The 56221-nt window shown below is 70.1% G+C and carries 38 protein-coding genes, 1 tRNA gene and 4 pseudogenes; 26 read left to right on the top strand and 17 right to left on the bottom strand.

Going from position 1 to position 56221, the window contains the following annotated elements:
• Window positions 1–150: 150 nt before the first annotated feature.
• The 7 genes from ACWGDX_RS30825 (at window position 151) to ACWGDX_RS30795 (ending at window position 6324) form a co-directional block, all read left to right on the top strand.
• Window positions 151–1062: a hypothetical protein gene (locus ACWGDX_RS30825; RefSeq protein ID WP_453630867.1), complete on the top strand. Its 912-nt coding sequence runs from the start codon at window positions 151–153 to the stop codon at window positions 1060–1062.
• Window positions 1059–2069, top strand: a complete 1011-nt coding sequence (locus ACWGDX_RS30820; protein WP_453630865.1) for a nucleotidyltransferase domain-containing protein — start codon at window positions 1059–1061, stop codon at window positions 2067–2069. The genes ACWGDX_RS30825 and ACWGDX_RS30820 overlap by 4 nt, the downstream gene beginning before the upstream one ends.
• Window positions 2069–3184: a hypothetical protein gene (locus ACWGDX_RS30815; protein WP_453630863.1), complete on the top strand. Its 1116-nt coding sequence runs from the start codon at window positions 2069–2071 to the stop codon at window positions 3182–3184. Before ACWGDX_RS30820 ends, ACWGDX_RS30815 begins: the two co-directional genes overlap by 1 nt.
• Window positions 3181–3975, top strand: coding sequence for an SDR family NAD(P)-dependent oxidoreductase (locus tag ACWGDX_RS30810; RefSeq protein ID WP_453630861.1), 795 nt, complete (start codon window positions 3181–3183; stop codon window positions 3973–3975). The genes ACWGDX_RS30815 and ACWGDX_RS30810 overlap by 4 nt, the downstream gene beginning before the upstream one ends.
• 39 nt (window positions 3976–4014) lie before the next feature.
• A complete protein-coding gene (locus tag ACWGDX_RS30805) occupies window positions 4015–4446 on the top strand; it encodes an NUDIX hydrolase (protein WP_453630859.1) in 432 nt (143 codons plus the stop codon).
• Window positions 4447–4766: 320 nt separating this feature from the next.
• Entirely contained in the window at window positions 4767–5606 is an 840-nt protein-coding gene (locus ACWGDX_RS30800) for a helix-turn-helix domain-containing protein (RefSeq protein WP_453630857.1), read from the top strand.
• A gap of 178 nt (window positions 5607–5784) precedes the next feature.
• The gene (locus ACWGDX_RS30795) at window positions 5785–6324 is read left to right on the top strand and encodes a GNAT family N-acetyltransferase (RefSeq protein WP_453630855.1); all 540 of its coding nucleotides are present in this window, start codon (window positions 5785–5787) and stop codon (window positions 6322–6324) included.
• Between the two features lie 452 nt (window positions 6325–6776).
• Here ACWGDX_RS30795 and ACWGDX_RS30790 read toward each other — a convergent pair whose 3' ends face one another.
• The gene (locus ACWGDX_RS30790) at window positions 6777–8387 is read right to left on the bottom strand and encodes a CehA/McbA family metallohydrolase (protein WP_453630872.1); all 1611 of its coding nucleotides are present in this window, start codon (window positions 8385–8387) and stop codon (window positions 6777–6779) included.
• Between the two features lie 373 nt (window positions 8388–8760).
• Here ACWGDX_RS30790 and ACWGDX_RS30785 point away from each other — a divergent pair, with 373 nt between their 5' ends.
• From ACWGDX_RS30785 to ACWGDX_RS30775, 3 genes are all read left to right on the top strand, one after another.
• Window positions 8761–11517 (top strand): bifunctional FO biosynthesis protein CofGH, encoded by a 2757-nt coding sequence (locus tag ACWGDX_RS30785; RefSeq protein ID WP_453630853.1) that lies wholly within the window; start codon window positions 8761–8763, stop codon window positions 11515–11517.
• Window position 11518: 1 nt separating this feature from the next.
• Window positions 11519–14149, top strand: a complete 2631-nt coding sequence (locus ACWGDX_RS30780) for a tetratricopeptide repeat protein (RefSeq protein ID WP_453630851.1) — start codon at window positions 11519–11521, stop codon at window positions 14147–14149.
• Between the two features lie 241 nt (window positions 14150–14390).
• Entirely contained in the window at window positions 14391–15506 is a 1116-nt protein-coding gene (locus ACWGDX_RS30775; protein ID WP_453630849.1) for an ADP-ribosylglycohydrolase family protein, read from the top strand.
• Window positions 15507–15771: 265 nt separating this feature from the next.
• Here ACWGDX_RS30775 and ACWGDX_RS30770 read toward each other — a convergent pair whose 3' ends face one another.
• From ACWGDX_RS30770 to ACWGDX_RS30755, 4 genes are all read right to left on the bottom strand, one after another.
• The gene (locus ACWGDX_RS30770) at window positions 15772–17364 is read right to left on the bottom strand and encodes a sodium:solute symporter family protein (protein WP_453630847.1); all 1593 of its coding nucleotides are present in this window, start codon (window positions 17362–17364) and stop codon (window positions 15772–15774) included.
• 528 nt (window positions 17365–17892) lie between these two features.
• Complete coding sequence (locus tag ACWGDX_RS30765; protein WP_453630845.1) at window positions 17893–18102, bottom strand: DUF397 domain-containing protein; 210 nt, start codon at window positions 18100–18102, stop codon at window positions 17893–17895.
• 214 nt (window positions 18103–18316) lie between these two features.
• Entirely contained in the window at window positions 18317–19174 is an 858-nt protein-coding gene (locus ACWGDX_RS30760; RefSeq protein ID WP_453630843.1) for a helix-turn-helix domain-containing protein, read from the bottom strand.
• 592 nt (window positions 19175–19766) lie between these two features.
• Complete coding sequence (locus ACWGDX_RS30755; RefSeq protein WP_363079537.1) at window positions 19767–20507, bottom strand: GOLPH3/VPS74 family protein; 741 nt, start codon at window positions 20505–20507, stop codon at window positions 19767–19769.
• A gap of 171 nt (window positions 20508–20678) precedes the next feature.
• Between ACWGDX_RS30755 and ACWGDX_RS30750 the strand changes: the two genes are divergently transcribed.
• The 3 genes from ACWGDX_RS30750 to ACWGDX_RS30740 all read left to right on the top strand — a co-directional run bounded on the left by ACWGDX_RS30750 (window position 20679) and on the right by ACWGDX_RS30740 (window position 26724).
• The gene (locus ACWGDX_RS30750) at window positions 20679–23135 is read left to right on the top strand and encodes a D-alanyl-D-alanine carboxypeptidase (protein ID WP_453630841.1); all 2457 of its coding nucleotides are present in this window, start codon (window positions 20679–20681) and stop codon (window positions 23133–23135) included.
• Window positions 23136–23449: 314 nt separating this feature from the next.
• Window positions 23450–25483 carry an MFS transporter gene (locus tag ACWGDX_RS30745; RefSeq protein ID WP_453630839.1) on the top strand — a complete coding sequence of 678 codons (2034 nt, stop codon included), beginning with the start codon at window positions 23450–23452 and terminating at the stop codon, window positions 25481–25483.
• Window positions 25484–25740: 257 nt separating this feature from the next.
• The gene (locus tag ACWGDX_RS30740) at window positions 25741–26724 is read left to right on the top strand and encodes an adhesin (protein ID WP_453630838.1); all 984 of its coding nucleotides are present in this window, start codon (window positions 25741–25743) and stop codon (window positions 26722–26724) included.
• A gap of 103 nt (window positions 26725–26827) precedes the next feature.
• Here ACWGDX_RS30740 and ACWGDX_RS30735 read toward each other — a convergent pair whose 3' ends face one another.
• The 5 genes from ACWGDX_RS30735 to ACWGDX_RS30715 form a co-directional block, all read right to left on the bottom strand.
• Window positions 26828–27184 carry a hypothetical protein gene (locus ACWGDX_RS30735; protein WP_453630836.1) on the bottom strand — a complete coding sequence of 119 codons (357 nt, stop codon included), beginning with the start codon at window positions 27182–27184 and terminating at the stop codon, window positions 26828–26830.
• Between the two features lie 685 nt (window positions 27185–27869).
• Window positions 27870–28196, bottom strand: a complete 327-nt coding sequence (locus ACWGDX_RS30730) for a plasmid stabilization protein (RefSeq protein WP_453630834.1) — start codon at window positions 28194–28196, stop codon at window positions 27870–27872.
• Window positions 28197–28421: 225 nt separating this feature from the next.
• On the bottom strand, window positions 28422–29573 hold the full coding sequence (locus tag ACWGDX_RS30725; RefSeq protein ID WP_453630832.1) for a PP2C family protein-serine/threonine phosphatase: 1152 nt from the start codon (window positions 29571–29573) through the stop codon (window positions 28422–28424).
• Window positions 29574–29717: 144 nt separating this feature from the next.
• Window positions 29718–32408 (bottom strand): FtsX-like permease family protein, encoded by a 2691-nt coding sequence (locus tag ACWGDX_RS30720; RefSeq protein ID WP_453630830.1) that lies wholly within the window; start codon window positions 32406–32408, stop codon window positions 29718–29720.
• On the bottom strand, window positions 32402–33148 hold the full coding sequence (locus ACWGDX_RS30715) for an ABC transporter ATP-binding protein (RefSeq protein ID WP_453630828.1): 747 nt from the start codon (window positions 33146–33148) through the stop codon (window positions 32402–32404). Before ACWGDX_RS30715 ends, ACWGDX_RS30720 begins: the two co-directional genes overlap by 7 nt.
• A 393-nt stretch (window positions 33149–33541) precedes the next feature.
• Here ACWGDX_RS30715 and ACWGDX_RS30710 point away from each other — a divergent pair, with 393 nt between their 5' ends.
• Window positions 33542–34804: a sensor histidine kinase gene (locus tag ACWGDX_RS30710; RefSeq protein WP_453630826.1), complete on the top strand. Its 1263-nt coding sequence runs from the start codon at window positions 33542–33544 to the stop codon at window positions 34802–34804.
• Window positions 34804–35436, top strand: coding sequence for a response regulator transcription factor (locus tag ACWGDX_RS30705; protein WP_453630870.1), 633 nt, complete (start codon window positions 34804–34806; stop codon window positions 35434–35436). The genes ACWGDX_RS30710 and ACWGDX_RS30705 overlap by 1 nt, the downstream gene beginning before the upstream one ends.
• Before the next feature lie 199 nt (window positions 35437–35635).
• On the opposite strand, the gene ACWGDX_RS30700 is transcribed toward ACWGDX_RS30705, so the two are convergent.
• The gene (locus ACWGDX_RS30700) at window positions 35636–36718 is read right to left on the bottom strand and encodes a glycoside hydrolase family 11 protein (RefSeq protein ID WP_453630824.1); all 1083 of its coding nucleotides are present in this window, start codon (window positions 36716–36718) and stop codon (window positions 35636–35638) included.
• Between the two features lie 774 nt (window positions 36719–37492).
• Between ACWGDX_RS30700 and ACWGDX_RS30695 the strand changes: the two genes are divergently transcribed.
• Both ACWGDX_RS30695 and ACWGDX_RS30690 read left to right on the top strand, forming a co-directional pair.
• The gene (locus tag ACWGDX_RS30695) at window positions 37493–38215 is read left to right on the top strand and encodes a right-handed parallel beta-helix repeat-containing protein (protein ID WP_365901324.1); all 723 of its coding nucleotides are present in this window, start codon (window positions 37493–37495) and stop codon (window positions 38213–38215) included.
• A gap of 1093 nt (window positions 38216–39308) precedes the next feature.
• A pseudogene (locus tag ACWGDX_RS30690) lies at window positions 39309–39534 on the top strand (hypothetical protein); the annotation flags it as partial.
• Here ACWGDX_RS30690 and ACWGDX_RS30685 read toward each other — a convergent pair.
• Window positions 39493–39570 (bottom strand) — tRNA-Arg (locus ACWGDX_RS30685). The pseudogene ACWGDX_RS30690 and the gene ACWGDX_RS30685 overlap by 42 nt on opposite strands.
• A gap of 457 nt (window positions 39571–40027) precedes the next feature.
• Between ACWGDX_RS30685 and ACWGDX_RS30680 the strand changes: the two genes are divergently transcribed.
• Window positions 40028–41857: an AAA family ATPase gene (locus tag ACWGDX_RS30680; RefSeq protein ID WP_453630822.1), complete on the top strand. Its 1830-nt coding sequence runs from the start codon at window positions 40028–40030 to the stop codon at window positions 41855–41857.
• A 208-nt stretch (window positions 41858–42065) separates the two neighbouring features.
• Here the strand turns inward: ACWGDX_RS30680 and ACWGDX_RS30675 are convergent.
• A pseudogene (locus ACWGDX_RS30675) lies at window positions 42066–42321 on the bottom strand (hypothetical protein); the annotation flags it as partial.
• A gap of 112 nt (window positions 42322–42433) precedes the next feature.
• On the opposite strand from ACWGDX_RS30675, the gene ACWGDX_RS30670 reads away from it, so the two are divergent.
• The gene (locus tag ACWGDX_RS30670; protein ID WP_453630820.1) at window positions 42434–43051 is read left to right on the top strand and encodes a hypothetical protein; all 618 of its coding nucleotides are present in this window, start codon (window positions 42434–42436) and stop codon (window positions 43049–43051) included.
• Between the two features lie 65 nt (window positions 43052–43116).
• Here ACWGDX_RS30670 and ACWGDX_RS30665 read toward each other — a convergent pair whose 3' ends face one another.
• A complete protein-coding gene (locus tag ACWGDX_RS30665; RefSeq protein ID WP_453630818.1) occupies window positions 43117–43917 on the bottom strand; it encodes an SUKH-3 domain-containing protein in 801 nt (266 codons plus the stop codon).
• 239 nt (window positions 43918–44156) lie between these two features.
• Window positions 44157–44518, bottom strand: a pseudogene (locus ACWGDX_RS30660) (ATP-binding protein).
• Between the two features lie 14 nt (window positions 44519–44532).
• Between ACWGDX_RS30660 and ACWGDX_RS30655 the strand changes: the two are divergent.
• Window positions 44533–44712: a hypothetical protein gene (locus ACWGDX_RS30655; protein WP_453630816.1), complete on the top strand. Its 180-nt coding sequence runs from the start codon at window positions 44533–44535 to the stop codon at window positions 44710–44712.
• A gap of 336 nt (window positions 44713–45048) precedes the next feature.
• Here ACWGDX_RS30655 and ACWGDX_RS30650 read toward each other — a convergent pair whose 3' ends face one another.
• Together ACWGDX_RS30650 and ACWGDX_RS30645 are read right to left on the bottom strand one after the other, a co-directional pair.
• A complete protein-coding gene (locus tag ACWGDX_RS30650; RefSeq protein WP_453630814.1) occupies window positions 45049–47127 on the bottom strand; it encodes a restriction endonuclease in 2079 nt (692 codons plus the stop codon).
• 380 nt (window positions 47128–47507) lie between these two features.
• Window positions 47508–48155 (bottom strand): LysE family translocator, encoded by a 648-nt coding sequence (locus ACWGDX_RS30645; protein ID WP_453630812.1) that lies wholly within the window; start codon window positions 48153–48155, stop codon window positions 47508–47510.
• A 281-nt stretch (window positions 48156–48436) separates the two neighbouring features.
• Between ACWGDX_RS30645 and ACWGDX_RS30640 the strand changes: the two genes are divergently transcribed.
• The 6 genes and pseudogenes from ACWGDX_RS30640 (at window position 48437) to ACWGDX_RS30615 (ending at window position 55956) form a co-directional block, all read left to right on the top strand.
• Window positions 48437–49807, top strand: coding sequence for an aminotransferase-like domain-containing protein (locus ACWGDX_RS30640; protein ID WP_453630810.1), 1371 nt, complete (start codon window positions 48437–48439; stop codon window positions 49805–49807).
• Between the two features lie 492 nt (window positions 49808–50299).
• Window positions 50300–51559 (top strand): NAD(P)/FAD-dependent oxidoreductase, encoded by a 1260-nt coding sequence (locus ACWGDX_RS30635; RefSeq protein WP_453630868.1) that lies wholly within the window; start codon window positions 50300–50302, stop codon window positions 51557–51559.
• Window positions 51556–52278, top strand: a pseudogene (locus ACWGDX_RS30630) (DUF1365 domain-containing protein); the annotation flags it as partial. The gene ACWGDX_RS30635 and the pseudogene ACWGDX_RS30630, both read left to right, overlap by 4 nt.
• Window positions 52279–52529: 251 nt before the next feature.
• The gene (locus tag ACWGDX_RS30625; RefSeq protein WP_453630808.1) at window positions 52530–53804 is read left to right on the top strand and encodes a class I SAM-dependent methyltransferase; all 1275 of its coding nucleotides are present in this window, start codon (window positions 52530–52532) and stop codon (window positions 53802–53804) included.
• Window positions 53801–55129, top strand: coding sequence for a class I SAM-dependent methyltransferase (locus tag ACWGDX_RS30620; RefSeq protein WP_453630807.1), 1329 nt, complete (start codon window positions 53801–53803; stop codon window positions 55127–55129). Before ACWGDX_RS30625 ends, ACWGDX_RS30620 begins: the two co-directional genes overlap by 4 nt.
• A complete protein-coding gene (locus ACWGDX_RS30615) occupies window positions 55126–55956 on the top strand; it encodes a DUF1295 domain-containing protein (protein ID WP_453630805.1) in 831 nt (276 codons plus the stop codon). The genes ACWGDX_RS30620 and ACWGDX_RS30615 overlap by 4 nt, the downstream gene beginning before the upstream one ends.
• Window positions 55957–56221: the final 265 nt, after the last annotated feature.

Raw genomic sequence — 56221 nt, 5'->3', positions numbered from 1 at the left:
CAACCCGGCTGCGGATACGGCACACGCCGGAGCGGCACTGTGGTCTTCAGGCCGCTTCGGGTGCGACAGGAAAACTTTCTGATCCGGATCGGCCGGCCATGCCGCGAGGCACCCGGGCCATGGGTGCCCGATCCCGGATCGGAGACACAGATGACCACGTCCGACACCACGACGATTGCGTTCAGCGGACCGGACAACGTCGGCAAGACCAAGCAGATCGGCATCCTCGACCGCCGAAGCGGCCCGGATTCGGAAGCCACCGGCCCCCTGGACCAATACGACCCGCGCTGGGCTGCCATCAAGGACCGCGGGATGGGCGCCTGGTGGTTCGACGACGGCCCCATCGAGGAGGTGGCCGATGTCCTGGCCAGTTCCTACCTCGGCCGGTCACGTCGTTCGGCCACGACCGCGATCCGGTTCATGGACCGAGGCATTCCCATGCTGGAAGCCTCACTCGCGGCCACGGTCGCAGTCCGTGAAAACCTCGATGCCGCCAACGCCGCCCAGCGCACACGGCTGCTTTTGAAGCCCTATCAGGACGACCTTCGCGCCGCGGAGGATGCCGAGTACGGCGTCCTGCTCCTCCACCACGAGGACCCGGTCAGCGGGACTGCCCGCAGTTTGTCGTACGAGCCGAGCGTCACCCGCGTCTACGCGGACTACCAGCGCCATCTCCACGAACAGATCCACCGCCTCGTCCGTGACGGGCGCTTCGACAAGACCGTCGTCGTCGGCGGACGCCGCGTTGTCGCGGTCCAGGACGAGATCCGCCGGCACCTCCACCAGGTCAGCCCGGTCGTTCCGGCCCGCGCGCTGCCCGGGGTACGGATCGTGGCGCTCGGCGGCATGTCCGAGAGCGGCAAGAGCACCGCGGGCGAGTATCTGCGGGTCCGGCACGGATACGGCCGCCTGAAGATCGGGCACCTTGTCGAGGATGCCGCCCACCCGCCCACCGGTCGGGGATCGCCGACCCGTACCGGATCGGCGCCGTCGTCCAGGCGGAACTCCTTCTCGACGGCTTGGACCGGTACTGTGCGTCCCACCATTTCCTCGACCGGGTGACCATCGAGTCCCTGCACGACCACGCCTCGACCGCCGAACTGCGGCGGATGCTCGGCGACCAGCTCACCATCGTCTACCTGGAGACCTCGCCCAAGATCCGTGAGGAGCGCGGCACCGCAGGGCCGGCCGATGTGGTGGAACGAGACGCGGTCAAAGCGCGTCGTGGTGCTGCCGCGATCTCCACGCTCGCGCATGAGGTCGTCAACAACAACGGCAGCCGTCTTGTGCTGGAGCGCAGGCTCGACCGGCTCGCCCTGGCCCGGCGCTGGCCCCTGCGGCGGCCGGTGACGGCGCCGGTCAACAGTCTTGGCCTGCCGGTCAACCTGGAGTCGTATCTGTCCGCACTGCTGGACCGGGTCACAGGGACGCCACCGCTGATCGACCTGCTCGCGGTCACCGGCAGCGGAGCGCGCGGCAAATATCAGCATGGCTGGAGTGACCTGGATATCTTCGTGGTCGCAGCCCAGGAGTCCACCTCGCGCCTGCGGCAGGCCCTGGCCGAGCTGGAGAGCGAACTCGGCGGGGTCAAACTCGGACTGACCATCGTGACCCAGGACGAGTGCCGGACAGGCGCGCTTTCCTCGCGCCTGCTGCATGTTCTGGCCCTCATCGGCAGCGGAGCCCTCCTTCCGCTGTGGTACAGCCCCGGCCTGGCTCTTCCCGCTCCCGATGCCGCCACGGATGTCGGCACGAGCGTGGAGGCTGGTATCCAGGCCGCTGTCGAGATCCGCCGCCAGCTCCTCAAGGGGACGCCGGACCTGCGGGCCCTGTTCAAGGTCACCGCGCTGCTGGCCAAGGTCATGCTCCGCTTCACGGGCGTCGAGTGTGCCTCGGACGACGACGCCTTGGCGGTGTTCCTGAGCCGGGAGCCGGGCGACCCGGGCGACCTGCGGAGTGACGCGCGCGGTGACCGCCGGAAGGCGGAGGAGCTGGCCCATTCCGTGCTCGGTCACTGGCTGGCCACGATGTCGTCCCCCGAGCCGGTGCGGAAAGGGATGGTCCGCTGATGACCGTTCTGAAGGCGCCGACGCGTCCGGTCTTCCGGAAGGCTCTCAGCCCGGAGAAGGCCAAGGCGGAGATCCGGGGCTGGCATGAGGTCTCCGGCCGGCTCCGGGTACCAGAACTGCTGGGCTGCACTCGGCGCTTCGGCAAGTATCTGGTGATGTACGAGGACGTCTTCGCCGGCGGCCGGTGCGGCATGCTCCTCGGCGACCTCATCGCCACCGCCGACCGCGACCCAGGAGCCGTCCCCCGGGTGATCGCCCTGATGGACGCCGTCTGCGACGACCTGGTTTCTGCGGTGGAAGCGACCGGGCAGACGGCGCCGCTGTCCGCCTGCGTCCCCGCCCTCTACCAGCACCGCATCCGCCCCGGCGGCCGGGTGGAAGCGTGGTACCTGCGTGGCGGTCCGGCCATCACCACCTCGCGCACCGGCGTTCCGCTGTCCCTGAACACTCTGGCCGGCTACGACCTGGTGGTGAACGGCACTGCCCTGCGGCTCGACCTGCCGGGGCTCCTCCGGGACGCCCGGGAAGCCCTACGCCCTGACAGCCGATGGGTCACCGCCCTCACCCAGGGCGATCCGACCGAACCCAACATCGGCGAACCTGTCTGCTGGCTCGACTTCGAGTACGCCGGACGCAACACGATCGCGGGCGAGATCGCCAACCTGCTCTGGTACCTCCTTGCGATGGGCGGCTGGCTCGTTCCGGCCTACCAGCCCGACGTCTACGCCCGCACCCTGCGTCTGAGCCTGCCGCCTTGCGCGACCCCGCTGGTCGAACATGCCGAGTTGTCGCAGCGGCACCGCCGCGTGGAGGTCCAGTACTCCTGGCCGGTCGGGCCCGGGCGCCGCGCCGCGATTACCCAGCTCCTCGATCGGACCAGATCCGACCTCGGCCCGGCCGCCGGCCTTACCTCGGACGGCTTCATGGCCCGGATCAGCCACTTCCTGGCCGTACGCATCCTCGGGGTGATCCCGCCCGGCCGGCTCACGGCCACTGACCTGCTGCTCCTGCTGGCCAAGCTCGCAGAGAGCCAGGACCCCGAGGCTGTCGGCGAGGTCTTCACACGTACCGCTTCCCTGCCACCGACCGGAACCAGCGAGAGGAAACGCCGGTGACCACTGCCGCTCTGCTTGAACTCCCCATCGTCGCTCAGCCCCTCCGGGGACGGGTGGCCCTGGTCACCGGCGGAGCCACCGGCATCGGGGCCGCGATCAGCAAGGCCTTGGCCGCCGCCGGTGCGTCGGTGGTGATCAACCATTTCGCCCGGATCATTGATGCCCGTGCGGTCCTGGGCGACATGCGCCGCGAAGGCCGGAACGGGATCGAGATCAACGCCGACCTCACCGACCCCCATGCCGTCGCCACGATGAACAGTCAGGTCGAATCCGAACTCGGCACCGTGGACATCCTCGTGAACAACGCCGGTGCCTACCCCCGTGTCTCCTGGGAGCAGACCGACGAGATCGAGTGGGCCCGGGCCATCGAGGTCAATCTCAGCATCCACTACCGCGTCTGCCGGGCCGTCACACCGGGAATGACCGCCCGCCAATGGGGACGCATCGTCAACGTCGGCAGCGTCAACGCTCGCGCGGGCCGTCCCGGCCTGACGGCCTACAGCACCGCCAAGGCAGGCCTCCTCGGCCTGACCCGCTCGCTGGCCCGGGAACTTGGCCCGCACGGGATCTGTGTGAACACTGTCCTCCCAGGGGCCATCCAGGTTGACGCCGAGAACGCCCTGCCCAGCCACCACCGGGTCGGCCCGACGGAGCAGATCCAGCGGCAGTGCGTTCCGCGCCGAGGCCGGCCCGAGGATGTCGCGGCGGCGGTGGCTTTCCTCGCCAGTCCGTCCGCGTCCTTCATCACCGGGCAGTCGTTGCACATCGACGGGGGATGGCTCCTTCACTGAACACCCCCGATTACCTTCGACAGGAAGCAGACCGAAGCCGTGATCGAACGAGTCCGAGCCGTCCTCATCACCCCGAACGGCACCCTGCTGCTGATCAAGCGCATCCGGCCGGGCATCCCTCCGTACTGGGTCATCCCCGGCGGCAAGGTGGAACCCACCGACGCCGACCGCGAAGACGCACTCCTGCGTGAGATCCGCGAGGAGATCGCGGGAGAGGCCGAGATCCTGAACCTCCTTCACACGATGGAAACCACTGACGAACGGCAGTTCTTCTATGTGGCCAAGGTCCGGAAGTGGTCCTTCGAGGACCGCACTGGGCCCGAGTTCAGCCAGGAAGGCCGCGGCGAGTATCTGTTGGAGGAGATCGCCCTCACCACCGAAGCCCTCGGAGCGGTGGACCTCAAGCCCGAGGAGATCGCCGACGTCCTGCGCAACGCCGTCGATCGTGGAGATCTCCTGTCCCTGGTGTAGCGCCGCTGTTCGTGCCTCGGGTCCGTGACCACCGGGTCGTGGGATTCCGCGACCCGGTGGGCCGGGATCCGGAGTACGGGGAGCCGGGAGCGCACGACGTAAGAAGCCTTGAAGAATCTGGGAGAGAACCTTTCCCAACCCATCCCCAGCCCACTCCCGTTCCCTCTCACTCGCGCGGGTGAAAACGGCAACATCTGGTCGGAGGGGTGGGGTTGGTGTGGTTACGCTCAGCGACACAACCCCAGAACGTACGACGGCCCCCGGCCGGGACTGCGAATCCCGATCGGAGGCCTCACCACCTAGGAAGTAGGCCCTTCCCGATGGCTGCTCAGCAGCTTAGCGCGACCCAGAGCACTCAGTCCGGCATTCCGACGAGCGGCGTACGGCATGTGCGCCACCGGCACACCGAGCGGTTTACCGTGGTCGGAAACCATCTCGCCCAGCACCGTGGACTGTCGCTGACTGCGATCGGTCTCGCTGTGCACATCCAGTCGTTGCCCGACGGGGCGAAGATCGGCATCAAGGCTCTGGCGGCGAGATTCGCCGAGGGCGAGGTCGTGATCGCGCGGGCGCTGAGGGAGTTGGAGGCGTGCGGCTATCTCAGCCGTACGAAGGAACGCACGCCAGGTGGTCGTTGGGTGACACGGACGGTCGCGTACGACGACCCGTCGGCGGTGGGGACCGTGCCGAGTTCATCGCAGCCGCCGAAGCCGAAGCCTGGGCGGAAGTCGGAGTCGGCCGGGCCGGAGCCAGCTGCGCCGAAACCGGTCCAGGCGCTTCCGGAACCTGACCACCCGGACCTCGCCCACCACCGCACGGCCACCGAGATCCTCGCCGGGCTCCGGCGCGACGCTCCGAGCCTGGTGCTGTCCGAGCGCGATGTACGCCGACTGGCGCCCGCCGTATCGGCCTGGCTGGAACGGGGCGTGGAACCCGAAGCCGTACGCCGCACCCTGACCGCGTCGCTACCACCGGCCCCCATCAACCACCCGGCGGCATTCCTCGCCCACCGCCTCACCGAACTCCTGCCGCCGCCCCTCCCCGCCGTACCGGCGGCGCCACGTATCGTCCCGCTTCAGAACTGCGACCGTTGCGACCACGCTTTCCGCGCCCCGGAACCGGGTAACTGCCCTGGCTGCAGCTTGTTACCGGGGAGCTGAAGGGCTGTTCGACCAATGGAGCTGAACAACAACGCGGAGACGGCGCCGAATGCGTCGAGGTTGCCGATGACTTCGGCGGTATCGTTCCCGTTCGCGACCGCGAGGCTGGTCGTTGCTCGTGTCCGCCGTCAAGCGCGAGGATTTCCCGGCCCTGGTGAACGCAGTTCCCGTATTTTCGATGCGTCCCGCGACCTCGGCCGACCGTTCCGCCGTGGCGGAGCTGATCCATGCCCGGTGTACGTGGATGGAGCAGCGCGGAATGCCGAGTTGGCGCGAGAGCGCGGATGATCTCGCATCCCAGTGCGACAACCCGTACGGCGACGTCTGGCTCCTGGAGATGGACGGCTCACGCGTCGTGGGCCGTACGACCGTTCAGGACCAGGGACCGCCGTGGGGGTGGACGGCGGAGGAGAGGTCCGAGCCGGCCCTGTATCTGAACACATCGGTCACCGACCCGGCTGTGCGGCACCTCGGGCCGGGCACGCTGATGGCCTGGTGGGCGGTCGACCGGGCGGCCCGAGAGGGCCGGGCATGGGTACGCCGGGACTGCTTGTGGCCGGACCTGGTGCGCTACTACGAGGCGCAGGGCTTCACCCTGTTCCACGAAGTGGAGCGCACCACGTACCGGCTCTACATGCTCGGCCGCCGTGCGGAGCGGATCGACGGCCTGGCCGACCGGTTCAGGACAGGAACGCCGTCGCGGCCAGACGCGGAGTGACGACGTGGAGGAGTTTGGCGTGGAACTCCTCGTCGTAAGGCTCACCGGTCAGCCCTGCGCCAGGCGTTTCTTTGAAGCCACGTATCGGTGGGCTACTCGTCATCTTGAGCGAGCGCGGCTGATACCTCCGCAGGCGTGGCGGGCCTCGTGCTGCTCGTCGGCGCCGTCCACAGTGGACCGCCCGCCACCGGATGCATCTCTACGATGCCGTCGTGCTCAAGACCTAGGTACCCCACCACGCCGGTGCGGATGTCGACAGCGACTCGTTGACTGACTCGGGTACGCCAGTTCCGGTCAGGATTCGTAACCGTCATTCCGGCCTCCGGGTGGAGTTCTACAGGCTGGGAACTACCTCGGCAAGAAGTACGCGTTCGGCGCCGGCCCCGCGCGAGGTCACCGCGGACCGGCCGCCGCCGCTGCCGGGGGCGCCTCCGACAGCGGCGGGTCCGTGACTACTCCCCGAGGAACACCGGGTTGGTGAAGGCCGCCAGGGGGCCCGGGAGGCCGGGGAGGGTGGGGGTGTGGCGTACTTCCGCTCGTACGTAGGTCGCGTAGGCGGGTGTGGTGCGCCACTCGACCGTGCCGGTGCCCGATGCCGGGAGGGGGGCTGTGTGGAGGGTGCCCTGGTCGGTGACGAGGTGGGCGGTGCAGCCGGGGGCTCCGGTGACCTCCAGGCGGACGGTCACCGGGTCGTCCGCGTTCACGCGCAGGCGGTCGCCGATGCCCGCGTGGCGGCCCCGGCCGCCTGCCGCGCCGAAGCTGAGCGAGACCGCGGAGGACTCGGCGACATAGCTGTGGCCCGCGCGGATACCGGCCAGGATCGCGTCCCGGCTGAGGTCCTCGGCCAGGACCACCGTCTGCGGGGTGCCGATGGGGTCGGGGTCGCGGTGCGCGTCGCTGTTGCCCATCGCCGGGGTCCAGGCCCGGCCGGAACGGGCCGCCGAGACCAGGGTGTTGTCCCAGTCGGCGAGCGAGACCTCGTCGTCCACGGTGTACGGGCCGTTCCAGACCTCCACCGCGTCGGCGTCCGCGAAACCGAACTTCCAGTTGCAGCCGATACAGGTGGCGTGCGGGTGCGCGGGGACGACCAGCCCCTCGGCGCGCCGGATCTCCCGCGCGTAGTGGCCGAAACGGTTGTCCCGGGCGCGGTAGCGCCAGTCGACGAAGGTGCCGGGGTCCGTGCCGATGGCCAGCACATGGCCGTTACGGGTGGTGACCTCCTCGCCGGTGAGGATCAGCAGGTCGTCGCCCCACAGGCCGTCCCAGGCGCTGTGCCCGGAGTGGGTGTTGTGCTCACTGGTGTTGATGAAGTCGAGGCCGGCGGCGCGGGCGAGCGCGGCGATCTCGGCGGGGGTGCGCCTGCCGTCGGAGTGCACGGAGTGGATATGGCAGTCGCCGCGGTACCAGGCCCGGCCGCGTCCCTTGGCACGCTCGGGCGGGTGCACGGGCGCCGGGGTCCTGCCCGGGTCGCCGAACTTCAGGGTGATGGTGACCTGGTACGCGAGGCCCTGCGGGGCGACGGTGTACGGGCCGAGCGCGATGTGCCAGGTGCCCGCGCGTACCGGGCCCGGGACATAGCCGGGGCTCGCCGCGTCGGCGCGCAGGAAGAACTCCGTACGCGCACCGCCCGACCAGCCGCGGAAGCCGCGTCCGCCGAGGGCCGTGCCGCGTTCGTCGAAGATGCCGATGTCGAGGGCGTTGCCCTGGGTGCCGGCCGGCATCTGGGGCCGTTCGTAGCTGTACGAGACATGGATCTCGCGGACGCCGCGCGGCACCTCGACGGGCAGATAGACGAAGTCGGGGGAGCCGGTCGGCAGTGTGCCGGTGACGGTCCGGGTCTGCTCCTCACCGGTGCCAGTGCCGGTGCCGGTGCCCGTGCCGAGGGCTTCGGCGCCGAGGGCCCCGGCGCCGTCCCCGCCCGCGGGCGCGGCGCTCGCGAAGCTCACGGTACTCAGCGTAAGCGCGGCGGCGGCTCCCGTCACCAGGAGTCCGCGTCTGCCGGGTCCGGCGGTCCCGTGGTTCTCGTCCTCGCGGTGGTGATGGTCTGTGTGGTCCTTGCACATTCCGGCGGCTCCCAGGGTGCCGAGAGGGATACGAGCGGTCACATGAGCGGTCACGCGACCGGTCATACGAGTCGTGCCTTCGCACCCTGGTATCGAGCCGTGAACCGGCGTGCAAGGGAAGGGGCTTGACGGGTGGCGGGAAAACGGCCAGGACATGGCACGGCCGCCGACCGTCCTGCCGACACGTCGGAACCGGGATCAGAGGTGACCCTTCGTACCGGCGCGCCGGGCTTCCCGTTCCGCCGACGCACCCCCTCCGCTCCCGCCCTGCTCCCGTCGCCCTCCCCACCGTTGCCCGGCCCCCCATCGTGACCTGCGTCTCCCGGGCCGCCCGTCCCCCGGCGGAGCGGGTGGCCGAACGTATCCTCAAAGGATGACGACGCGCGTGCCGCAGGAACCCGGGACCGGACGATCCGCCCAACGGCCGACCGAACAGCCGGCCGGGCGACCCGCTGAACCGTCGGGCGGAGGGCCCGCCGAACCGTCGGAGGGGCGGTCCGCGGAACCGTCGGGCGGACTGCCCGCCGAACAGCCGTCGGGCGGGCAGGCCGCCGGGCGGCCCACCGCCAACTCCATGCGCCGGGCGCTGAAGCGGGCGCGGGACGGGGTCGCGCTCGATGCCGGTGAGGCGGCCGTGCTGCTCCAGGCCCGTGGCGACGACCTCACCGATCTCGCCGCCTCCGCCGCGCGCGTACGGGACGCGGGCCTGGCGGCGGCCGGACGGCCCGGGATCATCACGTACTCCCGCAAGGTCTTCATCCCGCTGACCCGGCTGTGCCGGGACAAGTGCCACTACTGCACCTTCGTGACCGTGCCCGGCAAGCTGCGCCGGGCGGGCCACGGGATGTTCCTGTCGCCGGACGAGGTCCTGGAGATCGCTCGCCGGGGAGCCGAACTGGGCTGCAAGGAAGCCCTGTTCACCCTCGGCGACAAGCCGGAGGACCGCTGGCCCGAGGCCCGCGAGTGGCTGGAGGCCGAGGGTTACGACGACACCCTCGCCTATGTCCGGGCCATGGCGATCCGGGTCCTGGAGGAGACCGGCCTGCTGCCGCACCTCAACCCCGGCGTGCTGTCCTGGACCGACTTCCAGCGGCTCAAGCCCGTCGCGCCGAGCATGGGCATGATGCTGGAGACCACCGCGACCCGGCTCTGGTCCGAGCCGGGCGGCCCGCACCACGGCTCGCCCGACAAGGAGCCCGCCGTACGGCTGCGGGTCCTGGAGGACGCCGGCCGCTCCAACGTCCCCTTCACCACAGGGGTGCTGATCGGTATCGGGGAGTCGTACGAGGAGCGCGCCGACTCCCTCTTCGAACTCCGGCGCGTCCAGCGGGCGTACCACGGAGTCCAGGAGGTCATCGTCCAGAACTTCCGCGCCAAGCCGGACACGGCGATGCGCGGTATGCCGGACGCGGAGCTGGAGGAACTGGCGGCGGCCATCGCCGTGGCGCGGCACATCCTCGGCCCGTCCGCGCGCATCCAGGCCCCGCCCAATCTCGTCGACGCCGAGTACGCCCTGCTGATCGGCGCGGGCATCGACGACTGGGGCGGCGTCTCGCCGCTGACCCCGGACCACGTCAATCCCGAGCGCCCCTGGCCGCACATCGACGAACTGGCCGCGAAGACCGCCGAGTCCGGATTCGCGCTGCGCGAACGGCTCACGATCTACCCCGAGTTCATCCAGCGCGGCGAGCCCTGGCTCGACCCCCGGCTGCTCCCGCACGTACGGGCGCTGGCGGACCCGGAGACCGGCCTCGCCCTCGACGTGAACCCCGCCGGACTGCCCTGGCAGGAGCCGGACGAGGGCTTCACCGCCATGGGACGGACGGATCTGCACCGCACCATCGACACCGAGGGCCGTACCGCCGACCGCCGTGACGACTTCGACGAGGTGTACGGCGACTGGGAGGCGCTGCGCGAGGCGGCGGCGCCCGGCATGGTCCCGTCCCGGATCGACACGGACGTACGGTCGGCCCTCTCGCAGGCCGCCGACGACCCGACGAAGCTCACCGACGACGAGGCGCTCGCCCTGCTCCACGCGGACGGCCCCGCGCTGGACGCGCTGACCCGGATCGCCGACGAACTGCGCCGCGATGTGGTCGGCGACGATGTCACGTACATCGTCACGCGCAATATCAACTTCACCAACGTCTGCTACACGGGCTGCCGTTTCTGCGCCTTCGCGCAGCGCCGTACGGACGCCGACGCGTACACCCTCTCCATCGAGCAGGTCGCGGACCGGGCCGAGCAGGCGTGGGAGGTGGGCGCGGTCGAGGTCTGCATGCAGGGCGGTATCCACCCCGACCTGCCGGGCACGGCGTACTTCGACATCGCCCGCGCGGTGAAGAAGCGCGTTCCCGGCATGCATGTCCACGCCTTCTCCCCGATGGAGGTCGTCAACGGCGCCTCGCGCACCGGTCTGTCGATCCGCGAATGGCTGACGGCCGCCAAGGAGGCCGGACTCGACTCGATCCCCGGCACGGCGGCGGAGATCCTCGACGACGAGGTCCGCTGGATCCTCACCAAGGGCAAGCTGCCGACGGCGACCTGGATCGAGGTCGTGAAGACCGCCCATGAGCTGGGCATCCGCTCCAGCTCCACGATGATGTACGGCCATGTGGACCAGCCGCGCCACTGGCTCGGCCACTTCCGTACGCTGGCCCGGATCCAGCAGGAAACGGGCGGCTTCACCGAGTTCGTCACCCTTCCCTTCATCCACACCAACGCCCCCGTCTATCTGGCCGGTATCGCCCGCCCGGGACCGACGGACCGCGACAACCGCGCGGTGATGGCGATGGCGCGGCTGCTGCTCCACCCGCACATCACCAATATCCAGACGAGCTGGGTGAAGCTGGGCACGGAGGGCGCCGCCGAAATGCTCCGCTCCGGCGCCAACGATCTCGGCGGCACCCTGATGGAGGAGACCATCTCCCGGATGGCGGGCTCCAGTTACGGCTCGTACCGCTCGGTCAAGGACCTGGTCGCGATCGCCGAAGCGGCGGGCCGCCCGGCCAAGCCGCGTACGACGCTGTACGGCGAGGTCCCGGAGGAGCGCGTACGCGCGGCGGCGGCCTCGGACGGCCATCTGCCGCAGCTGCTGCCGCTGCTGCCCGCCTCGGGCGACGGGGCCTGACATGGGTGCCGCGCGACCGTCCGCGCGACCGTCGCTCCAGGAGCGGATCCGGCGGCGCAGGCGCGCCTCGTTCGTCGGGCGCCGGCGGGAGCTGGCGCTGTTCCGGGAGAATCTCGAACTGCCGCTGGACGACGAGCGGCACCGGTTCCTCTTCCATGTCCGGGGCAACGCGGGGGTCGGCAAGACCTCGCTGGTACGGGAGTTGGAGCAGCTCGCCCGGGAGCGCGGGGCGCTGACCGCGTACACCGACGAGGCCGTGGCCGGGGTACCGGAGGCGATGGCCGCGATCAGTGAGCAGTTCGGGCGGCAGGGCAGACCGCTCAAGGCGCTGGACCGGTCCCTCGCGACCTACCGGCAGCGGCGGTTCGAGGTGGAGTCGGCCGCACTGGACGGCGGCGGCCCGCCGCAGGACGGCCCCTCGGCCGGGGCGATGGCCGTCGCCAGGGCCGGGCTGGCCGGGCTGGGCATGGTGCCCGGGGTCGGCGTGTTCACCGGGGCGGCGGATCCGGCCCAGGTGGCCGAGGGCGCGGACCGGTTACGGGCGGCGGTCGCCGCGCGGCTGCGCGGTCACGAGGACACGGAGCTGGTGCTGTCGCCGCTGCGGGTGCTCACCCCCGTACTGGTCTCGGAGATACGGCGGGTCGGCGCCGAAGTGCCCTGGATCGCCCTGTTCTTCGACACCTACGAGCGCACCGGGCCGTTCCTGGACCTCTGGCTGCGCGATCTGGTCACCACCGAGCGGTACGGCGCGCTGCCCGACCATGTCGTCGTCACGCTCGCGGGACAGCGCCGGCTCGATCCGGGCTGCTGGGGCGACTACGCGGACGCGGTGACGGATCTGCCCCTCGATCCCTTCACGGAGAGCGAGGCCCGGCTGCTGCTCGCGGACAAGGGTGTCGTCGACGAGCCGGTCGTACGGGATGTGCTGCGCCTTTCCGGCCGGCTGCCCGTGCTGGTCTCCACCCTCGCCAGCAACCGGCCGGAGGGCCCCGGCGATCTGGACGATCCCAGCGCCACGGCCGTGGAGCGCTTCCTCAAGTGGGAGCGGGACCCGGCCCGTCGGGCGGTGGCCCTCGCCTGCGCCCTGCCGCGCCGGCTGAACGAGGACATCCTCCGCGTGGCGGTCGGCGCGGACGGTACGGTCCGTGCGGACGGGACGGCCGGTGCGAATGGCGTGGACGGCGCGGCGGCCTCCGCCGGTGAGGAGGAGGCGGCCGGGCTCTTCGGCTGGCTCTGCTCCCTGCCCTTCGTCAGCGGCGGGGCCGGCGGCCGGGTCCGTTACCACGACGTCGTACGGGATCCGATGCTGCGGCTGCAACGGGCCACCTCCCCGCGCCGGTGGACGGCGGCGCACACCCGGCTGGCCGAGGCGTTCGCGCAGGAGCGCGAGGCGGCAGCGGACGGCGACGCCGAAAACGGGTCCGGACAGGGGGAGGAGGGGATCGGCCCCGACCGCCGCTGGGTCCAGGAGAGCTGGCGCGAGTCACGCCTCGAAGAGTCCTACCATCTGCTCTGCGCCCGGCCCGCCGCCGCCCTGCCCGCCGTGCTGCGCGACGGGATCGCGGTCTGCCGACTGGGCCCCGTGGAGGTCCGCCGCTGGGCGCGGACGCTCGCCGACGCGGGCCGGGACAGCGGCTCGGAGCCGGTCGCCGCGTGGGGCGCGGACTGTCTCGCGGCGCTCGTGGACGAACGGCGGTACGCCGTCGACGTCCTGGGCCTGCTGCTCACCCGGGCCGCACTGACCGACCCCGACCGGACCGCCGCGTACACCGCCCGTGGCTGGAACCACTTCCGCGCCGACGCGCACGAGGAGGCCCTCGCCGACTACGGCCGGGCGCTGGCCCTCGACCCCGCTTGGGTGGCCGCGTACCACGGCCGCGCGCTCACCCACCGGGCGCTGAACGACTTCACCCGCGCCCTGGCCGATCTCGACCGCGCCGAGCAACTGGCCCCCGGGACGGCCTGGGTGCCGCGCGAGCGGGGCGAGACGTACCGCAGGGCGGGACGGCCCGAGGAGGCCGTCGCCGAACTCGACCGCGCGCTCGCACGCGACCCGCGCGATCCGCTGATCCTGGGCAGCCGGGGACAGGCCAAGGTCCAGCAGGGACGGGAGCGCGAGGCGCTCGTGGACTTCGACCGCGCCATCGAGCTGTCGGGCGACTACATCTGGGCCCTGAGCCGGCGCGCCCATGTGCGCGGCCGGCTCGGCGATGTCGCCGGGGCACTGGCCGACCTCGGCAGGGCCGAGCGGCTGGCCCCGGAGATGGCGCAGGTGCCGGGGGAGCGGGGAGAGGTGTACCGGTTCGCCGGACGGTACGAGGAGGCCGTGGCCGAGTACACCCGGGCGCTCGCGCTCGACCCTTCGTACACCTGGGCGCTGGGCAGCCGCGCCATGGCACTCAAGTCCCTCGGCAGAACGGCCGAGGCCCTCGCGGATCTGGACCGCGCGCTGGAACTGGACCCCGGCTACGGCTGGGCCTCCACCCGCCGCGCGGAACTGCTGGCCGAGACGGGCGCGGCGGGTACGGCGGGTACGGCGGGTACGGCGGGTACGGTCGCGGGTCGTACGGCGACGGGCCGTACGGCGAGGGACGGTACGGCGACGGGCGGTGGCGCGGGCGGCGCCACGTAAGCCCGGGGCGAAGCGCGGGGCAGGGCCCGGAGGCGGGCCGGAAACCTCTGGGACCGGAGCCGGGCCGAGCCTCTGGGCAGCCGGGCCCCGGTGCCAAAAGTGATCTCCTGGGCGACGGACCCCATACCGCCCCGCCTGCGCCCGTGATCCCTGCGCGCGCCCTCAACTCCCTGTTCCCGTTCCACTACAGTGCTGCGCAGTCTGCGGAGTCGCTGCGAGGCTCATGGGGAGGGAGGGACTCGTGAGCTCACCGTCCGGGGCCGTCTGGGGCCGTGCCGAGCAGCAGGACTTCCGGAGCAGAGTGCGGGGCTCTCTGCTGGGAGGGGCCATCGGGGACGCCCTCGGCGCGGGGGTCTCGGCCCTCACCCTGGAGGAGATCGGGGCGGCGCACGGCCCCGACGGCGTCACCGACTTCGTTCCCGCGTACGGCCGCAGAGGCGCCATCACCGCCGCCACGCAGCTCACGCTCTTCACCGTCGACGGACTGATCCGCGCCCAGGTCCGCAGGGACACCGGTGCCTGGCATCCGCCGACCGATGTGCACCGCGCCCATCTGCGCTGGGCCGCGACCCAGCGCGACTGGGGGCCGGACGTGCGCCGCAAGGACAACGGCTGGCTCGCCCAGGAGGAGTGGCTGTACGCCCGCCGGGACCCGGCCCGCTCCTGTCTCACCGGGTTCGGCGACGACATCATGGGCACGCTCGACAAGCCCAAGAACCCCGCCGCGCGCGACGCGGGCGCGCTGGTACGGTCCGCGCCCTTCGGGCTGCTCGTCGGCTGGGAGCCGCAGCTCGTCTGCCAGCTCGCCGTGGAGTGCGCAGCCCAGACGCACGGTCACCCGGCCGCGTATCTCTCGGCCGGTGCCTTCGCCGTGATCGTGCACGCGCTGGCGCGCGCGGAGAGTCTCGACACCGGTGTGCAGCGCGCCCTCGCCCTCCTCGCCCCGCGCCCCGGGCACCAGCCCGTCACGGAAGCCCTGCAACGGGCGCTCGGCACCGTGCGCCAGGGGATTCCGGGTCCCGGACGCGTCTCCGCGCTCGGCGAGGGAGGCGCCGCCGAGGACACGCTCGCCGTCGCCGTCTACTGCGCGCTCGTCAGCGAGGACATCCGCCACGGGCTGCGTCTGGCGGTCAACCATGACGGCCCCTCGTGCGCCACCGCCACGCTCTGCGGCTCCCTGCTCGGCGCGCTCCACGGCGAGACCGCGCTGCCGCCCGCCTGGCTCGCGGAACTGGAGGGCAGGCCCACGCTGCTGGAGATCGCCGACGACTTCGCGATGGAGATGACCCAGGGCCCCGCCCTGCACACCCCGGGCGTCACCGCCTCGGGCTGGCTGGCCCGCTACCCGCGCGGCTGAGCCCGTACGGAGCGGGCTCGGCGCGCCGACTGACGTGCGGGCGCCGGGACGCGTACGGGCGCCGGGACGCGTGGGCCGGGACGCGTGGGCCGGGACGCGTACGGCGCCCCCGACGCGTACGGCGCCCCCGACGAGCACGGGCGCCCGACGCGTACGGGCGTACAGGCCGGCACCGCACCCGTACGCCCGCACCTGCGCCCGCGCCTTGCGGGCGTACGGGCACACCGGCCCGTACGCCCGTATCCGCCAAGCCTCATCGGCCCGTTCAGCCGTCCGCGCCCTCCCGGCCCGGGAGCTTCGCGTCGGTCGGCCCCGCCTGTGCCGGCACCCGCAGCGACGCCGCCGTCAGGCCGGAACCGTCGCCGTCGCCCTCGCCGTTGATCCGAGCCAGCAGGACATCGCGCTCGTCGGTGGGCTCCGGCTTCAGGAAGCCGATCGCGATGTACAGCACGAGCGAGACCGCGAGCGGGATCGAGACCTGGTACTGGAGCGGCACTCCGCCCTCGACGTTCCAGCTGATCGGGTAGTTGACCAGCCAGAAGGCGATCAGCCCCAGCGCCCAGCTCACCAGCGCCGCCGTCGGCCCCGACCTGCGGAACGGCTTGAGCAGGCCCAGCATGAACGGGATCGCGATCGGACCCATCAGACCGGCCACCCACTTGATGACGACGGTGATGATGTCCTTGAAGGTCGGCGAGTTGACCTGGGTGGCGACCGCCATCGACAGCGCCAGGAACGAGATGGTGGAGAGCCGGGCCGCCAGCAGCCCCGCCCGCTCCGACCAGCCGCGCGCCGCCTTGGAGAGGGTGGGCGCGATGTCCCGGGTGAAGACCGCGGCGATCGCGTTGGCGTCGGAGGAGCACATCGCCATGGTGTGCGAGAAGAAGCCGACGATGACCAGGCCCAGCAGACCGTGCGGCAGGAGCTGTTCGGTCATCAGGGCGTACGAGTCGGACGCGTCCGGCTTCTGCGCCTCGACCAGCAGCGGCGCGCACCACATCGGGAAGAAGAGGACCAGCGGCCAGACGAGCCAGAGGATCGCGGAGAGGCGCGCCGAGCGGGTGGCCTCCCGGGCGGTCGCCGTCGCCATGTAGCGCTGCGCCTGGTTCCACATACCGCCGTTGTACTCGAACATCTTGATGAAGAGGAAGGCCAGCAGGAACGTCACGGTGTACGGCCCGGCCGTCGGGTCGGCATGGCCCTCGGGGAGCTTGTCCCAGACCGTCCACAGCGCGCTGAAGCCGCCCAGCTCGCCCATGACGGCGACCAGCATCGCGATCCCGGCGAAGAGCTGGATGATGAACTGGCCCAGCTCGGTGAGGGCGTCGGCCCACAGCCCGCCGACCGTGCAGTAGATACCGGTGATGACACCGGTGATGAGGATGCCCTGGTTGAGGGAGATCCCGGTGAAGACGGAGAGCAGGGTGGCGATGGCGGCCCACTTGGCGCCCACGTCCACGATCTTCAGCAGCAGCCCGGACCAGGCGAGTGCCTGCTGGGTCTTCAGGTCGTACCGGTTCTTGAGGTATTCGAGCGGGGACGCCACATGCAGCCGGGAGCGCAGCCGGTTGAGCCGGGGCGCGAAGAGCTGCGCGCCGACCCCGATCCCGATGGCGATCGGCAGCGACCAGGTCACGAACGAGGTGACACCGAAGGTGTAGGCGATGCCCGCGTATCCGGTGAACATCACCGCGCTGTAGCCGGACATGTGGTGCGAGATGCCCGACAGCCACCAGGGCATCTTGCCGCCGGCGGTGAAGAAGTCGCTGACGTTGTCCACACGCTTGTGCGACCAGAGGCCGATCGCGACCATCACACCGAAGTATGCGATGAGCACGATCCAGTCGAGGCTGTTCATGTGCCCCCTCCAGGGGTCCGCCTTGTGAACGATCGATGCTCTTCGTCAGTACGTCCGGTCAGCGGTGCCCCGTGCGGGAGCGGGGACTTCGGGGATTGAACCGCCTGGCGCGGCGGCGGGTCAAGGGTTTCTCCGGTCATAAATGTGAACTCAGATCAGAAAGCCGAACGATTTTACTTGTTCTTGACCTTCCGGGGCGTTGTCGTGATCGTGACGACGACCACACGATGAGCGAGCACTTCGTCAGGCTCCGGGCATGGCCCGGACACCCGGACATACGGAAATGACCGCACGGGATGCGGGTCCCCTGCGGTCGGGAAAGGAGTCGGGAAGGCGGCGCGCGGAGGCGGGGCGCGGGAGGTGGTGCGCGGAGGCGGCGCGCGGAGGCGCTGCGCGGGAGGCGGGGCCGTGGCGGAGGCCGGGGCCGGGCCGGGCATGGCCGAGCCCCCTCGGCCAGGACGGCGGACCGGTCGAGAGGGCTCACTCAGTGGTGCGGGTGCGGGTGCGGGTGCAGGGCGTTGAGCGACCTCAGCCGAGGTCGAAAGCGCCCTTGTTCATTTCCTGCACGAAGGCATTCCACGACGTGGGGACGAAGGAGATCGAGGGGCCCTCGGGCGCCTTCGAGTCCCGGACGGCGATGGACTGGACGATGGGTGACCTGACCTCTACGCAAGCGCCGTTTCCGCCGGAGTACGAGGACTTGGTCCACGAGTCCGTAGCGCCCTGAAGAATTGCCATGTTCGCTCCGGTTCAGCGAGTTGTGGGGAAATCACGCCAACCTCTTGCTGGCATGATCGACGCTACTCGCCTCACCCGATGGGCGGGATGGACGTTCACTCGTCCTGGTGACTTCTCCCGGCGGAGCCTTACGTACCAAGGCAGTTGAGGTGTACGGTGCTCCGCTTCGGACTGGACGGCGCTCCGCTTCGGGCCCGCCGTGCCCCGGCGGACTTCAGCGAGCGTATTCCTTGGCGATGTCCGCGATGAACTGACGGGTCTGATCCACATTCAGGGCCTGGGCGCGCAGATGCTCGTACATCACGCTGTACCGCTGCACGTCATTGGCTTTCTCCAGATAGAGATCGCTTGTCACGCCCTCGATGTAGACGACGCTGGAGTCCGAGGCGTCGGGGAATTCGAGAACCGCGTAATGCCCGCTGATCCCGGGGTGCGCGCCCATGTGGAAGGGCAGTACCTGCACGGTGACATGGGGGAGCTGCGACTGTTCGACGAGATGCTCCAACTGCTCCCGCATGAGCTGCCGGTTGCCCACGACCCGGCGCAGCGCCGCCTCGTCCACCACGGCCCAGAGCCGCAGCGGGTTCTCGGTGGAGTTGATCCGGTCCTGGCGCCTGAGCCGTACCCCCACCCGCTTCTCGACATCGGGTACCGCCGACTCCGGCAGCGCGCCGTTGATCAGAGCCTCGGCGTACGGGCGGGTCTGGAGCAGCCCCGGGACGACCTGCGGCTCGAAGACCCGCAGCGAGGCCGCGTCCGTCTCCAGTCCGATGTAGACGCTGTACGGGATGTCGCCGAAGGCGTGCCACCAGCCCTGCTGGCGGGAATCCTTGGCCATTTGCATCAGCGAGTCGACGATGCGGTGGTCCTGGACCTCGTACACCCCGCAGAGGTCGCGGACATCGCGCTGGCTGATGGAGCGGCGGCCGTTCTCCAGGCGGCTGATCTTCGACTGCGAGACCAGCAGCCGCTCCGCCACCTCCTCGGCCGTCATGCCCTTGAGCTCGCGAAGCCGGCGCAACTCCTGTCCCAATCGGCGTCGCCTGACGGTGGGGTTGACGTTGGACGCCACGGAAACTGCACCTCCGACTGCGTAGCTGTACGTATCTACTGCTCAGCAGACTGCCACCAAAGGTCCCAACTGCGCTGGGAAATGGCCACAGAGGCAAATGCGCCGTTGTGCGCCGTCAGTTGCGGCTTCCGGCCACCCGCCCGGCGACGGCCCGCCGACCGCCCGCCGGCCCGCCACCCGCCCGCCCGTCGCTTCGGCCCGCCGGAGCTGTCACAGGGCTGTCACGACGTCGCTACGGGGCCGCTACGAGTTCGCGAGGGGGGCCGGCGTGAGATGGGGGCGCGGAAGGGGCGCGGAGGCCGGGAGATGACCGCCGGGCGACCGCCAGGGGGTGTCCAGGGGCTGCCGGGGGTGTCGGGGGGTGTCAGGACGGCGCCATGGGCCGTACGGGCGCCGGGGCGGGCGACGACGGACCACGGCGGCCCGGACTTCCGGGCCGGAACGCGACGCGCGGGGCAGTCTGTGAAGTCAGACTGCCCCGCGCGTCTCTTGCGGCTCCCGAACCGGGTCTGGGGACGTCGGTGCGACGGTGTTCGGTGGTGCTTCTCCCGTAATGCCTGTGCGGTTGTCCTCGGCTGCCGTCCGCCGGTGTTCAGTGCGCCGCGACGCGGGCCATGCTCCCGCGGTGCGGCTGCATCGGCACACCCGACGGCCGCCCGCCCTGAGCGCTGGGTGGGGCGCCCTGGGCGGGGTTACGGCGCTGCTGCGCGCCCACGCCGTTCTGGACGTCCATCACGGCGTGCGCCACGAGACCGCCCATCGGGTCGTGCCTGATCAGGTCCCGGAGCCGGGAGCGCGACGAGCGCCCCTCGTTACCGGGGTAGAGGTGCTTGCCGAGTCCGACCGCGTGGGCCAGTGCGGCGAGCGCCGCGGTCCGCGGGTCCGGTGGTACGCCGGTGCGGATCGCACTGTCCAGCCGGGCCCTGATTTCCCGGCTGATCGCTGTGTCCGTCGCCTGATAGCGCGTCGTCGGCAGCACTCCGCACATCTGGCCCGCCACGGCATGAACCATGCCGCACCGCTCCAGATGCGAGAGATAGGTCTGACGCAGCCCCAGTCGGGGCCCGCCAATCCAATGGACGGCCCGAACCGGACTGCCGCGTCTGCGCAGCAGTTCCAGCGCGGAGTCCAGAGTCGGATCTCCGGTCGGCCGTGGCATCACCACGGCGATACGATCCCCGTCAGGGGCTATCCGTCCTGCCAGAGCCAGCTCCACTAGCTGTGCTCCGGCCAGGCCGAGGTCGAGCGACTGCGGCTGCGCTGTGGTACCCGTGGCCGGGTCCAGAGCGAGCAACAGAAGCTCCTCCGGAATTGTTCTGCGGCTCCTGCCCATCCATGCCTCCCCGCGTGGATGAATGACAGGGTGACCCCTCTCACATTGGTCTGTCGAGAGTGCCTGGGTGCTTTGTGCGGGAACCGTTATGTATGTCGTTCTCGTCTAGCACGGGGGCCGAGGTCCCAGAGCAGGACACTGATAGATGGTTCGGACAGTCCGGTACGTCGGATGAGACACGAAGGAGACACGGTGGCGGGCGAGTCCCCCGGCAAGTCGGAGCAGCGGAATTCCCCGGGGGAGACGGCTCCGGGCGAACGTGACCCGAGGCTCGCGGTCTTCCGAGAATCGTCGCCGGAGGCGAGGCCGTCGGCCGTCGCAACCGCAAATCGTACGGAGGATTCCGAGACCCGGGACACGCCCCCGCGGTCCTCGTCCCCCGACCGCACACTGACCCTGCCCCCCGGAGCCGCACCCCGTCCCGGCGCGTCGTCCGGGGGAACGTCCGGGGGGCCGACCGGGGGAGCTGCTTCCGAGGACGCCGGGACCACCCGGACCACCGAGGCCGCCGAGGGTGACGGCGGGGAGCGGAAGCCCGAGGACGCGCGGGACGGCAAGGCCGACGGCGGTGACAGCGCTGACGGCAAGGCCGACGGCAGCGACGGCGAGGCCCGCCGGGACGGCTCCTCGACGCCGGACAAGGCCGCGAGCGCCGCCGAGGGAGTGCGTACCGCCACCGGTGGCGCTTCGGCCAAGGGTTCCGATGACGCGGGCGCCCGCGCCCGAGCCGCCGCCACGGCTGTCGCTCCGTCACAAAGGGGCGAGGACAGGCGCGGTGACTCCCCGTCGGCCGACAAGGACAAGGACGCCGACAAGAACGCTGACAAGGACCCCGGCAAGGACAAGGTCGAGCGCAGGAGCGAGGGCGCGTTCACGCGGCCCCGCCCGGCCTGGGCCAAGGGCGACGGCGGGGACGGGCAGGACAGCGGGGACGGGCAGGACGACCGGGACGGGGACGGGAAGGACGAAGAGCCCGTCGACCATCCGACCGCCGTCTTCAGGGCGCTCCCCCGGGAGCGGGTCGACCAGCCCACCACCTCGCTCAAGCTGCCCCGTGAGTCGAAGACCGGGCCGTCGGCCAAGCCCGCGGCCGGACCGACCGCAGAGTCGTCCGCAGAGCCCCCCGCAGAGTCGTCCGCCAAGACGAGTGCCAGGGCCACGGCCGGACCGACCGCCACTCCGTCCGCCCAGCCCTCCGCCCAACCGTCCGCCCGGCCGTCCGGTGACCCCTCCCGTGACCCTTCCGGTGAGCAGGCCAGTACGTTCGTGCCGCTGCGCAGGAGCGACGTACCGTCGGCTCCCGTCGAGGCCGAGCGGACCCGGCAGCAGCCCATGCCGCCGCTGCCGCCGCTCGATCTGCTCGCCGAGCTGACGAACACCCCGCCGCCGCCCGAGACCCCCGTCCGTACGGCCGTGCGGCGGGTCAAGATCTGGACGCCGCTCGTCCTGCTCCTCCTGGTCGTCTTCGCGGTCGTACAGGCCCTGCGGCCCCTGCCCGCGCCCCGGCTGACGCTCTCCGGCGACCCCACGTACACCTTCGACGGCGGCAAGCTCGATCTGCCGTGGCCCGACGAGGGCCAGGGCGGCGTCGAGGTCGAGGGCGTCGGGACCGTCGGTATGTACGGCGAGCAGAAGCCCGCGCCGATCGCCAGCGTCGCCAAGACCATGACCGCCTATGTGATCCTCAAGGACCACCCGATGACCGGCGACGAGGTGGGCCCGAAGATCACGGTCGACAAGCAGGCGGGCGAGGAGTCCAACCGCCCCGACGAGTCGACCGCGCCGATAGAGGAAGGCGAGCAGTTCACCCAGAAGCAGATGCTCCAGCTTCTGATGATCCCGTCGGGCAACAACGCGGCGCGGCTGCTCGCCCGCTGGGACGCCACGTCCGAGGAGGCCTTCGTCGAGAAGATGAACGCCGCCGCCAAGGACCTCGGCATGACCAGCACCACGTACACGGACCCGAGCGGTCTGGAGGCCTCCACCGTCTCCACCGCCGCCGACCAGCTCAAGCTGGGCAAGGCGGTCATGCGCAACGACGTCTTCCGCGAGATCGTGAACACGCCCCAGATAAAGATCCCGGGCGTCGAGCCGATGATCTACAACAACAACCGGATCCTGCTGGAGCCCGGGGTGAGCGGGATCAAGACCGGTTCCTCGACCCCGGCCGGCGGCAATCTGCTCTGGACCGCGGACACCATCATCGACGGTGAGAGCCGGCGGATCGTCGGTACGGTCATGGGTGCCCAGAAGGGTGCCACGCTGGACGACAAGCTCCAGCTCGCGATCACCAACAGCCTTGAGGTGATCAAGGCGGCCCAGGAGGGTGTCACCTCCGCGGCCGTCGTCAAGAAGGGCGAGGTCGTCGGATACGTCGACGACGGGCTCGGCGGCCGTACCCCGGTCGTCGCGACGAAGGACCTGAAGGCGGTCGGCTGGGCAGGTCTTGAGGTGAGGCTCGACCTGGGAGTCGGCGCCGGCCGGCAGGTTCCGCACTCGGCCGAGGCCGGCACGGTGGTCGGCGAGCTGACCATCGGCTCGGGCACCGGCAAGGTCTCCACCCCGGTCGCGCTCCAGAAGGACCTGGCCGAGCCCGGCTTCGGCGCGAAGCTGACCCGCGTCGGCTGACCCGCGGCTCGACCCGTACCACCCGAGGAGGGTGTCCGCACCGGCGCGAGGTGTTCCTTACAGCGCCGGTGGGGGCACCCTCCTCCGCCGTCGGCACGTGCTAGCGTCCCGAAACGGACATCTGGCCGAACAGCCGGGGAACACGGCCGGGCAACCGTGACACGCGGGGACGGCGTCCTGGCGTAGGCGGGACGAACACACGCGCGCCGTGCACGCGGAACATGCCGGTGGGCGGGGGCCGGGGCGGCGTCGGGGCGGCGCACCGGGCGGGGCAGACGGACGGACGGCGGGACGGAAAGACGTGGAGAGCCGCAGTGACGACCACTGAGCCGACGCGCGCCGACGGCGACACCACCCCTGGCGAGCCCTCCGGGGCCCCGGCCCCGGGAGAGAAACGGCCGCGAATAGGGCCGCCCTCGCCCGAGCACGACACGGAGCCCCGCGAGCACGACACGGAGCCCCGCGAGTCCGGGCCGGAACCGCGCGACTCCGGGCCGGGGCTCGGTGAGCACAGGTCCCGCGACTCCGGCCCGGCGCCCCGCGGCTCCGGGCCGGAACCGGCGCCAGGGCCCGGCCCGGGGCCGGGAGAGCCTCCGCCGGCGTCTCCTCCCGGGCGGCTCGGGCGGGCCGGGCGGCCCAGTACTGGTCCGCGCGCATGGGTGGAGCGTCACCCGGTCCTCTGCACCACCCTGGTCGCCGCGGCGCTCCACGTGCTGTGGTTCTTCTTCTTCGCGAACAGCGGCGGCGACATCGCCGCCCAGGACGCCTGGGCCGAGTTCGTCGGCCGCTACCCCGACTCCGCGTACAACCTCGCCTGGTACGGCGGGATGCACCCCGTCTCGTACAGCGTCGTCTCGCCGTATCTGATGTCCGTCCTCGGCGTCCGTACGACGATGATGGTCGCCGGGACCGTGTCCGGCGCGCTGACCGCGCTGATCCTGGTCCGTGTCCGTGCCGTGCGCAATCCGGTGGCGTGTTCGGTCGCCGCGATCTTCGCGTTCCTCTGCAACGCCCTGTCGGGGCGGGTGACCTTCGGCCTCGGTGTGATGTTCGCGCTCGGCGCGGTCGCCGCGGTGTTCTGCTGGCCGCACCGCTGGCGTACGAAACGCTGGGCCAAGGCGGTCGCCGCGGCCCCGCTCGCCGGACTCGCGACGGCGGCCAGCCCGGTCGCCGGACTCTTCCTCGGCGTCGTCGCGGCGGCGCTCTTCCTCAACAAGCGGCGCCCCGGCGCGTACGCGCTCGGCCTCGCGCCCGCCGCCGTCGTGGCGCTCTCCGCGTGGCTCTTCCCGTTCTCCGGGACACAGCCGATGTCCGTGGGGACGGCGTCGCTGCCCTTCCTGTTCGCGGTGTTCGTGTTCGTGCTCGTGCCCAGGGACTGGCGTACGGTCCGGGCCGCCGCGGCCGTCTACGGCGCCGGGGTCCTGCTCACCTATGTGATCGACTCGCAGATCGGGTCGAACGTCTCCCGGCTCGCCATGATCATCGGCGGTGTGGTGCTGCTCGCGGCCGTCCCGTACACCGCGCCCCGGGGCCGGCGCAGATACGCCCTGCTGGTCGCGTTCGTCGGACTGAACGTCTGGATCGGCTTCAAGGGCGTGGACGACATGGTGCGTACGGCGCCGACGGCGTCCTGGGCGCGTGAGCTGGCGCCGCTGGTGTACCAGTTGCAGCAGGTGGGGGCGGAGAAGGGCCGGGTCGAGGTGGTCCCGGCCAGAAGCCACCGCGAGGCCTCGGCGCTCTCGCCGTACGTCAATCTCGCCCGGGGCTGGAACCGGCAGGCGGACATGGAGCGCAATCCGCTCTTCTACGACGACACCCTGACCGCCGACAGCTACCGGGGCTGGCTGGACCGGTGGGCCGTGCACTACGTCGTGCTCCCCAAGGGCAGGCCGGACTCGGGCGCGGCCCTGGAGGCGGAACTCGTACAGCGGGGCCAGCCCTATCTGGAGCACGTCTGGGGCGACGCGAACTGGCAGCTCTTCGCCGTCAAGGACCCGAAGCCGCTGGCCGACCCGCCGGCGACGGTGGACCGCGCGGGCGCGGGCGAGCTGACCATCCATGTGAAGTCGGCGGGCCGGGTGCTGATCCGGATCCCGTACTCGCCGTGGCTCGGGCTGGTGGACGAGGAGGGCAAGAGCGTCGTACCCCCGCAGGAGACGGAGGCGTCCAAGACGGACGAGGACGGCCCGAAGGTCTTCACCAACCCGAACGGCTGTCTGATGAAGGCGGAGGAGACGGTGGAGGGCGACGAATGGACCGAACTCCTGGCCCCCCGCCCGGGGGTCTACCGCCTGGCGGCGCCGTACCAGCTCCCACGGGGGACGGCGTGCCCGGAGGAACTCCGCTGACCGGTTGCGGGGGCCGGCCGGGTACGCGGGCTGCTGCCGCCCGTACGCGGGCCGGTGCGCCCTGACCTTGGGTCAAGGTCAACGAATCGCCGGCTTCCGCTGCCGGGGCTCCCCGCGATCCCCCATAGTGAGGCGGCATGAGGTGCGAACGGTGCGGGAGTGGCCGGGGAAGCCCGAGCGGCCGGGGAAACCGGGGGAGCCGGGGAGGCTGGGGGAGCCGGGAAGGTCCGGGAGGCCAGGGAGGCCCGTTGCCGGGCATGGGCTGTCCTGTGTGCGGTGCCACCACCCGTACCGCCGCCGGTGCCACCACCCGTATCGGTATCCGCCCGGGGACCGGTATCCATGCCCGTACGGGCGGAAGGGCGTCGCCCACGGCGTTCTCGGGGATCCCGGGGCCTTCGGCCGAGGTCTCGCACCCGCGAAGGCGCGTACGCGTGCTGGCCACGACAGCGGTGCTCGCCCTCGCGTGTGTGGGAGCCACGGTCGCCGCGGTGGCCGGATCCGGTGGCGGGAACGGTGGGAACGGCGTGAACGACGTCGAGGAGACCGGGATCGTCGCCGTGCCGACCGGGTTCGGACCACCGCAACTGCCGGGACTGGCCGGGACCGAGACCGATGACGGGGCCGGGGCCGATTCCGGGACCGAGACCGGGGCCGAATCCGAGGCCGGGGGCGACATGCCCTCTCCGGACGACGGGGTGACCTCCATGGCCACCGGGTCCGGTCCGGACGCCGGCTACACGGCCTGGGCGGGGCCGGGCTGCGCGAGCGGCGAGTACCGCGAGCACGGCCGCTTCGAGAACGGTGACGCCGCCTGGTACACCGTCACCTCCGGCGGCCACCGGGGCGACACCTGCGACGGCAGGTTCTCCGCCGTACCGATGTCGGGCAGCCCCGACCAGGACCGCGGTTCGACCGCGGTCTGGTCCTGGAAGCTGGGCAAGGGGTACGCGAAGTGCGCCCTCGCCGTCTACGTACCGGACAGCGGCCGGGACCGCGACACCGCGGGCCACCCCACCGTCTACCGCGTTCTGACCGACCCCTCGGACGTCACGTCCGCGTACGCGGCCTTCGGCGTACGCCAGACCGCGCACCGCGGCGGTCTGGTGAGCGTGGGCAGCTACCGGGTCGAGGGCGAGTCGTTCTCGGTACAACTCCTCGACCGGGGACGCGACTGGGGAAGCCCGGACCGCTACGGCGCCCACCACGCGGCGGCCCAGATGAAGGTCGACTGCGCCTGACGCGGCCGCTCCCCGCCCCCCGGCCTGCCAGGAGCTTCCGGCCCCCCAAGCCTGCCACCGCCTTCCGGCCTCCCCGCCTGCCCGCTTGGCACCGGCCCCGGCGTCAGTCGCGCGCGGCCCTGCGGCAGGCGTCGGCGGCGGTCTTCGGTGTGACACCCGCGCTTTTGAGCTGGCCGGCGCACTCCTTGAGGGCCCGCGCGCCACCTTCGGTTCCCGACTCGCAGCCCGCCTCGACCAGGCCGCTGCCCGGGGCCTCCTTCTCGGTGTCCTGGGCGTTCGGCGAGACGGCGGTCACGCACTCGTCGAAGGTCGCGGCAGCGACGGCGGTGGGAGCGGCGGTGGTGGCAGCGACGGCGGTGGGAGCGACGGTGAGAGCACCGCCGAGGGCGAGCACACCGCCGACGGCGAGGGTGAGGGGGAGGCCGCCGGCGGTGGCGGCGAGGCGAGGGGCGATACCCATGGGATCACGGTTCCTTGTGCGAGAGCGAGGACACCCGGAGCCGCCGCCGAACGACGGCCGGGGTGTGTGGTGCGAGGTGTACGGGGCCGTCGCGGACCGGACGAGGAACATCCGGGACCCGCGGGACCCACGCCGAGGGCGTCGGGCCGAGTGCGCCGGGGAGCGGACACCCGTCCCCGACAGCCCTCAGGCCCAGGGATCTACCGGCTCCCGCGCGGCCGGCCGGGCATTGTCACCCGCCCGGTGGCGCGCCGTCACAGCGCCGACGCCGCGCGGGGCGTCCCGTCCACCGACAGAGCGGCTGTCTACGGGCACTTGACGGGATTCCGCCGCCGACCCGGGTCCCGCCGCGGGAGCGCGCCGGGACCCGGCGCTCAGCTTCGCCGAATTGGTCGGCCGGGGCGGGTGAGGGGCTGCGGATCGGTCTGTGGAGTTGGTTTGTCACCGGCCAGGTCGCACTGCCCTGGACGACCGCCGTACGGCAGGACCCGTAGGCGGAGACCGATCATCGAGGTCGCTGGGATCGCTGGGATCGCTGAGTCACTGGGGTCGTTGGGATCGTTGTGGTCGCTGGAAGGGACGTGGATGGCGTGTTGCCGACATGCGCCACCGAGTCACCGGCCGACCGCGGAATCGCGGATCGCGGAATCGCGGATGCGGATCGCGGAATCGTGAAATCGCGGAGTCAGCGACCGAGGGCCTTGGCGAGCTGGCCCTTGTTCATCGACGAACGGCCTTCGACACCCCGCTTCCTCGCCTCGGCGTACAACTGGTCCTTCGTCGGCCCCTGCGCACCGCTGGGGGACCGCTGCCCACCACGCTGCGAAGCGGACTTCGGGTCGCGGAGGGAGGCGCTGCTCGCCGTCTTCGCCTCCCCGGAGCGCGCCCGCTCCTTGTTCACCGTGCGCGACGCGATCTCCTTCGCCCGGCCCGTGGGCGTTCCCCGCTTCTCCGCGCCCTCCTTGATGTGCTCGTACTGACGGTCCCGCTTGGGACTCGAACCTCGCGGCATGGCACCTCTCCTTGAACCAGGCTCCGCCCCTCATGGGCCGAGCGCGCTCGGCATCGGCGCGTACCCGCTGAACCACGGTCCTCACATCGGACCGCCGCGACACGCCCGCCGTTCCCACTGCACGCCCCGAAGCGTCCCGGCGCGACACGGAATGAGCCGTACGGGGGACGGGGGCAGGGACACCGCGCGGGCACCTCCGCCGCCTCTGCGGCCTCTGTCCCGACCTCAGTTGGGCGTGGTGGGCGGCAGTGTGCTGCCGTTGACCCACTCCGTGACCTCGTGGGAGTGGGGGTGCGCCGGGATCGGGGAGGTGTGGAGACGCAGCCGGGAGGGGGTGCGTTCGATGACCATGAGGGCGGCGTCGTCCGCGAGGTGCTTACCGGTGTGGCTGAGCAGATCCTCGTGGACACGGCGCAGCAGGGCTTCGGGGCTGGACTTGGGGAAGGAGGCGACACGTTCGGCGAGCGGATAGAAGACCCCTTCCGGAGAGCGGGCTTCGATGACGCCGTCGGTGTAGAGCAGGAGGGTGTCGTTGCTCTCGAAGGTGAACGAGTCGGTGCCGTAGACCGTTTCGTACGGTTCGCACACGCCCAGCGGCGGTGCCGGTGAGTGCGAGTGCAGGACCTGGACATGGTGTCCGTGCAGCAGCAGTGGTGGAGGATGGCCGCAGTTGACCATCTCGGCGCGTGAGGCATGGTCGGGGAGGTCGAGCGTGAGGACGGTGATGAAGTGCTCGCCGTGATCGTGCTCGGTGTCCGCGACCTCGTCCATGCTCCGGCTGACGCTCTCTTCGAGCGCCGTCACCAGCTCGGGCAGTGTGTCGCAGCGGTGGGCGCCCTCACGGAAGGCGCCCAGCACGAGGGACGCCTCCCCGATGGCGGCCAGCCCCTTGCCCCGTACATCCCCGATGACCACGCGACTGCCAGCGCGGGCGCTACGGGCGATCCCGAACAGATCGCCCCCGATCCGGGCCTCGTGCTCGGCGGACAGATACAGCCAGGCCACCCGCAACGGCCCGACCCGCCGGGGCGGCGGACGCAGCAGCACCCGCTGTGCGGTCTCGGCCACCGACCGCACCCGGCTCAGCTCCCGGCCACGCTGCTCCCGTATCAGGCAGATCAACGTCACCATGGTGGAGAGTACGGTCAGCGAAATGATCTGCGCGATGTGATTGGTGCTGGTCAGGCCGCCGTGAAGCGTGGCGATCAACACCTCGGCCGACACCGCCAGAGCTCCGATCAGTGAGGTGAGCCGCGGCCCGGCGAAGGACACGGCGAGGGCGGGCGCGACGACCAGCAGCGCGCCCAGATGAACATCCACCGGCATATGTACGTCCACCGCGGTGATCACGACGATCAAGGCGATCGGAACAGTCACCAGACCGCGCCCCATCGGATGCTCCAGCAGCCGATCCGCGCGAAATCCGCGAACATTCATTTGCCGGTTTTGCCCGATTGGCAGCGACCTATGCTCCTATGTGGTTATATTGCCAACTTATGACTCGCGCCTGGCCGGCCGGGGTTATTCCCGGACGCCTGCCTGCTCCACCGCCCTGTGGCGCAGGGCGAGTGCGGCGGGGACGACGGACGAGACCACCGCGAGGACCGCGCAAGCGGCCACGACGGTGCCGAGAGCTGTCCAGGGGATCTTGACGGAGGTCCACACCGACAGGACGCCCAGGGCGCTCCACATGCCCATCAGATTGAGCCCGGCGACCAGCAGGCCCAGCACTCCTCCCACCGCCACCACCATCAGCGCCTCGGCACCGACCAAACGCAGCACCTGCCCCTTGGTGGCCCCTGCCAGGCGAAGTACGGCCAGGTCGCGTACCCGGTCGGAGGTTGCCATGACCATGGTGTTGGCCAGGGAGATGCCGGTGTAGAGGAGGGCGATGCCGAGGACCAGGAGGAAACCGAGCCGGGTCGTCCGGTTGGTCTCGGGGTAACTGGCCCGCACCCACTGGTCCTTGGTGTGAACGTGCCCGCCGGAGGCGCGTACCGCCTCGCGCAGACCGTCGGCCATGTCGGTGATGGCGCCTGCGCGGGTCTCGTCGGCTCCGTCCGCCAGGCTGATGTCGACGCGGTCGACGGTGGCGCCGGACGCGTTGCGCGGGGTGATGTAGACGCCGTTGCCGCCGGTGCCGGTGGTCATCACCGCGGCGATCCGCAGCGACTTCTTCGTACCGTCGCCGAGCCACACGTCCACGAGTTCCCCCACAGAGTGCTTTTCCCACTCCTCGTTGACGATGATCGAGCCGTCGTCGAGGTCGCTCACCCTTCCGGCCGTGAGCGGCAGCCGGGTGGTGGCGGCGAGCGGTCCGGGGTGGGCGGCCCGAGCCTCGGACTTGATGAGCGCCGTGCCGTCCTCCAGGACGTAGACGGCGGTGGACGACGAAACGGACACGCCGGCGCCGGGCACGTCGCTTCCGGATACCTCGGCGCCGGGCACGTCGCGTATCTTCCGCAGCGTCGCCGCGTCGAAGCCCGCGCCGTCCGCCGGGGTGACCACGAAGTCGGCGGCCGTCCGCTCGCGCGCCTCGGTGGCCTTCGCCTCGTTCAGGGTGGCGGTCGCGCCCAGGAGCGAGCCCGCCAGCGCGACCGTGACGAGGACAGGTGCCGCGACGGCGGCGGTGCGCCGGACACCGGCGGCGGCGTTCTCCCGGACCAGCATGCCGCCGGCGCCGGGCAGCCGGGCGGGCAGCCAGGCGAGCAGCCGGGTCAGCGGACGTACCAGGGCCGGTGCGAGCAGGGCGACCGCGGTGATCAGCAGCATCGGCCGGCTCACATAGGTCTTGCGGTGCAACAGCTCGCCCGGGGCGGTGACCAGCGCCAGGCCGAGCGTCACGGCGGCGGTCAGCAGCAGGGCGAGGCCACACAGCCGGCGGCCCCGCGTCAGCGCCCGGGTGTCCGCGGCGGCCTCGCGCAGTGCCTCGGCGGGTCCGGTCCGGCCGGCCCGCCAGGACGCGGCGACCACCCCGCAGAGCGCGACGAGCAGCCCCGTCCAGAAGGCCAGGTGGTACGGCCAGATGTCGTCGCCGATGGTGAACCAGCCGGGCGCGAGGCCTTCGTCGACCGCCCACGCGGCGGGCACCGACGCCCCGTACGCGCCGAGCGCGCAGCCGGTCGCCGAGGCGAGTACGCCGACCACGAGGGCCTCGGCGACGACCATGCGGCGGATCTGCCCCGCGGTCGCCCCGGCGGTGCGCAGCAGCCCGAACTCCCGGCGCCGCTGGGCGACCGCGAACGCGAAGGTGGACGCCACCACGAACACCGACACGAATCCGGTGACCCCGGCGGCCGTGCCGAACATGGCGTTCATCGCGGTGAGGGCCTCACTGTCCCGGTCGGGATCGGCGTCGGCGAACCTGCGCGCGTCGCCGGTGAGGACCCGTACGCCGACGCTGCCCCGTACCGCCTCGCGCACGGCCGCGGGGTCGGCGTCCACGACGAGCTGGGTGCTGCGCGGTGACAGTTCGGCGGCGCGCCGGTCGGTGTAGAAGACGGCGTTCTCGAAGCCGGTCCCGGTGACGGTTCCGGTGATGGCTCCGAGGACGGTCCCGACGACCCGTACGGTGCCGCGGTCGGTCCGCACCCGGGTGCCCGGGGCGGCCCAGTCACCGCTGACGACGACTTCGTCGGCCGCGCGGGGCGCACGTCCGGCGTCGATGCGGTACGGGGCGAACGCGGCGGTGGACCAGGGATGCCCCACCAGGCCGCCGGGCGCGCTCCCGACCTGCGCGGTGGCCGACCTGCCCCGGGCCTGCTCGGCGGTTGACCCGGCTCGGGCCTGTACGTCGGCTGGTCCGTACCGGACCTGTACGTCGGCTGGTCCGCCTCGGGCCTGCGCGGTGGTCGACCCGTTCCGGGCCTGTACGTCGGCTGGTCCGCCCCGGATCCGTACGGCGAAGGACCGGTCCTCGACGACGGTGCCGAGTCTCCTCAGCCTCGCGACGACCTCGTCGGGCACGGCACGAGGGTGGGCGAGCCTCTGGACCCGGTCGCCGGCCGAGGTGGGCACGCGCAGGGTGTCCGCGCCCTTGACCACGACGGGCGCGGCGGCGAACCGCTCGGGCGCGCGTTCGGGCGCGTCCAGTGAGGACGCGAGGGCCAAACCCATGACGGCGATCAGCGCCACGCCCAGGGAGAGGGCGACGAAGCTGCCGGCGAACGTGACCCAGCGGGCGCGAAGGGTACGCAGGGCGGTGCTCAGCACGGTACGGCCTCCAGCTTGGTCATGCGCGCCGCGATGTCCTCGGCGGAGGCCGCGATCAGCTCGCCGTTGACCCGCCCGTCGACGAGGAAGACCACGCGATCGGCGTACGAGGCGGCCACCGGGTCGTGCGTGACCATGACGACCGTCTGACCCCCGTGGTCGACCATGCCGCGCAGCAGCGTGAGCACCTCGCGGCCGGTCCGCGAGTCGAGGGCTCCGGTCGGCTCGTCGGCGAACAGGACCTCGGGACGGGTGATCAGCGCGCGGGCCAGCGCGACCCGCTGCTGCTGGCCACCGGAGAGCTCCGACGGGCGGTGCCGCGCCCGCTCACCCAGTCCGACCTGGCGCAGCACCTCATGGACCCGGGCCTTCGAGGGGCGGCGGCCGGCGAGCCGCAGAGGCAGCGCCGCGTTCTGTTCGGCGGTCAGCGAGGGCAGCAGGTTGAACGCCTGGAAGACGAAGCCGACGCGCTCGCGGCGCAGCAGGGTCAGCTTGGTCTCGCTCAGCTTCGTCAGTTCGGTCCCGCCCATGGCGACCGAGCCCGACGTGGGCCGGTCCAGCCCGGCGGCGCACTGGAGGAGCGTCGACTTGCCGGAGCCGGAAGGGCCCATGACGGCGGTGAACGTTCCTCCCGGGAAGGAGAGCGAGATCTGGTCGAGGGCGGTCACGGACCCACCGCCCGATCCGAACCGCCTTGTGACGGAGCGCAATTGGATGCCGTCGTTACTCGCAGGACTCACCCGGCTCACCCAGCCCACACGACTTACCCGGCTCACCCAGCCCAGACGACTTACCCAGCTCACTCAGCGCACACGGCTCACATGTCCCCATTGCTCATCCCCACTGTCCTTACTATCCCTAATGTCCAATGTCCCTACGCCAACGGCGCCCCGGGCCGGCTCCTCCACCAAACCGTGCGGAGCCACCGCGGCGCAGTACGGCAGGGACGAGACTCGGGGTAGGGCGGGCCCTACCCCCGATCGACCACGTGGCCCGATGGCACAGCGGAGGGCGGGCCTCCTAGCGTGATCCCCATGCACCCTCGGATCCCCGCGCACCCCCGGTTGCCCCCGCACTCCCGGTTGCCCGCGCACCCCCGGTTGCCCGCGCGCCCCCGGAATGTGTGGCAGGCCATGTCCCGGCCCGACTTCCTGCTGTCGGCGTGGCCGTGGCGCTCGGCGGGGTATCTGGTCACCGGCGCGGTCACCGGCGCGGCGGCCCTGGTGGCGATCGTGACCCTGGCGGCGGTCGGCGGGATCCTCGCCCTCGTCCTGGTGGGGCTTCCCCTGCTGATCGTCACCGCCCTCGCCGGAATCCCGGTGGCGTGGGCGGAGCGGCGCAGACTGCGTCTGATCGACCTGGATCCGGCCTCCGCCCCGCACCGGACACCCGCGGCACCGGGGCCGCGGGCCTGGCTGACGACACGGCTGCGGGAACGGGCCACCTGGCGCGAACTCGGTTTCGCCCTGCTGTTCGCGGGGCTGCTGTGGCCGGTCGACGCCCTGGCGGTCGCGGTCGCGCTGCTCTTTCCCCTGTCCATGGCGGTCACCCCGCTGCTGATGGCCACGGCCGGCGACGGCCGCGAGGCGAAGGTACTCAAGCAGTGGACGGTCACCACATGGCCGGCGGCTTTCGGCGTCGCCGTGCTCGGCATCGTCCTCCTGGGCCTGTGCGTGTACGTTCTGGGCGTCGCCGCGGGCGCCCGAGCCGAGCTGACCCGTCTCCTGATCGCCTCGCGCGAGGGGGATTTGGGCGCCAAGGTCGTCGAACTGGCCCGTTCCCGGGTCCGGTTGGTGGATGCCTTCGAGGCGGAGCGGCGCCGTATCGAGCGCGATCTGCACGACGGAGCGCAACAGCGACTGGTGGCGCTGACGATGACCCTCGGTCTGGCCCGGCTGGACGCGCCGCCCGGACCGCTCGCCGACCAGCTCGCCAAGGCCCATGAGGAGGCGGGCGAGGTGCTCGCGGAGCTGCGTGAGCTGATTCACGGCATCCATCCCAAAGTCATCGAGGACTACGGCCTGCGGGCGGCGGTCTCCGACGCCGCCGACCGCTCCGCGATCCCCGTGGACGTCGACCTCGTACTGCCGGGCCGGCTGCCCCGGGCCGTCGAGTCCGCCGCGTACTTCGTGGTCTGCGAGGCGCTCGCCAACATCGCCAGGCACAGTGGGGCGAACCGCGCGGAAGTGACCGGGCACCACTGCGAAGGGCGGCTGTTCCTGGACGTACGCGACGACGGCCGGGGCGGCGCCGACGCCACGGCCGGCAGCGGGCTCACCGGTCTCGCGGACCGGGTGTCGGTCCTGGATGGCAGACTCTCCCTGTCCAGTCCGCCGGGCGGACCGACCGTGCTGCGTGTGGAGCTTCCTTGCGAGTGGACCGATCGCTCCGCGTAGTGCTCGCCGAGGACAGCGTGCTGCTGCGGGAAGGACTCATCGGTCTGCTCAGCCGCTTCGGCCACGAGGTGGTGGCGGCGGTGGGTGACGCGGAGACGCTGGTCGCCGTGGTCGAGGAACACACACCCGACATCGTGGTGACGGACGTGCGCATGCCGCCCGGGTTCCAGGACGAGGGACTGCACGCGGCGGTGCGGCTGCGCGAGCGGCGGCCCACGCTTCCCGTCCTGGTCCTCAGCCAGTATGTGCAGCGGATGTACGCGGCCGAACTGCTGGACTCCGGTGACGGATCGGGCATCGGCTATCTGCTGAAGGACCGGGTCGGCCAGGTCGAGGAGTTCGTGGCCGCGCTGCGTGAGGTGGCGAACGGCGGGACCGTCGTCGACCCCGAGGTGGTGCGCCGGCTCCTGCGCCGCCGCCGCGATCCGCTGGAGCGGCTCACCCCGCGCGAGCGCGAAGTCCTGGCGCTGATCGCGGAGGGCAGGTCGAACGGCGCGATCGCCCGCGAGCTGGTGGTCTCGGAGGCCGCGGTCGGCAAGCACATCGGCGGCATCTTCACGAAGCTGGACCTGCCTCCGGCCGACGAGACCCACCGCAGGGTCCTGGCGGTGCTCGCGTACCTACGGGCATGACCCCCCGGTACCGGTCGCGCGTCGGTACCGGTCACGCCGGTACCGGTCCTGGCGGGGGCCGGTCACGCCGGTACTGAGCACGTCGGCACCGGTCACGTCGGATTGGTCATGGCGGGGAGCGCCGACGAGCCCCGCTGGAGGTGGCCGGATGGCGCGGCAGTCCATGACCGCCGCGCCACTGGTGCGGTGTCGGTCCGTATCAGGTTGCGGTGCAGGTGACGGTTGGCCAGGTTCGGTTGCCGTTGTGCTGGATGGTGACGCCCCAGTTGTTGCCGGTGCCGTTGGGTTTGGCGGTGAGTACTTGGGCGCTGGGGAAGGTGGCGCTGATGTTCCAGGTGGAGAGGATTTTCGCGGGGGAGGGGACGTTCATGGTCACGGTCCAGTTGCTGGAGCCGGTGACGGAGACGTTGAGGTTGTAGCGGTCGTCCCACTGCTGTCCGGCGGACAGGGTCGCGGTGCAGGCGCCACCGCCACCTCCACCGCCGCCACCTCCACCGCCGCCTCCGCCACCGCCGCCTCCGCCACCCGAACCGGTGTCGCCCACGGTGATGTTGGAGTTACCGCTGCTCTGGTAGCCCTCGGTGGCCATGATCATGTAGTTGAAGGTGCCCAGGCTCATTCCGGCGCGGGCCCAGGCGTCGAAGTGGTTGCCGGTGGTGATGGTTCCGCCGGTCCTCTTCGACTGCCGCACGCTCCAGTACTGGTTGAAGGTGCGGATGCCCTCGATGGAGGGGGCGTTGTAACGCGTCGTCTGGTAGATGTCGTACGTACCGCCGTCGCTGGTGACGGTGCCCTTGTACGTACCCGTGGGCCGGTAGGTGCCCCAGTTGTCGACGATGTAGTACTCCACCAGCGGGTTGGTCGACCACCCGTAGAGAGTCAGATACGCGTTGCCGGACGGGTTGAAGGTGCCCGAGTAGGTCACGCTCCGGCGGCCTCCGGTGCTCCAGCCCTTGCCGGCGACGAAGTTGCCGGTGTTGCTCCATGAGGTGCCGTAGCTGCCACCGGAGGCCAGGTTCATGGAGACCGACCCCGGTGCGTCGGTCCAGAACGAGTAGTAGTAACCGTTGTTGGTGCCGGTCTGGTTCGTGGTGACGACCGTGTCGGCGTGGGCGGTGCCCGGCAGGGCGATCGCGGCCACGGCGACCAGCAGCAGGGTGCAGGCACTGCTGATGAGCAGCCTGAAACGGCCGGCCAACTCGAAGCGGCGGCGCCTGCGGCGCGGCGGGGGTGCGGCGTGTGTGACGGGGTGTGCGGGTGCGTGTGCGGGTGCGTCGCTCATGTGCGTGCTTCCTCCTCGTCCTCGTGAGGCCGATGGGGCCAGGCAGCGTGACGCGTGCCTGAAAGTTGTCGCTGAGCATTGCGGTGACGGCGACCGCGCGGTCGCCGTCGCGCGACACGGCCGGGGTCCGCGGGTGGTCGCGTTCCCGGGGACCGGAGCCAGGTCACGGTGGCGGCCCACATCGACAGTGGTTGAGCTCTGCCAACGGCGACAGTGTTGATCTGGCCCTGTCAGCTGTCAACACTTTCGGCAGTGAATACGAAATATTCGCGGACCGTGGATGTCATCGAGGAGTCATTCATCCAGCTCACGACCACATCTGACCGACGGAATCGAGTAGAACCGGGAAGAAGCCCCTCGATGCGAGACCGGCGTGCGGTCGATCTCTTCGAATGTTTCGAAGATTTTCCCGATCGAGATCGGGCCATGGTGACTGCTGCCGTACCCGGCACCCGGCACCCGGCAGCACCCCACCCCGCAGCACCCGGCACCCCGCCCGCCGGGCGTCGTCGCCGGCGAGTCGACCGCATGATCGGCCGGTCCGGTCCGGTCCGTACGTGCCTGCCGCAACGCGAGCCAGTACAGGTGAGCCGCCAGGTCCTCGCTCGGCATGCCCCCGGAGGCCGTCGGCTGCCCGGAATCATCCCGCTGCCCAGGGTGTCAGCAGGCGTTTCAAAGTCGGTTCCAGGTTTCCCCAAGGTCTCCCAAGAAGAGTGGTTCTCGCGTTCAGCGCGAAGCAGCAGCAACCAGCAAGCAGTACCGGAGGAGAGACCCATGCACATCCGTCATGCCCTTACCGCCACCGCCGTCGGCAGTGCCCTGGCACTGGCCGGCATGGCCGCACCGAGCTCGGCGATCGCCGCCGCCAAGTACCCCGGCCAGGTCAAGTGCCCCAAGGGCGACTACCAGCTCTGCATCGACGGGGGCCCCGGCGGCTTCACCATCAGCGGCAAGAAGTTCTCCGGCCATGACAACGCCATCCTGCTCAGGAATGTCAAGAACGTCACGGTCTCCGGGAACCAGTTCACCAACCTCAGCGGCTCCACCGGCTACGCCGGGGTCCACGTCAAGAACTCCTCCGGCATCGTGATCAAGAAGAACACCTTCTCCAACCTGCGCAACGGCGGCAACATGCACGGGATCTACCTGGTCAAGACCTCGGGCAGCAGCATCACCGGCAACAAGTTCTCGACGATCACCGGCGACCCCGTGCGGATCAGGGACGGCAGCAAGAACAACACGGTCAGCGGGAACACCTTCACCGGCTCCGGCCAGTACGGCCTGTTCAGCGAGTGGGGCCGACTGGAGAACGGCGAGACCTGCGGAAGCGGCAACGTCTTCAAGAGCAACAAGTACAAGAGCGGCGGCTACGGCGGCAAGAAGATCTCGGTGATCAAGTGGGGCGGCAAGGGCGGAGGCAGCACCGGCCTGAAGCTCACCTGGGGCAACTGCAAGAAGGCGAGCATCACCAACAAGGGCGGCAACACCACCCTCTGACCGGCCCCGCGCCGCCGCGCCCGACGGCGCCGGGCCTCACCGGGAGGTATCCGGGAGATCAACTCCCCGCCCGCCCACGCACCGCCCACGCAACCGGCCCCGGACGAGGAGTCCGAGGCCGGTTGCCGATGTCAGGTGTGGACGTCAGCCGTCCATCAGATCCGGGTAGGGACAGAGTTCCAACGGGGCGGTCGGACGGTCGGCCCACTTCCACCAGACGTGTTGATCGGAGCAGCCCCAGACCACACGGCAGGTTCGACTGTCGTCCTCCTCGCGGTGACAGAGCGCCATCGCGCCGGCCTTCAAGGGGCGACCGCACCGGGGACAGGTTGGTACGGACTCGGTCGGCACGCCCGCAACGTACCCCTTGGCTCCGGTGGCTTGAGCCCTCAGCTTGGGAAGCTCGGGTTCTCCAGGGGCGATTGCCGGGCCGACCCGATGGCCGGTTAATTGCTCCCGAGACAGCACAACCGCCGTTCCAGCAGACTGTTACGAGTGCTCGTGCGCGCCGCGCCACTCAGTGACTGCATGGAAGAGGGAGCCGTGAAGGGTCCGCGTAAACAGCGGTCGGTGTACAGCGTCGAGGTGCAACGAGGCGGCCCGGACGGGTGGCACTCCCAGAGGATCAGTCCTGACTGGGTCCACGCCTTCCACGCGGCCGACGCCGCTGTGCAGGCGTTTGATCGGTACATGGACGACTCCGGGGAGAGCGTCGCCTCCCTCGCCCCCTCGGGTGCAAATGGCCTACAGGTCCTCGTATGGCCTCAGGGCACCACGGCCCGACCGTCGGTCTTCCCCTTGCAGAGCGTCATGGAGCACAGGGTTCGTCGCGATGTCGGCCGCCGAAAGGAGGCCCAGACGCGTCTGGAACAAGCGACGGACGCGCTACGGGCGTCGGTTCGCGAGGCCGCGACAACGGGCGTCCGCCAGGCTCACCTGGCCCGCGTATCGGGCTGGAGCAGAGAGACGTTGCGGAAGCCGGCAGGAGTGCGACACCAAGCGCCGGGAACTGCTCGCTAACTCTGCACTTACGACAAGTACGAGGCACATGTCCGGCTCTACCTGATGCCTGAACTCGGTGCCAAGCCCCGCTGCCCGGCACGGCTGCGCCACGATCGTGACCGCCGCCGGGGTGGCTCCTTGCGTAGGTGATGGAGATCCTCGGGCACAGCCGGATCAGCATCACCATGGACGTGTGCACACACGTCGTACAGGACCCGCAGCGCGAGGCCATCAGCCACATGGACCGGCTGCTCAAGAAGCGGCCCGGCCGCGAGTGGTGCCCCGGGCAGGATTCGAACCTGCGACAGCCACTTTAGGAGAGAGGCTGGTGGAGCGTGCTGGTGACCTGCGGCTTCGACGCCTCGTGAGGTGACCGGAAACTCGACCACAGGACACCTTGGCTGACCTCTGCATCTGGCACGACAGTGGCACGAAGCTCAGCGGACGACAGTCAGCCACGACGGCGGGTGCGCTGGCCGACTCAGGCGCGCGTGTGCCTCGCCGCGCGCCCACCGGCCGCAACCACGCTACTGGCTTGTGTCGTCGACCAGAGCAGGCCGCGGTGCAGGGTTGCCCGGCCACGAGATGCGGCGTCTGAGTGACAGCCGTCGCACGGTTGGGAAATTCGATAAGTGGAGGGCATGGCCTGTCCAACGGCTTGGCTGGTTTGAGGGGAACCACTGTCTTGTGAGGCCGCCGCCACTGTAGTGACCGCTACCTTGCGGGCCGAACGTGCCACAGATCACTCGATCTGACTAAAATTACCCTACCGGCTCGACTGGTCAGCATTCTGAGTGAGAAGGAATAAGCGTGAGAGTCCAGTCTTTGAGAATGCTCAACTTTCAAGGTGTTGAAAAGTTGGAGATCGACGACTTGGGTCACCTACCCCTTGTCGTGCTGTCGGGAAGAAATGGCACTGGAAAGTCCACTACCATTCTCGCCGCGAGCCTAGCGTGGCATCTGCCCGATGATTTCGACGGGAACTCCGTAGTCGGACCATGGGGCGAACAGGCGGAAGTGTCGGTAACCCTCAAGCTGACTCAAGATGAGCAAATTATTCTATATGATGCCCTAGGGGTTGCGGATACTCCGCCGTGCCCAGAATTCGTCACACTCGATGTCGTGATCCCAGAATTCGAGAAAGCGCGTTACGTGAATGGGAGTGTATGGACCGAAACTCTGCGGTCAAAGAAGTTCAGGACACTCAACCCTTTTTCTAAGATTACTCTCATCCCGGCGGAACGCACGATTAGTCGTGGAAATATGAGCACCCTTGATCCAAATACGCTCTCCTTTGAGTCGGCAGAGCGTATACGCGCTAGCGCAATCGAGTCAATGCTTGAGCAGTGGACGAATTTCAGCTTGGATGGCATCCCGGATTACCTTGCTGCGCTTGACTACGTTGATCTGATGGATCAGCGCAACGGCGAATACATGGATGGACACTTCTCCGAGTTTGATGAAATATCCGATAGCTTCATGCGGGCCACAGGAAAGAAGATCGATCGCCCTTCTCCTGCGCGGGGCGGCGGGTTCGCGATTTTCGTTGACGCACAGAATGGAAATCGACACGCCCTGAGTGACCTATCGAGTGGTGAACATGAGGCATTGGGTCTCATGTATATGGTTCGCAGGCTTGCCACGGCAGGTGGCATCCTTCTGGTGGATGAGCCAGAGTTGCATCTGCATCCCTCGCTGCAGACAACTATCCTGGAAATGATCGAAAAGGGAAGTGAGAGTTCGCAGCTTTGGCTATCAACCCACTCCCCCAACCTGATTAACTCCGCCCCGCTCGATTCGTTGATCAGTATAGCGCCCGGAGGTAATGGGGGTAACCAAGCGACAAGCATCCGAGACAAGACTTCCCGGTTGGAATTGCTGAACGACCTAGGAGTGACGCCAAGCGCGTGGCTCCAACATGATCGAATCATCGTAGTGGAGGGGGTCAGCGACAAGAGATACCTGGAACTCCTCTTTCCCGTCGAAACGGCCCGTTCGCTGATCTATGTTGCCGGAAGTAGAGATGGTGTTGACGCGACAGTTCGGACTCTTTCGGCTGGCGAGCCATTTCTTCCGTGGGTGGCTATTCGGGACCTTGATCTAATAAATGCAGATAAAAAGGCGCCGCACGGCGAGAGCTTCACCTGGAGCAGGAGGGCATTCGAGAATGTATTCTTGGAGGGTGAACTCCTCTGTCGTGCTGTACGTAACGCGGCGGGCAACATTTCGGCCGCAGAGGTTGAGGCGCACTTGTCGCACTTGGCTGGATCTGAGAAAGGGTCCGTGCGGACTCTCCTTCTGGAGGAAAAGGTAAAATCCGCGCTTCCTGGCACCCGTCCACCGAATCCCAATGACTATGCATCGTCATTGCGGCATCAGGTGCAGCTCTTGAATGATCGAATCGCGATTATCGGTCAAGTCGAGCAGGATGTGGATCAGTACATTAAAGACAGATGGGAAAGTGAATGGAAGAGGTTGGTTCAGGGGAAGCGGGTACTTGCCGGCTTCGTTTCTAAAACCCCATTCAGTGGGATGGTCAACTTTATGAATGCCGTGTGCAAAACAATTAGAGAGAATCCTGAACTCATGCCTCAGGATTTGCAGGATGTGCGAGACCTGATTACCCGTTCCCCTCAATAGGTAGTGGTAAGTTGAATCCGCTTGCCGACACAGGAAGGGGAAGTGCGGGTTCGCTAGATCCACTCACCGTGAGCGGGCGTGGTTCAGGGCGTCAAGGTGGAGCGCGCCACTGTACGAACGCCTTTACATCCTGGGCCGCGACTCCTCGGCTCTGTCGGGGGCAACGGCGGATGGGATGGGAGTTCACGATGCTCTGCCGGGGCGGTCGGGGCTTGAAGTCGTATGCCCAGGTTGGGAGTTCCCTGCCTGGCGGTGTGCGAGCGGCAGGAAGATCACTGGCCGGATCACCCATGCGATGCGGGTGGCGGAGGAGGTGACCGACACCGTGCAGGGCTCGGATCGCAAGAGGGTTCGTCGTGTGTCTATGCGGCCTTCGTCCAGCCACTGCCCGGCCTGCTCGGATGCTTCCGGGTCGAATGCCGGTGAGATGTGGTGCGGAGCGCGACGGCAACCCATCGGTCGGCCTACACCGTTCTGTATCCAGTGGCCGTTGTTGCTGAGAGGGTTTTGCCTGTTGGTCGAGCAGCTTTTCAACGCCGGTGACTGTTGTTGCATGGGGTCGTTGAAGTCCTTGTGATGGATGCCGACAGCGATGCTCAGTGCTGGCAGGTGCACCGCGTCAGCCTCGGCAGGTCTTACGGCGAGCTCGCTGATCTGGTGACTGGCATCGCTCCGGACCTGGATTCCTGGGCGAGGGCCCGGGGTGTTCGGGACGGTCAGCGGTTTCTGATTGGCCCGGATGGTCGCCCGGATCTGCGGGTGAACGCCTGCATTCCGTTCGACAACGAGCAGGACCCAACCCGTCGGGCAATCATCGGCGCGATGAACAGGCTCTTCGCCGGCACCCCTCAGCGGTCGAACGGACGGCTCAACGTCTCTCAGTTGGCTATTGAAGCAAACGTCAAGCGCTGGCATCTGACTCACCAGCATGCCGATCTCCGACAGCTCTTTCAGACCAAGGCCACCGAGCTAGAGACGAAGAGGACTTCGAACGTCCATTCCTCGGACGCCTTCGAGGAGCTGAAGAAGAAGCACAAGGAGCTGCAGGCCCACTGCAGGATCTTGGAAGCGCGTCTTCAGCTCTACGCGACCACCTTGAACCTGCTGTCCCTGGAGAACGCTGCTCTCTCAGGCCGAGACGCTGACGCGGCCAAGGTCCGAGCCATGCCGCGGCAGCCGCAGCACATGCCCTGACAAGCACCGGAAGACCCTGGTTCAGAGCAACACTGCTGTTGCGCGACATGCGACGGTGACTTACCTCAACCGACGCGCCGTGGGGATACGCCCAGGACGAGCTTCTCCAGCGCTTCCCGGACCGGGCCGAACGTCGCTACCCACGTCTCGATCAGGTAGATCTCGCTGGTCTCGTCGATACCGAGGGAAAACCGGCCCTCGTCGAGCTCACCGACGGGGAAGATGTCCCGCCCAACCGTCGAGCTCCAGTCTGCGAATCGATCCTCCTCGCCCACCGCAAGTTCGGGATCAAAGGTGAAGGGCGTCCTGGCGCAGGTGATGCCTGGCCCGCTGATCTGTACGTCCAAGCCTCCGAACTCAGTCAAGAACCGTTCGGCGGCCTCATGCATCCGGACCAGCCCAGTTGCCTCCAGCATCTCGCGCCACTGCTGAATCGGGACGCGTCGCCCCGGCTTCCATCCGGCCGCACGCAGCGTTTCCTCGACCTCGCCGGCATCCCGCCGAGTCGCCACATCCGCTTCAACCCACGCCTGGTCCACGGGCACGTTCTCCGGCCAGCCCGGACGCCACTGGGCCAGCCACTCGTCGAAGTCCTCGCGCAGGAACTGGCGCTCTACGGGCTTGAGTCGCACCTGCGGCCGCGCATCGGCCCACCAGACCTCGAACTCCGCCACGGTCCCTACCGTCGGCCAGCGCTCCGCGGCGGCCGGAAGCAGCAGCACGTCGACGAACCCACCAACCGGAAGGCCGATGTCAATGAAGATCCCCGTCGCACCCTGATTCGGGACCGCGGTTACCGTCCCCGAAAGCCTCTGTCCCAATCGCAAGCCTCTCCGGGCCTGGATCCACTCTTCGACGCTGACCATGCAGCACATCCTCGCAGCGGAATCAGCGCAACGGGGTGATGCGCCTGCAACAGTGCTGTTGCCTCGATGCCAGACATGTCAGCAGGTCAGCCCCGTCCGACGAAGGACAGTAGCAACTCGAACTGGCGGAAGAAGCGGTGCCGTGTAGGCGTCCAAGGACGCCCGCAGTGTCAGCTCCCCCTCGACGCTGAGGTCTTCCGTCCAGCACTTGCACCAGGAGCCCTTGCGGGCTTTGTCGTTCAGCACAGGTGGTCTCCCGGTCGGGTGCCGGTGAGCAGTTCCGCGGCGACCGTGAAGCCGCCCTCGCTGTCATGGATCACGACTCGGTGAGCCAGCGCGGTGACCATGCCCAGACCTCGGCCGTGTTCGGCCTCGGCGTCCTGGCGCTCGGCCTTGGGAGCCGTGCCTGTTCCTCCCCGTCCGTCACTGACAGGCGATCACCTGGCCAGTCACCGCGAGGGCCAGGTGGAAGCTGCCGGATTCCGTGCCGCTGGCCGTGGAGGATCGCGTTCGAACTCAGTTCGCTCACGGTCAGCTCGGCGTCGTCGGCCAGGGGAGATCCGTGCAGGACGTCACGGGTCCAAAGGTGGGCCCGGCTCACCTCTTCCGGAAATCATGGGCAAGGGCGTCTTCGTACGGCTGCGGATGGGCCACAGCAGCTCGCGGGCCGCGCGGATCTATCAGCACATGACCAGTAACCGTGATCGGGCCATAGCCGCCCCCCTTGGTCCGATGATCCGCGATGGCGGGGGAGACCCCTCGGCGAACGGCGACAAGGGCTCCGCACGGACGTAGTGGCACGCCAGCGAAAATGGTGAAGGGCCAGCCTGGGAGGGGAATCCTCTTGAGCTGGCCCTTCTGTCTGTGCCCCCGGCAGGATTCGAACCTGCGACACCCGCTAGAGGAGTTTTCTCGGGGCGAGGCTGTGACCTGCATAGATGTCGGGCGCAGGGTGCCTCGCCTGGAAGAATTCCTCTCCCGGGTTCTCGCGTGTTCGCGTGGTTTCCCGTCCCGATGTGTGCTGAATCCGTTCTGAACCGGGGCTACTCGGCAGGCGGTCGGCAGCGGCTCTTCGTGACAGATATGAAGGATCGGCGGCACCCCGCTTGAGGTCTTATGTCGGCAGGGGCGCTAATTCACATCGATGCCGTACTCCTGGACCAGTTCCTCCAAGCCGCCTCGGTATCCCTTGCCTCCGGTGACGAACTCCCAGTCGCCGTTCGCGCGGCGACGGAAGGACCCCAGTACGAGGGCGGTTTCGCCGGCGCGGCCGTCGGAGACTTCCAACTGGTCGAGTGGGGTTCCCTCGGAGTCCAGCAGCCGAATACCGGCGTCGGCGAACCCGGACAGGTCGGCCGCGGGGTTGGCGACGGGATCGACCGAGGCGATGACGACGAGGCGATCAGCGCGCGCCGGCAGAGCATCGAAGGAGACGTGGATGGCGGCTCTGTCCGGTGCGACGGGGATGAGCGCGCGGACCGTGCCGTCGGGTGTCCGGGGGTTGTTGAAGAAGACGAAGTGGTCGTCGTCCAGCACCCGGTTGCCGTGGCAGACCAGCGCGCACACGTCCAAGGCGACGCTACCCGACCAGTACATGCCCAGCACGTTGTGGTCGTCCGTGCTGGACCCACTGTCCGGCGCTGTCCGCTGGGCGGGCACCGAGCGTTCGCCGCTGCCCAGTCGCCCGCGCAGTCCGTGGCGGTGCAGCAGGTCGACCAGTTCGGAGCCTGCCACCAGTTCCAAGGGCTTGCCGTTGGCGAAGGTGTGCGAGCCGGGGCCGAATGCGGACGTCGTGACCAGGACACCCTTGTTGGCACCGGCGTCCTGGACGGTGCCGTACAAGTCGCGGACGGCTGTCGGAGGCACGGTGTTGCGGTAGCGCTTGACCTGTACGACGATCTTGCCGCCGCGAATCGGGGTCGGGTCCAGCGCATCGACGTCCACGCCACCGTCGTTCGAACGCTGTGTGGTCACGGCTTGCATGCCCATGGCCCGGAACAGATCGGCGACCAGCGCTTCGAAGGCGATGGGATCCATCTCGTACAGATCCGGCTCTTCGTCGCCTCCATGGGTGACGACACCGTTACCGACGTCTTCGGGAACCCGGCCGGGCCGCACGGGCGCGTACTGATCGGGGCGTGACGACAGTTGCCCCCGGAGTCCGTCCACCAGGCAGTTGACAGCGTTCACCTGTTCCAGACGCAGCTCGGCGAAAGTCGAACGCGGGGCCATGACAGTGCCGAGGAACATGGGTGCCCGTCGGCCGGTCGTCGGGTCGTGATCGTCCACGAACCCGTTCAACGCGACCGATTCCAGTGCACCGAACTCATCGGCCGCGAAAAGATCACGCAGAACCAACAGGAGACACTGTGCGAGTACGTCCCGGTACAGGGCGCGGCGCTGCGTGACAGGTCGGGGCGACTCCTTCTCCTGATCGGCGTTGATCATGTAGCGCACCGACTTCGCCTCCGGGACGACGTCGTACTTGGGCAGCTCCCAGTTCAGTACCAACTGGCGCGCACCGGAGTCGTACGCCGCGGACACCTGACGGGGCAGGTCCTCCGGCCAACCGGTCGAGGCGTAGAGGGCGGCGGAGAAATACTCCACCGCGGCCTCGGGATCTCCGTTGCGAAGCCCTGTCGTCATCTCCGCGATGCCGGCGTTGTGCCGCCGGATCTCGCCCAGCTGGGTTTCGGCCCACTGCTGGTACTGCAGCTGGTAGGCGGCCAACTGGTGCTGACGCTGTGCTTCCGCGGCCTGTGCGGCCTGCCAGTCACGCTCGAACCTGGACCGGGCCTCCGCCTGTGCCTGGGCTCGCCGTGCTGCGGTCCAACCACCCTGCGGCTGGTACTGGTTCGGGTCCGGCATGCGGATGGGGTGCGCGAGCTGTCCCGGGGAGAATGCCTCGATCTGCTCCGCCCGAGCCAGTGTGTCGGCCCGGAACACCGGAGCCCGGCACCCTGCCGCCAACAGACCCTGCAAAGACTCGACCCGCGCGTCGAGTTCCTGCGTGCGCCGCCGGGCCTCCGCCTCGCGCTGCTCCCGGTAGGCCGCCCGCTGCTCGCGGTGGCTGCGTGCCAGTTCCCGCTGATAGGCGCGCTGTTGCCGTTCCTGATCCCGCTGATACCTGGCTTGTGCTTCGAGCTGGCGCTGCTGTTGGCGCTGTGCCTCGGCCCAGATACCGACCAACCCGTTGGAGCGACGACTCATGTTCCGGAAGGCCCTCCCCCACCAGGGTCCCGGTGTCCGTGCACCGAGCCCTGGCCCCATAACCAGCAGTAATGGGACGACTCTAGGCCCTGTCCGGCCGGTCTTCGCGGGCCCGGAACGCCTGGCACGGCACCTCGCCGCGTTGTCGGAGTCGCCCGAGTACGTCCAGTACACGGGCGATCCTCCGCCTTGCGATGTACCGCACCAGCCGCCCCGGGCTGATCCACGAAGACCGACCGGACAGGGCCTAGTCGGCGACCGACGACTCGCCCATTCGTGTGCCGGGATCCCGTGACCGGCCCTCCGGTCCGTCGCCGGACGGTCTCCTCCGGTCCTCTGATCGACCGGTTCTCCGGCCGCACTGCTTCGCTGACGCTGCGTCAGCTCGCTCTGGCCGGGCTCGACGTATCGATGGCCAGGGAGACGGCCAGGGTGCCCAGCACCGTACCCATCACGTAGCGCTGCACCTTGAGCCAGGAGGGGCGGCGCGCCAGGAAGACCGCGATCGTGCCGGCCGCCAGGACGATCGCGAGGTTGACCCCGACGCTGACCAGGATCTGGACCGAGCCGAGGAGGAGGCCCTGAAGGAGGACGTGACCCTTGTCCAGGTCGATGAACTGGGGGATGAGTGAGATGTACATGATGGCGATCTTCGGGTTGAGCAGGTTCGTCATCAGGCCCATCGTGAACAGCTTGCGCGGCGAGTCGTACGGCACATCCTGCGGGGCGAAGACGGAGAGGCCGCCCGGCTTCAGGGCGTTCCAGGCGAGATGGGCGAGGTAGGCGGCGCCCGCGAGCTTCACCGCGAGGTACAACTCGGGTACGGCGGTGAAGACGGCCGACAGGCCGAGGTTCGCCGCGACCAGGTACACCAGGAAACCCAGCACCACACCGCCGAGGGAGATCACCCCGGCGCGCCTGCCCTGCGTGATGCTGCGGGAGACGAGATAGATCATGTTCGGACCGGGAGTGAGCACCATGCCGAGTGCGACGACCGTCACGCCGAGGATCCCGCTCGGTTCAACCATGAAAACCCCTCATGCGCCGGCGCGCTGGCGCGTTGGTGTGTCGCGTGGTGTTGTGCCGCTGCGTTCATGCCGCCGCGTTCAACGCTGTGCAGGATTGCACCGAGCCGATTGCATTGAGCTCCCGAGGTGGGTGCGGCGGGCGCCCCGTACCGACTGTGGCCTGGCCTCGTTGTGTCGGGAGTGTATTGCGGAGCAATGGTGCGATGCAATATTTGTATTGCCCTCGGTGCAATGTTGTGGTTGGGTGGACGGCGCAGGGACGGGCGAGGGGAGCGGGTGCCGTGAAGGACCGCGTGAAGAGCCATGCGAAGGACTATCAGGGCGTCGCCGATGCCGTGGCCGAGGAGATCGGATCAGGCGCCCTCAGGCCCGGTGACCGGCTTCCCCCGCAGCGGGAGTTCGCGCGGCGGCACGGCATCGCCAACTCCACCGCCACGCGTGTGTACCGGGAACTGGCCCGCCGCGGCCTGACGGTGGGCGAGGTGGGGCGCGGCACCTTCGTCCGCGCGGCGTCTCCGAAGTCCGGTGGTCCCGCTTCCGCGCTCACCGAACCCGCGGGCAACAGGATCGATCTGGAGCTCAACTACCCGGTCGTACCGGAGCAGAGCGCACTCCTCGCCGAAGGACTCGGCGGGCTACTGCGGCCCGACGACCTCGGACACGCCCTGCGGCCGGCCGGTGTGTCCGGCCTCCCGGCCGTCCAGGAGTCCGCCGCCGACATCCTCGCCTGCGGCGGCTGGCGCCCCGCCCCGGCCCGGATCCTGTTCTCGGGCAACGGGCGGCAGGCCATCTCGGCCGTCATGACCGCCCTGGTGCCACCCGGCGCGCGGCTGGGCGTCGAGGAGCTGACGTACCCGGTCGTCAAGGCACTGACCGCCCGGCTCGGCATCACCCTCGTCCCCCTGGCCATGGACGGTGACGGACTGATCCCGGAGGCCGTGGAGGAGGCGCACGCCGCCGCCCCGCTGCACGCCGTCTACGTACAGCCGAGGCTGCACAACCCGCTGTCGTTCTCGATGCCCGCGCGGCGCGTCGAGCTGCTGGCCGACGTACTGCTGCGGCTCGGGATCACCGCGGTCGAGGACGCCGTCTGGGCGTTCCTGCGTGACGAACTGCCGCCGCTCGCCGCCCACGCCCCCGAGCGGATCGTGCTGATCGACAGCCTCTCCAAGCGCGTCGCCCCCGGCCTGACCCTCGGCTTCGTGGTGGCGCCCGACACCCTGGCGAGTGAGATCGCCGCGGCCCTCCGGTCGGGCGGCTGGACCCCCATGCGCTTCGCCCTGGAGGCCGCCCACCGCTGGCAGCGGGACGGCACCATGAGGACGCTGGTGGCGGCCAAGCAGCGGGAAGCGGCGGTACGCCAGGAGATCGCGGCCCGGCACCTCGCCGGTTTCGCCGTGCGGAGCGATCCGCGCTCCTACCACTGCTGGTGGCGGCTGCCCCGTCCGTGGCGCGCGGACACGTTCGTGGCAGCCGCCGCGCGACACGGCATCGGGGTGGTGCCGGCGGCGGCGTTCACCACCGGCCCCCACCACGCCCCCAACGCCATCCGCCTGGGCCTCGCCTCCCCCCACCCGGACGTCCTCTCCCAGGCACTGGGCACCCTCGCGGAACTGGCCCGCTCCACCCCGGAGGACACACTCCCCGACTGACCGACGCCGGGGCGCCGTGGACGAGGCGCCGTGGACGAGGCGTCGCGGCGCTCGTAGCCACGGACCGGGCCCCCGTGCCGCCAGGCGGCGAACGAACGGTATGTCGCTTTCCTCTGCGACGAGTCGCACGGGAGCGGGGCCCCGGCGAAATTTCTTCTCCTGAATTCGCGAAAGTCACCCATCCGGCCCGGCCGTGGCACCGAATTCCCGTTGTGAGGGACGGAGAGAGGGACCCGGTGGGTCCGCGGAGGCCGGTGCGCCCGCGGAGGCCGGTGCGCCCGGCGACCGGCGCCGAGGGCTGTCCGCCGGCCCGGTCGGCGGGGCATGACCGGCGGCGGATCACGGGCCGGTCCGCGGACCACTCGCGCCGCGGCCCTGCGCCGACCCTCATCCGTCCGGGGCCCGGGGAGGGGAAGGAAGAAAACGATGCGAGAACCGTCCGACGCACGGCCCGGCAGGCGGGCGCGGGGCCGGGCAGGCGACATCGACGGCGTGCGGCGCGCCGCCGTCATCGGAGGCGGCGTGGCGGGCCTCACCGCCGCGTACATCCTGGCCCGATCCCACCACGTCACCTTGTACGAGGCCGACGACCGGCTCGGTGGCCACGCCCACACCCACGACCTGACCACGCCCGACGGACGTACGCACCGCGTCGACTCGGGCTTCGTCGTGCACAACCGCCGTACCTACCCGAATCTGCTGCGGCTCTTCCGTGAACTCGGCGTCTCCACACAGGAGTCGGAGATGAGCATGTCGGTGCGGTGCGAGGGGTGCGGTCTGGAGTACGCCGGTGCCCGCGGTCCGCGAGGTCTGCTGGCCCAGCCGCGCAATGCCGTGCGGGCGGCCTATCTGCGCATGCTGGCCGAGGTGCCCGTCTTCCACCGCGGCGCCCGCCTGCTGCTCGAAAGGGGCGGCGCCGACGACACCCTCACCCTGGGCGAGTTCCTCGACCGGGCGGGTTTCTCGGCCTATTTCCGGGCCCACTTCATGACCCCCCTGGTGTCCGCGGTGTGGTCCTGCGACGCGCGGACGGCCCTGCGCTACCCGGCCGCGTACCTGTTCCGGTTCCTCGCGCACCACGGTCTGCTCTCGGTGACCGGCTCACCGGTCTGGCGGACCGTCACGGGAGGCTCCCGCGCATACGTCGACCGGATCGCCGCCCGCCTGTCCGACGTGCGCACCGCCACCCCCGTCCGCCGCGTGCTGCGGCATGTGGACGGTGCCGAGGTGACCGCTCACGACGGGAGCACCGCCTCCTACGACCGGCTGGTCGTCGCCGTCCACCCCGACCAGGCCCTCCGGCTGCTCGGCGACGCCACCCCGCGGGAGAAGGAGGTCCTCGGTGCCTTCCGCTACTCCCGCAACTCCACGCTGCTGCACACGGACACCGCTCTCCTGCCGCGTGCCCCCGGCGCCCGTGCCTCCTGGAACTACCTCATGCCCTCCTGCGGGGCCGATGCCGGCCGGGTCCTGGTCAGCTACGACATGAACCGGCTGCAACGCCTCGACGCCGTCGGCACGTTCGTCGTCACCCTCGGCGGCGAGGACCGCGTCGAGCCGGACCGGGTGCTGGCCCGCATGATGTACGAACACCCCGTCTACACCCCCCGTTCGGTCGCGGCCCAGCACCGGCTGCCCGAACTGAACAACTCCGTCACCGCGTTCGCCGGCGCCTACCACGGCTGGGGCTTCCACGAGGATGGCTGCCGCAGCGGAGTCGAGGCGGCAGCCGCGCTGGGGGTGAGCTGGTGACTCCTCCGCCGGATTCCCCGTACTCCCCTCCGCCTGCCCTGTACCCGTGCACGGTCCGCCATGTGCGCCGCGCGCCCTCTCGGTACGCCCTGCGCCACCGCACCTATCTGTGGCTGGTCGACCTCGACCGGCTCCCCGCGCTGCCGGGCCCGCTCCGCCCGCTGGCGGGATTCCGCGCCGCCGACCACTTCACCGGACGGTCGCCCTCGATCAGGGCCGCGCTCGACGGCTTCCTCACCGAGCACGGCGTCGACCTCGAAGGCGGCCGGGTGACGATGCTCGGGCACGCCCGCGTCCTCGGACATGTCTTCAACCCGCTGACCCTCTACTGGTGTCACGGCCCCGACGGCGCGCTCCGCTGTGTGGTCGCCGAGGTCCACAACACCTACGGCGGGCGGCACGCCTATCTGCTCCACCCCGACGAAACAGGCGCGGCCACGGCCGACAAGGACTTCCACGTCTCGCCGTTCTTCCCCGTCGACGGCCACTACGACATGCGGCTCCCGCTCCCCGGCGAGCGCCTGCGTCTGTCCGTACGCCTGGAGCGGCCCGGCAGCCCGCCCTTCACGGCCACGGTTCACGGCACCCGGCGCGAGGCGACCGTGCCCGTCCTGCTGCGCCTTGTGGCACGCCACCCTTGGTCGACCCTCGCGGTGTCGGCCGCCATCCGCTTCCACGGCATCCGCCTGTATCTGCGGGGCCTGCCCGTCCCATCGCGCCAGAGCCCTGTCCGGCGGATCTTCGTGCGCCCGGAACGCCCGGAACGCCCGGAACACCCGGCACGGCAGCTTGCCGCGTTGTCGGAGTCGTCCGAGCACGTCCGGTCCATCGACGACGCCGATCCTCCGCCCCGCGACGCACCGCACCGCGGTGACATCAGCCGCTCCGCGACGGGCGCCGGCCCCGCCCTCCGGGCGGACGACGCCACTTCGAAGACACGCCCAGGCCACCGCTACCCGGAGAGTCCGACATGACCACGGCCCCGATCCGTCCCCGAGCCCCTCGCACGACCGTTCCTACGGCCGACCCCCGCCGCTGGCCGGACGTCGCCGCCGTACCCAGGTCCTCCTGGCCCGTGCGGGCCGTCACCGAATCCGTCCTCGGGCGCGCGCTGCGGCGCCTGCCCCTGCGGGTGCGATTCGCCGGCGGCGCCACGCTCGGCCGGGGCGGCCCGCTGATAGAGGTGCACGACCCCAAGGCGTTCCACGCCCGAATCGGCAGCCGCGGACTCATCGGCTTCGGCGAGTCGTACATGGCGGGGGAGTGGGACGCCCCGGACCTGGTCGGGGCCCTGACCGTGCTGGCGGCGCACGCGGCGGACCTCGTCCCGGCCACCTTGCAGCGCCTGCGCGCCCTGTGGGCCGTGCGCCAGCCGGCCCGCCAGCGGAACACACCCGACGGCGCCCGGGACAACATCAGCCGCCACTACGACCTGTCCAACGACCTCTTCTCCCTTTTCCTGGACGAGACACTCACCTACTCCTCCGCCGTCTTCCGGGGATTCCCCGCGGACCGGTCGCTGCTGGCCGCCGCCCAGCACCGCAAGATCGACCGGCTGCTCGACCTCGCCGGCGTACGCGAAGGCACCCGCCTGCTGGAGATCGGCACGGGCTGGGGGGAACTCGCCCTGCGAGCCGCCGCCCGCGGCGCGCGGGTCACCTCACTGACCCTCTCCCGGCAGCAGCGCGCACTGGCCCTGCTGCGTGCGGGCGAGGCCGGACTGGCCGACCGCGTCTCCGTCGAACTGCGCGACTACCGCGAAGCGCGCGGCACCTACGACGCGGTGGTCAGCGTGGAGATGATCGAAGCCGTCGGCGCCGAGTTCTGGCCCGTCTACTTCCGCGCCCTCGACGAACGCCTGGCACCGGGCGGCCGGGCCGCCCTCCAGGCCATCACCATGCCCCACGACCGCATGCTGGCCGCCCGCGACACCCACACCTGGATCCAGAAGTACGTCTTCCCCGGCGGCCTCATCCCCTCCACGCGGGCCATCGACCGGACCGTCCGTGACCACACCCGGCTGACCGTCGCCGGTCGCGACGCCTTCGGCGCGCACTACGCAGAGACGCTGCGCCTGTGGCGCGAGAGGTTCACCGAGCGCGCCGACGACGTCGAGGCTCTCGGCTTCGACGAGACCTTCCGCCGCCTGTGGACGTTCTATCTGGCCTACTCCGAGGCCGGATTCCGCTCCGGCTACCTCGACGTCCAGCAGTACCTGTTCACCAAGGAGGACTCCGCCCGATGAGCACCACCCCCACCGCGGTCCGGCACGGCGCCGCGCACCGGCTGGCCGCCCTCACCGAGGAAGCGCTCGGGGGCCCGCTGCCGGTACGGTTGCGCGCCTGGGACGGCAGTGAGACCGGTCCGGCCGGCCCGCCCGTGGTTGTTGTACGCTCCCGGCGCGCACTGCGCCGTCTGCTCTGGCAGCCCGGCGAACTCGGCCTGGCGCAGGCGTACATCACCGGGGAACTCGATGTGGAGGGCGACCTCGCACAGGGACTGCGCGCGATGTGGGCCGCCGCGCGCGAGCGGGGACAGCACGCCCGGCGGCCCACGCTCGCCGACCGGGCCCGCGCCTTCGGCGAGGCGGTTCGCCTCGGTGCCGTCGGCCCGCGCCCGCCCCTACCCGCCTCACAGGCCCGGCCGCGCGGGGCCCTGCACAGCCGGGACCGCGACCGTGCCGCGATCAGCCACCACTACGACCTGTCCAACGACTTCTACCGCCTCCTCCTCGACGACACCATGGCCTACTCCTGCGGCTACTGGCCGGCGGAGCACCCGGACGCCACTCCGGCCGAGGCGCAGCGCGCCAAACTGGAGCTGATCTGCCGCAAGCTCGGCCTCGTCCCCGGCGCCCGGTTGCTGGACATCGGCTGCGGCTGGGGCTCGTTGAGCCTGTACGCCGCCGAGCGGCACCGGGTCGCGGTGACGGCGGTCACCCTGGCGCGGGAGCAGGCGGCCCATGTACGGCGTCAGGTGCGGGAGCGAGGGCTGGAGCACCAGGTCGAGGTCGTCTGCCGGGACTACCGGGACATCACGGGCGACATCGCCGACGGGGGCTACGACGCCGTGGCCACCGTCGAGATGGGCGAGCACGTCGGCGACGCCGAGTACCCGTCCTTCGCCTCGGCTCTGTACCGGCTGGTCCGTCCACGGGGCCGTGTTCTCGTACAGCAGATGTCCCGCGGCACGCGCGCGCCGGGAGGCGGGGCGTTCATCGAGGCGTACATCGCGCCCGACATGCACATGCGGCCCCTGGGCGAGACGGTCGGGCTGCTGGAGGCGGCGGGCCTGGAGGTGCGGTCGGCCGACTCGATGCGCGAGCACTATGTGCGCACCATCAACGCCTGGCACCGCACGCTGGAGGAGCGGTGGGACAACTTCGCACGACTGGCCGGGGAGGAGACCGCCCGCGTATGGCGGCTGTATCTGGTGGGCGGTGCGCTGGCGTTCGAGGAACGGCGCATGGGCGTCGACCAGATCCTCTGTGTCCGGCCCACCCCCGAAGGTGACAGCGGCCTGACAGCCGCGGAGGCGTCCGACTGGTACCGGAACCTGGCGACGCGATGAGCCCGTTCCCCTGGGAGTCGTTCGCGGTGAACCTCGCCTGGGCCGCCGTATCCGCCCTCGCGGTCCTCCTCGTCACCTTCGCGATCGCCCTGCGCACCGGCGTGCACCGGATCGTCGACGCGGCCTGGGGAACCGCCTTCGCGACGGTGGCCCTGGTGACATGGGCGGTCTCCGCGGGCGAGGGCGACCCGGGCCGACGGGCACTGGTCGCCGTTCTCACGGCGGCGTGGGGTCTGCGCCTGACGGCACACATCGCACGCCGTGGCCGCGGCCACGGTGAGGACCCCCGCTACGAGGCCCTGCTCTCCCGCGCGCCGGGCAGCCGCGCCTGGTACGCCCTGTGGAAGATCTACCTCCTCCAGGCCGCCCTGGTGTGGCTGGTGTCCCTGCCCGTCCAGGCCGCCCCGTACGCGCCCGGTCCGCTGTCGGCCCTGGCCTGGGCCGGCGCCTCCGTATGGGCGGTGGGAGTGTTCTTCGAGGCCGTCGGCGACGCCCAGTTGGCCCGGTTCAAGGCCGACCCGGCCAACCGGGGCCGGATCATGGACCAGGGGCTGTGGCGGCTGACCCGGCACCCCAACTACTTCGGCGACTTCTGCGTCTGGTGGGGGCTGTACCTCATCGCCTGCGACGCGGGAACAGCCCCCGCCGCCGTCTCTCTCGTCTCACCCCTGGCGATGAGCGCCCTGCTGATCGAAGGGAGCGGGAAACGCTTGCTGGAACGGCACATGGGCAGTCGCCCGGGGTGGGCCGCCTACGCCGCCCGTACGAGCGGCTTCTTCCCCCTGCCACCGCGCGACGGCCGGGTGAAGGGAGGCCGCACGCGGTGAGAGGTCCCGCACGGAGAGGGACCGCGCGGCCCGTGGACCGGTCGCGCGGCCGGCGCGCTCACGGCTGCGACACGACCGCTCGCCCGCTCGCCACGCATCGAGCGGCCAGGGCCTCTCGTTTGGATCTTGCTGGGCTCGCGTGCCCTGGTGCCGCGCCTCGCGGCGTTGTCGTCGGTCGCCCACGCTCCGCGTGGGCTCCCTCCTCCGCCTTGCGATCCACGGCACCACGCGGACACCAGCCGCTGCCGCGGCGGGCGCTCCCTCA

The organism is Streptomyces sp. NPDC055025 (assembly GCF_053608565.1).
Note: the sequence above shows the minus strand (reverse complement) of the source record. Positions and strands in the feature narration are given on the sequence as shown.

Coding starts and splice junctions, on each gene's coding strand:
- ACWGDX_RS30790 (WP_453630872.1), bottom strand. CDS start 8,387: ATGTGCAAGGACCACACAGACCATCACCACCGCGAGGACGAGAACCAC.
- ACWGDX_RS30770 (WP_453630847.1), bottom strand. CDS start 17,364: ATGAACAGCCTCGACTGGATCGTGCTCATCGCATACTTCGGTGTGATG.
- ACWGDX_RS30815 (WP_453630863.1), top strand. CDS start 2,069: ATGACCGTTCTGAAGGCGCCGACGCGTCCGGTCTTCCGGAAGGCTCTC.
- ACWGDX_RS30755 (WP_363079537.1), bottom strand. CDS start 20,507: ATGGGCAGGAGCCGCAGAACAATTCCGGAGGAGCTTCTGTTGCTCGCT.
- ACWGDX_RS30825 (WP_453630867.1), top strand. CDS start 151: ATGACCACGTCCGACACCACGACGATTGCGTTCAGCGGACCGGACAAC.
- ACWGDX_RS30625 (WP_453630808.1), top strand. CDS start 52,530: ATGACCACGGCCCCGATCCGTCCCCGAGCCCCTCGCACGACCGTTCCT.
- ACWGDX_RS30655 (WP_453630816.1), top strand. CDS start 44,533: ATGGGCAAGGGCGTCTTCGTACGGCTGCGGATGGGCCACAGCAGCTCG.
- ACWGDX_RS30665 (WP_453630818.1), bottom strand. CDS start 43,917: ATGGTCAGCGTCGAAGAGTGGATCCAGGCCCGGAGAGGCTTGCGATTG.
- ACWGDX_RS30765 (WP_453630845.1), bottom strand. CDS start 18,102: ATGGCAATTCTTCAGGGCGCTACGGACTCGTGGACCAAGTCCTCGTAC.
- ACWGDX_RS30700 (WP_453630824.1), bottom strand. CDS start 36,718: ATGAGCGACGCACCCGCACACGCACCCGCACACCCCGTCACACACGCC.
- ACWGDX_RS30750 (WP_453630841.1), top strand. CDS start 20,679: ATGAGACACGAAGGAGACACGGTGGCGGGCGAGTCCCCCGGCAAGTCG.
- ACWGDX_RS30620 (WP_453630807.1), top strand. CDS start 53,801: ATGAGCACCACCCCCACCGCGGTCCGGCACGGCGCCGCGCACCGGCTG.
- ACWGDX_RS30735 (WP_453630836.1), bottom strand. CDS start 27,184: ATGGGTATCGCCCCTCGCCTCGCCGCCACCGCCGGCGGCCTCCCCCTC.
- ACWGDX_RS30800 (WP_453630857.1), top strand. CDS start 4,767: ATGGCTGCTCAGCAGCTTAGCGCGACCCAGAGCACTCAGTCCGGCATT.
- ACWGDX_RS30795 (WP_453630855.1), top strand. CDS start 5,785: ATGCGTCCCGCGACCTCGGCCGACCGTTCCGCCGTGGCGGAGCTGATC.
- ACWGDX_RS30615 (WP_453630805.1), top strand. CDS start 55,126: ATGAGCCCGTTCCCCTGGGAGTCGTTCGCGGTGAACCTCGCCTGGGCC.
- ACWGDX_RS30730 (WP_453630834.1), bottom strand. CDS start 28,196: ATGCCGCGAGGTTCGAGTCCCAAGCGGGACCGTCAGTACGAGCACATC.
- ACWGDX_RS30650 (WP_453630814.1), bottom strand. CDS start 47,127: ATGAGTCGTCGCTCCAACGGGTTGGTCGGTATCTGGGCCGAGGCACAG.
- ACWGDX_RS30785 (WP_453630853.1), top strand. CDS start 8,761: ATGACGACGCGCGTGCCGCAGGAACCCGGGACCGGACGATCCGCCCAA.
- ACWGDX_RS30780 (WP_453630851.1), top strand. CDS start 11,519: ATGGGTGCCGCGCGACCGTCCGCGCGACCGTCGCTCCAGGAGCGGATC.
- ACWGDX_RS30710 (WP_453630826.1), top strand. CDS start 33,542: ATGTCCCGGCCCGACTTCCTGCTGTCGGCGTGGCCGTGGCGCTCGGCG.
- ACWGDX_RS30670 (WP_453630820.1), top strand. CDS start 42,434: ATGGATGCCGACAGCGATGCTCAGTGCTGGCAGGTGCACCGCGTCAGC.
- ACWGDX_RS30740 (WP_453630838.1), top strand. CDS start 25,741: ATGGGCTGTCCTGTGTGCGGTGCCACCACCCGTACCGCCGCCGGTGCC.
- ACWGDX_RS30695 (WP_365901324.1), top strand. CDS start 37,493: ATGCACATCCGTCATGCCCTTACCGCCACCGCCGTCGGCAGTGCCCTG.
- ACWGDX_RS30645 (WP_453630812.1), bottom strand. CDS start 48,155: ATGGTTGAACCGAGCGGGATCCTCGGCGTGACGGTCGTCGCACTCGGC.